37 protein-coding genes, 3 tRNA genes and 3 rRNA genes (2 of these 43 cut by a window edge) are annotated in these 57,671 nt (G+C 48.6%); 12 read left to right on the forward strand and 31 right to left on the reverse strand.

Features of this window, described 5'->3' with window-relative positions; translation table 11 throughout:
- The 6 genes from J5A66_RS07605 to J5A66_RS07630 all read right to left on the reverse strand — a co-directional run.
- Positions 1-674, reverse strand: partial view of a PepSY-associated TM helix domain-containing protein gene (locus J5A66_RS07605; RefSeq protein ID WP_211790052.1) — the beginning only. It extends 766 nt beyond the left edge of the window; only the first 674 of its 1,440 coding nucleotides appear in the window; the start codon lies at positions 672-674; its stop codon lies off the left edge, out of view.
- A 656-nt stretch (positions 675-1,330) separates the two neighbouring features.
- A 5S ribosomal RNA gene (gene rrf / locus J5A66_RS07610) occupies positions 1,331-1,443 on the reverse strand.
- 139 nt (positions 1,444-1,582) lie between these two features.
- A 23S ribosomal RNA gene (locus J5A66_RS07615) occupies positions 1,583-4,491 on the reverse strand.
- Positions 4,492-4,639: 148 nt separating this feature from the next.
- Positions 4,640-4,713, reverse strand: a tRNA-Ala gene (locus tag J5A66_RS07620).
- Positions 4,714-4,949: 236 nt separating this feature from the next.
- Positions 4,950-5,023: transfer RNA gene (locus J5A66_RS07625), tRNA-Ile, on the reverse strand.
- Between the two features lie 137 nt (positions 5,024-5,160).
- Positions 5,161-6,690, reverse strand: a 16S ribosomal RNA gene (locus tag J5A66_RS07630).
- The 16S, 23S and 5S rRNA genes sit together here with 2 tRNA genes alongside, the layout of an rRNA operon.
- Before the next feature lie 384 nt (positions 6,691-7,074).
- On the opposite strand from J5A66_RS07630, the gene J5A66_RS07635 reads away from it, so the two are divergent.
- Positions 7,075-7,377: a hypothetical protein gene (locus J5A66_RS07635; protein WP_211790053.1), complete on the forward strand. Its 303-nt coding sequence runs from the start codon at positions 7,075-7,077 to the stop codon at positions 7,375-7,377.
- Between the two features lie 169 nt (positions 7,378-7,546).
- Here J5A66_RS07635 and J5A66_RS07640 read toward each other — a convergent pair whose 3' ends face one another.
- Positions 7,547-8,392, reverse strand: a complete 846-nt coding sequence (locus J5A66_RS07640) for a patatin family protein (protein WP_211791469.1) — start codon at positions 8,390-8,392, stop codon at positions 7,547-7,549.
- 85 nt (positions 8,393-8,477) lie between these two features.
- Between J5A66_RS07640 and J5A66_RS07645 the strand changes: the two genes are divergently transcribed.
- Both J5A66_RS07645 and J5A66_RS07650 read left to right on the forward strand, forming a co-directional pair.
- Positions 8,478-9,872: an aminopeptidase P family protein gene (locus tag J5A66_RS07645; RefSeq protein ID WP_211790054.1), complete on the forward strand. Its 1,395-nt coding sequence runs from the start codon at positions 8,478-8,480 to the stop codon at positions 9,870-9,872.
- A gap of 104 nt (positions 9,873-9,976) precedes the next feature.
- Positions 9,977-11,185 (forward strand): aminopeptidase C, encoded by a 1,209-nt coding sequence (locus J5A66_RS07650; protein WP_211790055.1) that lies wholly within the window; start codon positions 9,977-9,979, stop codon positions 11,183-11,185.
- Between the two features lie 148 nt (positions 11,186-11,333).
- Here the strand turns inward: J5A66_RS07650 and J5A66_RS07655 are convergent, their stop codons facing one another.
- The 8 genes from J5A66_RS07655 to sppA all read right to left on the reverse strand — a co-directional run bounded on the left by J5A66_RS07655 (position 11,334) and on the right by sppA (position 19,122).
- Positions 11,334-11,936, reverse strand: a complete 603-nt coding sequence (locus J5A66_RS07655; RefSeq protein ID WP_249109943.1) for a hypothetical protein — start codon at positions 11,934-11,936, stop codon at positions 11,334-11,336.
- 62 nt (positions 11,937-11,998) lie between these two features.
- Positions 11,999-12,412: an SRPBCC family protein gene (locus J5A66_RS07660; RefSeq protein WP_211790056.1), complete on the reverse strand. Its 414-nt coding sequence runs from the start codon at positions 12,410-12,412 to the stop codon at positions 11,999-12,001.
- Positions 12,413-12,505: 93 nt separating this feature from the next.
- The gene (gene pyrE / locus J5A66_RS07665) at positions 12,506-13,132 is read right to left on the reverse strand and encodes an orotate phosphoribosyltransferase (RefSeq protein WP_211791471.1); all 627 of its coding nucleotides are present in this window, start codon (positions 13,130-13,132) and stop codon (positions 12,506-12,508) included.
- A 215-nt stretch (positions 13,133-13,347) separates the two neighbouring features.
- Complete coding sequence (locus J5A66_RS07670; protein ID WP_211790057.1) at positions 13,348-14,232, reverse strand: FimB/Mfa2 family fimbrial subunit; 885 nt, start codon at positions 14,230-14,232, stop codon at positions 13,348-13,350.
- Positions 14,233-14,363: 131 nt separating this feature from the next.
- Positions 14,364-15,443 carry a thiamine-phosphate kinase gene (gene thiL / locus J5A66_RS07675; protein ID WP_211790058.1) on the reverse strand — a complete coding sequence of 360 codons (1,080 nt, stop codon included), beginning with the start codon at positions 15,441-15,443 and terminating at the stop codon, positions 14,364-14,366.
- Between the two features lie 22 nt (positions 15,444-15,465).
- On the reverse strand, positions 15,466-16,278 hold the full coding sequence (locus tag J5A66_RS07680) for a purine-nucleoside phosphorylase (protein ID WP_211790059.1): 813 nt from the start codon (positions 16,276-16,278) through the stop codon (positions 15,466-15,468).
- Complete coding sequence (lpxK, locus tag J5A66_RS07685; RefSeq protein ID WP_211790060.1) at positions 16,160-17,338, reverse strand: tetraacyldisaccharide 4'-kinase; 1,179 nt, start codon at positions 17,336-17,338, stop codon at positions 16,160-16,162. The genes J5A66_RS07680 and lpxK overlap by 119 nt, the downstream gene beginning before the upstream one ends.
- Positions 17,339-17,346: 8 nt before the next feature.
- On the reverse strand, positions 17,347-19,122 hold the full coding sequence (gene sppA / locus J5A66_RS07690) for a signal peptide peptidase SppA (protein ID WP_211790061.1): 1,776 nt from the start codon (positions 19,120-19,122) through the stop codon (positions 17,347-17,349).
- Positions 19,123-19,519: 397 nt separating this feature from the next.
- Between sppA and J5A66_RS07695 the strand changes: the two genes are divergently transcribed.
- A complete protein-coding gene (locus J5A66_RS07695; protein ID WP_211790062.1) occupies positions 19,520-20,029 on the forward strand; it encodes a PH domain-containing protein in 510 nt (169 codons plus the stop codon).
- Between the two features lie 125 nt (positions 20,030-20,154).
- Here the strand turns inward: J5A66_RS07695 and J5A66_RS07700 are convergent, their stop codons facing one another.
- The 4 genes from J5A66_RS07700 to J5A66_RS07715 all read right to left on the reverse strand — a co-directional run bounded on the left by J5A66_RS07700 (position 20,155) and on the right by J5A66_RS07715 (position 25,785).
- Positions 20,155-22,296 (reverse strand): peptidylprolyl isomerase, encoded by a 2,142-nt coding sequence (locus tag J5A66_RS07700; protein WP_211790063.1) that lies wholly within the window; start codon positions 22,294-22,296, stop codon positions 20,155-20,157.
- A gap of 183 nt (positions 22,297-22,479) precedes the next feature.
- Positions 22,480-23,754, reverse strand: coding sequence for a hemolysin family protein (locus tag J5A66_RS07705; RefSeq protein WP_211790064.1), 1,275 nt, complete (start codon positions 23,752-23,754; stop codon positions 22,480-22,482).
- Positions 23,755-23,791: 37 nt separating this feature from the next.
- Positions 23,792-24,454: an LPS export ABC transporter periplasmic protein LptC gene (gene lptC, locus J5A66_RS07710; RefSeq protein ID WP_371742850.1), complete on the reverse strand. Its 663-nt coding sequence runs from the start codon at positions 24,452-24,454 to the stop codon at positions 23,792-23,794.
- A 35-nt stretch (positions 24,455-24,489) separates the two neighbouring features.
- A complete protein-coding gene (locus J5A66_RS07715) occupies positions 24,490-25,785 on the reverse strand; it encodes a hypothetical protein (RefSeq protein ID WP_211790065.1) in 1,296 nt (431 codons plus the stop codon).
- A gap of 645 nt (positions 25,786-26,430) precedes the next feature.
- Between J5A66_RS07715 and J5A66_RS07720 the strand changes: the two genes are divergently transcribed.
- From J5A66_RS07720 to secA, 3 genes are all read left to right on the forward strand, one after another.
- Positions 26,431-27,624, forward strand: a complete 1,194-nt coding sequence (locus tag J5A66_RS07720) for a DUF4105 domain-containing protein (protein WP_249109945.1) — start codon at positions 26,431-26,433, stop codon at positions 27,622-27,624.
- Positions 27,621-29,024 (forward strand): alkaline phosphatase family protein, encoded by a 1,404-nt coding sequence (locus J5A66_RS07725; protein ID WP_211790066.1) that lies wholly within the window; start codon positions 27,621-27,623, stop codon positions 29,022-29,024. Before J5A66_RS07720 ends, J5A66_RS07725 begins: the two co-directional genes overlap by 4 nt.
- Positions 29,025-29,129: 105 nt before the next feature.
- Entirely contained in the window at positions 29,130-32,459 is a 3,330-nt protein-coding gene (gene secA, locus J5A66_RS07730) for a preprotein translocase subunit SecA (RefSeq protein WP_211790067.1), read from the forward strand.
- A 275-nt stretch (positions 32,460-32,734) separates the two neighbouring features.
- On the opposite strand, the gene J5A66_RS07735 is transcribed toward secA, so the two are convergent.
- From J5A66_RS07735 to J5A66_RS07790, 12 genes are all read right to left on the reverse strand, one after another.
- A tRNA-Cys gene (locus J5A66_RS07735) sits at positions 32,735-32,805 on the reverse strand.
- Positions 32,806-32,925: 120 nt separating this feature from the next.
- Positions 32,926-33,312, reverse strand: a complete 387-nt coding sequence (locus J5A66_RS07740; RefSeq protein ID WP_211790068.1) for a 2-amino-4-hydroxy-6-hydroxymethyldihydropteridine diphosphokinase — start codon at positions 33,310-33,312, stop codon at positions 32,926-32,928.
- A gap of 28 nt (positions 33,313-33,340) precedes the next feature.
- Positions 33,341-34,255, reverse strand: a complete 915-nt coding sequence (locus tag J5A66_RS07745; RefSeq protein ID WP_211790069.1) for a glucosaminidase domain-containing protein — start codon at positions 34,253-34,255, stop codon at positions 33,341-33,343.
- Positions 34,256-34,658: 403 nt separating this feature from the next.
- The gene (locus J5A66_RS07750; protein ID WP_211790070.1) at positions 34,659-34,850 is read right to left on the reverse strand and encodes a hypothetical protein; all 192 of its coding nucleotides are present in this window, start codon (positions 34,848-34,850) and stop codon (positions 34,659-34,661) included.
- Positions 34,851-34,870: 20 nt separating this feature from the next.
- Positions 34,871-36,118, reverse strand: coding sequence for a hypothetical protein (locus J5A66_RS07755; RefSeq protein ID WP_249109947.1), 1,248 nt, complete (start codon positions 36,116-36,118; stop codon positions 34,871-34,873).
- Positions 36,119-36,516: 398 nt separating this feature from the next.
- Complete coding sequence (locus J5A66_RS07760; protein WP_211790071.1) at positions 36,517-37,293, reverse strand: hypothetical protein; 777 nt, start codon at positions 37,291-37,293, stop codon at positions 36,517-36,519.
- A 73-nt stretch (positions 37,294-37,366) separates the two neighbouring features.
- On the reverse strand, positions 37,367-39,544 hold the full coding sequence (recQ, locus tag J5A66_RS07765) for a DNA helicase RecQ (protein WP_211790072.1): 2,178 nt from the start codon (positions 39,542-39,544) through the stop codon (positions 37,367-37,369).
- Positions 39,545-39,675: 131 nt separating this feature from the next.
- Positions 39,676-40,908, reverse strand: coding sequence for an ATP-dependent Clp protease ATP-binding subunit ClpX (clpX, locus tag J5A66_RS07770; RefSeq protein WP_211790073.1), 1,233 nt, complete (start codon positions 40,906-40,908; stop codon positions 39,676-39,678).
- Positions 40,909-40,910: 2 nt separating this feature from the next.
- Complete coding sequence (gene clpP / locus J5A66_RS07775) at positions 40,911-41,576, reverse strand: ATP-dependent Clp endopeptidase proteolytic subunit ClpP (RefSeq protein ID WP_211790074.1); 666 nt, start codon at positions 41,574-41,576, stop codon at positions 40,911-40,913.
- Between the two features lie 131 nt (positions 41,577-41,707).
- Positions 41,708-43,066 (reverse strand): trigger factor, encoded by a 1,359-nt coding sequence (tig, locus tag J5A66_RS07780; protein ID WP_211790075.1) that lies wholly within the window; start codon positions 43,064-43,066, stop codon positions 41,708-41,710.
- Positions 43,067-43,267: 201 nt separating this feature from the next.
- A complete protein-coding gene (locus J5A66_RS07785; protein ID WP_249109949.1) occupies positions 43,268-45,070 on the reverse strand; it encodes a phosphoethanolamine transferase in 1,803 nt (600 codons plus the stop codon).
- An 846-nt stretch (positions 45,071-45,916) separates the two neighbouring features.
- Entirely contained in the window at positions 45,917-48,145 is a 2,229-nt protein-coding gene (locus J5A66_RS07790; RefSeq protein ID WP_211791476.1) for a GH92 family glycosyl hydrolase, read from the reverse strand.
- A gap of 730 nt (positions 48,146-48,875) precedes the next feature.
- Between J5A66_RS07790 and J5A66_RS07795 the strand changes: the two genes are divergently transcribed.
- The 5 genes from J5A66_RS07795 to J5A66_RS07815 all read left to right on the forward strand — a co-directional run.
- A complete protein-coding gene (locus J5A66_RS07795) occupies positions 48,876-50,378 on the forward strand; it encodes a leucine-rich repeat domain-containing protein (protein ID WP_211790076.1) in 1,503 nt (500 codons plus the stop codon).
- 68 nt (positions 50,379-50,446) lie between these two features.
- Positions 50,447-50,632: a hypothetical protein gene (locus tag J5A66_RS07800; RefSeq protein ID WP_211790077.1), complete on the forward strand. Its 186-nt coding sequence runs from the start codon at positions 50,447-50,449 to the stop codon at positions 50,630-50,632.
- A gap of 220 nt (positions 50,633-50,852) precedes the next feature.
- Positions 50,853-53,549, forward strand: coding sequence for a 4-alpha-glucanotransferase (locus J5A66_RS07805; protein ID WP_211790078.1), 2,697 nt, complete (start codon positions 50,853-50,855; stop codon positions 53,547-53,549).
- Positions 53,550-54,001: 452 nt separating this feature from the next.
- Complete coding sequence (gene pulA / locus J5A66_RS07810; protein WP_211790079.1) at positions 54,002-55,924, forward strand: type I pullulanase; 1,923 nt, start codon at positions 54,002-54,004, stop codon at positions 55,922-55,924.
- 113 nt (positions 55,925-56,037) lie between these two features.
- On the forward strand, positions 56,038-57,671 hold the 5' portion of the coding sequence (locus tag J5A66_RS07815; protein ID WP_211790080.1) for a glycoside hydrolase family 13 protein. Its footprint extends 226 nt past the window's final position; the window shows 1,634 of its 1,860 coding nt (coding positions 1-1,634); its start codon is at positions 56,038-56,040; its stop codon lies beyond the right edge, outside the window.

The following is a 57,671-nucleotide window of genomic DNA, read 5'->3' on the forward strand; positions in this document are numbered from 1 at the left end:
GAAATACTGAGAAAGATAAGAACAAGAGCGATGCCATCGACGATGAGCTTTCCAACCAACCCGAAAAGCTCACCGCTATGCAGCCACCAAATCGTTCGGAAAAGCGAAACACGCGGCTTCTCGCCCTCGGCTGCCGCAACGGTGATAGGGGTAAAACGCACGTAAGGCCGACGGGCCACATAGATTCTCGAACGAGTAGTGACAATCAAACTATCACCATGACTCGTCACATCCGAGATTCGTTCCCCATCGGGCAAGCCCATCTCCTGATGCATCCACACATTCCCTCGACCCAATCGATAGAGTTGATACGTTCCGGCGGCAAAAACCTCTCCGCCGGGCATCAGTGCCAGTCCGCGGATATTCCGATTGTCGGCTCCCTGCTCCATCCCTTTGCTGAAGTGGATGAACCTCCGCGCCGCACGATCGGTCAGCCACACGCCGCAGTTGCCATACACCAGCACCTTCCCTTGCCACTTTTCAGTTCCGCGCAACAGTCCGTTGTTCCATTGCTTATACCGGTAGCTGTCTGGTAAAACACCCCTGCTCAGCTCCATCCGCGCAAACAACTCGGGATGATTGAGCACAATCCCTGACACACAAAACATCAAAATAAAAAATGCCAACACCAGTCCGAAATATCGGTGATGCTTTAACCATGTCTTTTTCTTCATCGTCTTTTCTTTCCTTTCTTTTCGTTTCCTATTCTGTTATCGCCGTTCTGCACCATTCGGAATCCTTCTCTGACATCCAGCAGCCGCTCTAAATTCTTCGGAAAACCATTCCTGATTCCATTGGGTTACTGAGTCACTCAATTCCACCAAATTACTCTCCGTGGTGTTACTGAGTCACTCAATTCCATCAAATTGGTCTCCGCGGCGTTACTGAGCCGCTCAATTGCATCAAATTGTTCTCCGTGGCGTTACTGAGCCACTCAATTCCACCAATTTGCTCTCCGCGGTGTTACTGAGTCGCTCAATTGCATCAAATTATTCTCCGCGGTGTTACTGAGTCGCTCAATTTCACCAAATTGCTCTCCGCGGCGGTTTTGAGCCGCTCAGCAACTCGATGTCGTCATTTCTCTATCAACTCTGCTGATTTTCAGATCTCTGCAAAGCATCTTTCATTTACTTAGCTTTTACACGCCATTTCCTTAGCCTTTGCATTGCGTTTGCTTAGCTTTCGCACGCTGTTTTCTTAGCTTTTATCATGCGTTTTCTTTGTCTTGGCATCTCACTGCTCCTTGTCAACTCGTTAACTTATCAACTCGTCAACTAAAAAAAGGAGGATGCTCCCGCTTCAGGGGCATCCTCCAAGGAGGGTTTTTGAAAGGGGGCGGCCTCCTACTCTCCCGCATTGCATTGCAGTACCATCGGCGCAAGCGGGCTTAACTGCTCTGTTCGGAATGGGAAGAGGTGGAACACCGCCGCAATAGCCACCCAAAAGGGGTTGGCGCATTGTACAAGCTAAGATGCATGAGTATTCATCGAGATCCTATATCAACGATTGCTTTCCTCATGTCATTCGCCATCCATCAGGGATGACGAAAGACACAATTTCTGATGTGGCGGAGGATGGGGCAGAAAAGAAGCTTTCGGGCAATTAGTAGCACTCGGCTTTGGCGTCGCCGCCTTTACACCTGTGCCCTATCAACGTCCTCGTCTTGAACGGCCCTGATGAGGAGCTCTTATCTTGCGGCCGGCTTCGCACTTAGATGCTTTCAGTGCTTATCCGATCCAGACTCGGCTACCCGGCGGTGCACCTGGCGGCACAACCGGTAGACCGGAGGTCTGTCCATCACGGTCCTCTCGTACTAGTGACAGAGCCACGCAAAGCTCCAACGCCCACGATAGATAGAGACCGAACTGTCTCACGACGTTCTGAACCCAGCTCGCGTGCCACTTTAATGGGCGAACAGCCCAACCCTTGGGACCTTCTCCAGCCCCAGGATGTGACGAGCCGACATCGAGGTGCCAAACCACCCCGTCGATGTGAGCTCTTGGGGGGGATCAGCCTGTTATCCCCGGAGTACCTTTTATCCTTTGAGCGACGGAGTTTCCATACACATCCGCCGGATCACTATGCCCCAGTTTCCTGCCTGATCGGCATGTCTGCCTCCCAGTCAAGCACCCTTTTGCCATTGCACTCTATGAGGTCGGTTACCAATCGACCTGAGGGTACCTTTGGAAGCCTCCGTTACGCTTTTGGAGGCGACCACCCCAGTCAAACTGCCCACCAAGCGATGTCCCCACAATAAGCGGGTTAGACCTCGGACAGCCAAAGGGCCGTATTTCAAGGATGGCTCCACACAGGCTGGCGCCCATGCTTCAAAGCCTCCGGCCTATCCTACACATCGGATGGCCAAGGTCAACGCTAAGATGCAGTAAAGGTTCACGGGGTCTTTTCGTCCCATCGCGGGTAATCGGCATCTTCACCGATACTACAATTTCACTGGGATCATGGTTGAGACAGTGTCCGGATCATTACACCATTCGTGCAGGTCGGAACTTACCCGACAAGGAATTTCGCTACCTTAGGACCGTTATAGTTACGGCCGCCGTTTACCGGGGCTTCAATTCAATGCTTCCCATTGCTGGTGACATCTCCTCTTAACCTTCCGGCACCGGGCAGGTGTCAGGCTGTATACTTCATCTTTCGAGTTCGCACAGCCCTGTGTTTTTGTTAAACAGTTGCCTGGACCTATTCTCTGCGCCTCATATTGCTATGAGGACCCCTTATCCCGAAGTTACGGGGTCAATTTGCCTAGTTCCTTAACCATGAATCTCCCAACGCCTGAGTATATTCTACTCGACTACGTGTGTCCGTTTACGGTACGGGTACCACAGAGATGATGCTTAGCGGATTTTCTCGGGAGTTTGATTACCCACGCTATTGCCTTTCCCCGAAGGGAAGGGCATACTTTCGGAGTTCAACTCGGAAGGTGGATTTGCCTGCCTTCCTCTACATCTACGTCCTTCAACGGAGCAGTCCGTCGCTCCGCGGTGGTGTCACGCCTCCGTCTCCGCGTCGCTCCCTGAGGTAGTTGCGGAATATTAACCGCATCTGCCATCGGCTTCGCCGTTCGGCTGAGCCTTAGGGCCCGACTAACCCCGGGGTGATTGACATTGCCCGGGAAACCTTAGTCTTACGGCGGGAGGGAATCTTACCCTCCTTATCGTTACTTATACCTACATTTGCTTTTCCATGCGCTCCAGAAAGGGTCACCCCTCGCATTCTACGCACATGGAATGCTCCCCTACCGATACTTTTAATTTACATTACTATCCCGCGTCTTCGGTGTTTGCCTTATACCCGATTATTATCCATGCACGTCCCCTCGACCAGTGAGCTGTTACGCACTCTTTGAATGAATGGCTGCTTCCAAGCCAACATCCTGGCTGTCACCGGGAACATACTTCGTTAGACTAACTTAGGCAAAACTTCGGGACCTTAGACGGCGGTCCGGATTCTTCTCCTCTCGGGGACGGACCTTAGCACCCGCCCCCTTACTGCACAGCTTCTGTCCACAGGCATTCGGAGTTCGTCAGGTCGCGATAGGCGGTGAAGCCCTCTTGACCTATCGGTCGCTCTACCTCCTGAGGAGAACACTGCACGCGGCACCTAAATGCCTTTCGGGGAGTACGAGCTATCTCCAAGTTTGATTGGCCTTTCACTCCTACACACATCTCATCGGGAAGCTTTTCAACGCTTATCCGTTCGGACCTCCATCCCGCGTTACCGGGACTTCATCCTGGACATGTGTAGATCACTTGGTTTCGCGTCTACCACTACCAACTTAAACGCCCTATTCAGGCTCGCTTCCACTACGGATTCAAGTCTCATGACTCTTAACCTTGCTGGTAACGGTAACTCGTAGGTTCATTATGCAAAAGGCACGCCGTCACTGCTAAAAGCAGCTCCGACCGCTTGTAGGCGCATGGTTTCAGGAACTATTTCACTCCCCTCATTGGGGTGCTTTTCACCTTTCCCTCACGGTACTATTTCACTATCGGTCTCACAGGAGTATTTAGCCTTACCGGATGGTCCCGGCAGATTCACACAGGATTTCTCGTGTCCCGCGCTACTCAGGATACCGCTATGTCTTAATTGTCTTCGAATACGGGATTATCACCCTCTATGATCTCTCTTTCCAAAGAGTTCTTCTCAACAAATAAGTACAACAACGCGGTCCTACTACCCCGGCATTGCAAAAATACAACACCGGTTTGGGCTTTTCCCACTTCGCTCGCCACTACTAAGGGAATCATTTAATTATTTTCTTTTCCTCGGGGTACTAAGATGTTTCAGTTCCCCCGGTTTGCCTCACTACCTTTGCAGTGATACCTGTCCTTCTAACAGGTGGGTTGTCCCATTCGGAAATCTGCGTATCAATGGCTATTTGCACCTACACGCAGCTTATCGCAGCTTATCACGTCCTTCATCGCCTCTGTGAGCCTAGGCATCCGCCATGCGCCCTTATCTCGCTTCTTTAAAAAGTACTACCTTAAATAAAATCAAGATAGATACCCATACTTCAGCTACATCATCTATTATAGGCAATCATTTGCCTCGTCTATTCATGCAGTCTTGCTTGTATCAATATGCCAAAGAACTCATGCGATATATACACATCGCAAAGTGGAGAATAACGGATTCGAACCGTTGACCTCTTGCATGCCATGCAAGCGCTCTAGCCAACTGAGCTAATCCCCCTAAACAGGGTTATCCGAAAAGTCCGAATACATTTCCTACATACACATTATTAATGTATAACAGTATCCTATCAGGTAATTTTCTTCAAGAATATTATTCTATAATGACATTTAAATCATTCACCCTCCATCGATACACATTATTTATAATAGTGTTTTTAAGATCCTCCTCTACCTCATATTATTCATATGAATGAGCTGTCTTACAGTCTTCACATCACCCTATCGAGTCAGATGTAGTCCCAGGCAGACTTGAACTGCCGACCTCCACATTATCAGTGTGGCGCTCTAACCAACTGAGCTATAGGACTCAGGAGGCTTAACAAAATCTATAACCTAAAGACTCTGAGGAACCTATCGGGAAAGAAAGACAATAGTAGAGGCACAAGAGCTAAGAACAAACAAAACCCAAAACCATCTCAAAAAAGATGAAGGTAAGCCCATCCAGAAAGGAGGTGTTCCAGCCGCACCTTCCGGTACGGCTACCTTGTTACGACTTAGCCCCAATCACCGGTTTCACCCTAGGCCGACCCTTGCGGTCACGGACTTCAGGCGCCCCCGGCTTTCATGGCTTGACGGGCGGTGTGTACAAGGCCCGGGAACGTATTCACCGCGCCATGGCTGATGCGCGATTACTAGCGAATCCAGCTTCGTGGGGTCGGGTTGCAGACCCCAGTCCGAACTGAGGCGCGCTTTCAGGATTAGATGCTACTCACATAACACCAACTCGCTGTACGCGCCATTGTAACACGTGTGTAGCCCCGGACGTAAGGGCCGTGCTGATTTGACGTCATCCCCGCCTTCCTCACACCTTGCGGCGGCAGTATCTACAGAGTGCCCGGCATTACCCGATGGCAACTATAAAAAGGGGTTGCGCTCGTTATGGCACTTAAGCCGACACCTCACGGCACGAGCTGACGACAACCATGCAGCACCTCCGCAGCAGTCCCGAAGGACCTCATCATCTCTGAATCGTTCCGCTGCAGTTCAAGCCCGGGTAAGGTTCCTCGCGTATCATCGAATTAAACCACATGTTCCTCCGCTTGTGCGGGCCCCCGTCAATTCCTTTGAGTTTCACCGTTGCCGGCGTACTCCCCAGGTGGGATGCTTAACGTTTTCACTTGGTCACTGATATATATATACCAACAACGAGCATCCATCGTTTACCGCGTGGACTACCAGGGTATCTAATCCTGTTCGATACCCACGCTTTCGAGCATCAGCGTCAGTTAAGCTGCAGTAAGCTGCCTTCGCAATCGGAGTTCTTCGTGATATCTAAGCATTTCACCGCTACACCACGAATTCCGCCTACCTTCAGCATACTCAAGCCCCCCAGTTCGCGCTGCAAGTCAGATGTTGAGCAACTGAATTTCACAACACGCTTAAAAGGCCGCCTACGCTCCCTTTAAACCCAATAAATCCGGATAACGCCCGGACCTTCCGTATTACCGCGGCTGCTGGCACGGAATTAGCCGGTCCTTATTCATGCAATACCTGCAATAACCCACACGTAGGCTAATTTATTCTTGCATAAAAGCAGTTTACAACCCATAGGGCCGTCATCCTGCACGCTACTTGGCTGGTTCAGGCTTACGCCCATTGACCAATATTCCTCACTGCTGCCTCCCGTAGGAGTCTGGACCGTGTCTCAGTTCCAGTGTGGGGGACCTTCCTCTCAGAACCCCTACCGATCGATGTCTTGGTGGGCCGTTACCCCGCCAACTAACTAATCGGACGCATCCCCATCTATTACCGCAAAACCTTTAGTCTACTGCTGATGCCAATCGAAGACCACATACGGTATTAGTCCGACTTTCGCCGGGTTATCCCGTGGTAATAGGTAGGTTGGATACGCGTTACTCACCCGTGCGCCGGTCGCCATCATCGGTTGCAAGCAACCAACATGCTGCCCCGCGACTTGCATGTGTTAAGCCTGTAGCTAGCGTTCATCCTGAGCCAGGATCAAACTCTCCATTGTAAAAATGACGTTCGCATTTAAAATGCATTTCCCGATTGGACTATACCTATAAAACAATAAAAGTCTTACAACTCACATCGCTTTATCAAAAAGATGCTAATTAAGCACCCAGGTCTCATCGTCCATATAAAGTAACACCTCAAAAGGCGTCACCCGCTCTTGTACTACTACTGTCTATCAATACTTTCAATGAACTCTTTTCAATACGCTCCCAAAGCTAAAAAATAACCCGAAAGCGGATGCAAAGGTAAAACAAAAAACAACCACACACAAGAAAACACAAAGAAAATATTTTATAACTATCTATGTTTTTATAATTATTTACAACATAAGACCAAAAGAACAACATACACCTTATATATATTATACAACCAAAAGAAGAACATGAAAAATCAATCAACGCCGATTCAGCAACCTGCAAACCACACAATCCATAAAAGTCGACAATCAATCATCAAGCTTCCATCCTGGAAAGACACCGCGAAAATCTTCAACCATCAACCCAAACACCTTCTTTCCCACCGCTCAACGCCATCATCTCCGCTGCTGAAAACCTCCTTCTCCACGCCTCAAAACCTGGATAAAAACACTCTACATAACCCTCTCATCATCAATACCTTACAAAATACCCTGCCATCTCTTAGCTTTTGCACCGCAAAAGCTAAGAAAACGACAGGCAAAAGATAAGAAAACAGCAGACAAAAGATAAGAGATAGGAAATCGTGTATTCAACCGTGGCAAAGGGATAACAAGAAACGGGTTCTACAAAGCAAGAAAGATTCAACTTCAGAAGAAGGGAAATGCCATCTTATAGAAAGAGAAAAACCAGACCATCCATATAGGAAAGGACGTCTCGTTATATAGCGTGCGCGATGCAGAATTTCTCCCCCAACTCAAAGCCCTCTTCATAAAGCCGTTCCAATTTGGTGGTATCGCGCTCCATCCGCCCTACTTCCATGGGTCGGATCGGTCGGATACAAGCGATACGACCTTGACTTTCAAGGTCTTCTACGAGCTGAAGTTGCTCGTTATAGACCTCGATCCGCCTACTGAGTGCTACCCGCAAGCGAGGATAATGTTTGTAGATGAAAGGAGGAATTTTGTGGTCGCGACCCGGCGTTCGATAACCATAGTTGCGCGTTAGAACCACCACGTTGGTTTCATGGCCCGTTTCTATGGCTCGCATCACGGGAATACTGTCAACGATTCCGCCATCGAGCATCGGCACGCCATCCACTTCTACAATCTTACTAACAAAGGGCAGACTGCCTGAAGCGCGAACGATGTCGAGCATACGTTGGCGGTTTTGCGTTTCGGAGAGATACATAGCAGCTCCCGTTTGACAATTGGTGGTTACGATTTCGAAGACTGCGGGATTGGCAAAAAACGCGTCATAGTCGAATGGAAGCAATTCGTTGGGAATTTTATCATACAGCAAATCAGGATCGAAAATACAACCTTGACGCAGCAGATGACGTAGACTGAGATAGTTGTATCTCGCCAGGAAATCGATGTTGGAGATGCGTGCGCGCCGCGGTTGCCTACTGATGTACGACGCACCGTTACCCGCTCCGGCAGAGACCGCTACCACATAGTTGAACCACCGGCCATGTTTCATAAAAGCATCAAGCACACCACAGGTGAAAATACCTCTCATTCCTCCTCCCTCAAGCACCAATCCCGTATTCCGTCCGATTTGCATAAAACACATTAAATTTGTGGCAAAGTTAATAAAAGGTGATGATTTTTTTCTATCTTTGCGAGCAAATGTCATAACACAGAATATCATGTTTAGCAAAGAAACCTACATTCGTCGGCGTGCCGAGCTGAAGAAGCTGGTACAAAGTGGCATCGTTCTGATCTTCGGCAATAACGAGTCGCCTTGCAATTTTCCAAACAACGGTTATTATCCTTTCCGTCAGGATTCGTCGTTTTTGTATTATTTCGGTGTGCAACGCGATGGTCTTGTCGGTGTGATCGACATTGATAACGACACGGAAACATTGATTGGAGACGATATAGACATTGACGACATCGTATGGTATGGCTCGGTAGACAGCGTACAGGAAATGGCTTCACAGGTGGGTGTGACCCACTCGGCCCCCATGAAGCAGCTAAAGACGCTCTGCCATGAGGCTATGCGGCAGAAACGTAAGCTGCATTTCCTGCCACCTTATCGGCATGACATCAAGTTACAACTGTTCGACCTGCTGGGGATTCACCCCAATCAGCAGAAAGATGCGGCCTCGATGCCACTCATCCGCGCGGTGATCAAGATGCGCTCGGTGAAAGAAGACCAAGAAGTGGAGGAACTGGAACGCGCCGCCGAGATAGGTTATCGGATGCATACAACGGCGATGAAGCTTGTACGGCCGGGCGTTACGGAGAAGTTTGTGGGCGGACAGGTGAGCGGAATCGCCCATTCCTATGGGGCAATGGTAAGCTTTCCGACCATCTTCTCGCAACATGGCGAAATCATGCATGGCAATCCCTCGATGGCTTTGCTCGAGGAAGGCAGACTGGCTCTGTGCGATGCAGGAGCCGAAACGATCAACAACTATTGCTCAGACAATACCCGCACAATGCCCGTCGGCGGAAAATTCACGCAGCGGCAGCTTGAAATCTACAGCATTGTAGAGGCTTGTCATGACCACGCTTTAGAGCTGTCGAAGCCTGGTGTGAAGTATTATGACGTGCACATGGGCGTGTGCCGGATGATGACCGACCGATTGAAGGAGCTCGGACTGATGCGAGGCGACACCGAAGAGGCTCTTCAGGCCGGTGCACATGCGATGTTCTTGCCGCACGGATTGGGGCACATGATGGGCATGGATGTGCACGACATGGAGTCGCTCGACCAGCGTTATGTGGGCTACGACGAAGAGATTCAACCTTCCACACAATTCGGCACCAGTGCTTTACGTATGGGCAGACGTTTGGAAAAGGGCTTTGTCGTGACCGACGAACCGGGTATTTATTTCATTCCGGCTCTAATCGACAGTTGGAAAGCCTGTGGTCACTGCAAGGATTTCTTGAACTTCGACCTCTTGGAAAGCTACAAAGACTTCGGCGGAATCCGCTTGGAAGACGACATTCTCATCACCGACGAGGGTTGCAGAATCATCGGTAAACAGGTGATACCTTATCATCCCAAAGACGTTGAAGACTATATGGCATCGTGATAGACAAGGGGCTGCGAGCCTGTCAGGCCGAACAGCCGAAATGTCTGCCAACTCATTACCCACATAAGAGCGACGTATACAATAAAATTTAAACAAAAACAATAATGAAAAGAATCTTCCTTGCCGCACTCGTTGCCTTCACGACAACGAGCCTCTGTGCAAAAACGCCTAAAACAAAGACAACAACCAACAAGAACAAGCCTGTGTTCACCGTTGTGAAAGAGAACAAAATCACCAGTATTAAAGACCAAAATCGCAGCGGAACTTGCTGGGATTACGCCACGATGAGCTTCATCGAGAGCGAGATTCTCAAGGCTTCAGGTAAGACTTACAACCTGAGCGAGATGTTTATTGCCAGCAAAAACTATATGGATCGTGCCGTTAAGGCCGTTCGTACGCATGGAGACGTGTCTTTTGCGCAAGGAGGTAGTTTCGACGACCCTATTTATGTCATCAAAACACACGGTATTGTGCCCGAAGAAGCCATGGCTCTGCCGGGAACAATGACTGGCGATTCGTTGGCCAACTTCGGCGAATTTTTCGACGTGCTGTCGCCCTATGTCGCCGCGGTAGCAAAGAGTAAGAGCAAAAAGCTGTCTCCGGCCTGGAAGAATGGTCTGCAAGGCATCCTTGATGCCTACTTGGGTAAATGTCCCGAGAACTTCACTTACGAAGGGAAGAGCTACACGCCGAAGTCGTTTGCCGAGAGTCTCGGGCTGGATTGGGACAACTATATTACCTTCACCAGCTATACACACCATCCTTGGTACAAGAAGTTTGCCGTGGAAGTGCAAGATAATTGGCGATGGGCGCAGAGCTATAACGTTCCCATCGAAGATCTGACCCGCATCATCGACAATGCCATTATGAACGGATATACCATCGGATGGGGCGGCGATGTGACCGAAGATGGATTCACCCGCAAAGGACTGGGCATTGCTATCGATGCAAAAAAGGTTCGGTCGATGGCTGGCACAGATGCCGACCGTTGGTTCAAGCTCTCGGCCACAGAGAAAAAGAGTCGCTACGACTCGTTGGGCATCAACGCTCCGGAACTGGTTCCTACGCAGGAGATGCGTCAGGAGGCTTACGACAACTGGGAAACCACCGACGATCATGGCATGCACATCTTCGGTATTGCCAAGGATCAGAATGGAAGGGAATATTATATGGTGAAAAACTCCTGGGGAACGTATGGCGACTATAAAGGTATTTGGTATATGACCAAGGCTTACGTGGCTCTGAAGACAATGGATTTCATGGTAAACAAGAATGCTGTTCCGAAAGACATTCTTGAGAAAATAGGGTTGTAAGGGTCGTCTCTCCGGTTGATTTTACCGGTAGAGCAGATCTTTATCATTCCTTTCATCCCTGTATACAAACAGCGCAACCAAGAGAGATTTGCCTCTCCTTGGTTGCGCTGTTTGGTTATGATGACGTTCTTTTTCTCGTTCCTCGAAATCAATTCACCGCTAAAACACCAAGCGGACCACTGGTGCTGGCCCGATACCGAATGAGTTTATGTCCTCTATCGCCTGCCGTAATGATGCCGCCATTGTTCAAATCGTATTGGCGACGACAGGTGGAACACGTGGCGGTGCCATTGCCGTCGATGGTGAGAAAGAAGTCTTTTTGCGGGATGACGTCTGCCGAGAAACAGTTGGGACACTCTAAGTCGTAGGCGTAAAACGTCAGTGGGTCGCTCAGATGTCCATAACCCACCACCAATCCGTTGCCCAGACCCAAGAGAATAGTGCGTTTCAGGTCGACGGCATTGGCCTTCGAGGCTTCGGTCTGCCCTCCTTGATTGCTCGTAAATGAGAGATAGATCACCTGATGACCGCCCACCCAGGTCGTAGTCTTCTTCACCGTGGCGAAAACATGGGCATGCGGCGTCATTGCTGCTGAGAGGACGCTGTTCTGATGCACTGCATTATCGAACACAAAAAAACACCGCGCCGAACTAAATTCGTTCTGCGCGTCACCGCAAGCCAGAGCTAACACACTGCTTGCCAGGACAAAGATACGCTTAATGGTTTTGATCATCCTTCGCCGTTTCATCATTGCGGGGTTTGTATAGATGCCGTTTCCCTCGGCAGACTCTGCCGGCTACACCTGCTGCTAGCTCATTCGTACTGAATGAGCTGAAGCATGTCGGCCACCTTTTCCAGTCCCTCGGAAAGAGGTTTCTTCACCATACCTTTGATAAAGGGATTAAGTTCGGCCTTAATGGTGAGCTTGATTTTGCAGGCTTTCTCACCTAATGGCACCACCTGAATCCACATATTGAAGGGTAAGGGCGACTCTTCCGTTTCGAACTTGATACATTTGGGGGCCTCGCGTTCGATGATACGAAGTTTGATCTGCCCAACAGGATTCACACTGATGGTGAGCGAATCTTTATCAAAAGCAAACTGTTCGAGCTTATCCTGCGGCAGTTTGTCTTTCACGCGTTCCAAGTTAGAGAGATCGCTGAGGGTGTTGAACACCGCTGTCTGCGTAAATTGTATCTCACGGATACTGCTTTCAAAAGTAGACATCTAAGAAATTAAAGTATTAGTATACAAAAACAAAGGCTCCAAGAGACGCTCCATACTGTATGAATGCGTTTCTCTGGGCACATCGAATGCGATTTACCACGTCTGTGGACTCCTTCTCCAGTCGTTCAACAGTTCTACATCGGCTGGCGTAATATATCCCGTGGCCAAGGCTTGAGCTACTACATGGTCGTAATCGGTGAGCGTCACGAGTTGCACATCGGCCTCTCTGAAGGCTTCTTCGGCCACAGCAAAACCGTAAGTATAAGCTGCCACCATGCCCACCACCGTGCATCCCGACCGCCGGAGGGCTTCAACGGCTTTCAAACTGCTACCGCCCGTCGAGATGAGATCTTCTATCACCACCACCTTAGCACGTGGTTCGAGTTCGCCCTCGATCAGGTTTTCCAGTCCGTGGTCTTTGGGTTTACTACGCACATACACAAAAGGCAGATGCAGAGCATCGGCCACGAGCGCGCCTTGTGCAATCGCTCCCGTAGCCACTCCTGCCACAGCGTCGGCCTGGGGAAAATGTTTCAACACGGCATGCACCAATTCTTGTTTGATGAAACTGCGCAATTGGGGGAACGAAAGTGTCTTGCGGTTGTCGCAATAGAAGGGCGAACGCCATCCCGATGCCCACGTGAAAGGTTCGTTGGGCTGCAATTTAATGGCTTTTACCTTGAGCAAACGCTCAGCAAAATCTTTTTTCAGAGGATTCATATCCATGATGTTTGTGATGTGTTGATAATCAATTGACGGATTGCAAAGGTACGGGATTTGCCTCGTTGTACAAAATATTATTACACAAGTTCGGAGCGAAGCGATGAGAAAAGCTGAGCGAAAAAGTGGGAAAACAAGATTCTACCCCTGGTAGATGATCAGGATTGACTAAAAAACGGGGTTCTCCCCCCAGTAGATGGACTAAGAAACGGTTTTTAATAAAATCTCTCGATTCGTTTCCACACAGTATCCACCTGCAAACCAAGTTCTCGCGATTGTGCATCGACATAACCGTCGAAGAAATTTCCCGTGTATCTTGCTATCTGCCCTTTTTGGATAGGAACCTCCAAAAATTCCCGTTTGATGACTTCTTCTCCCGTCTTAGATTCTGCCGAAACCTGTATGCGAAGCTCCTGACTGTCGGCACGGGGGAAAGTGTAAATCTGAAAGGAACTGGGCTTGCCATATTGTTCTGCTGAGACCTCACGCGTCTCCATCTCTTTCGACTTAATGCATCCCTGTCCACTCACAGCATCGAACGTGCTACTGCCACCCGTGTATCTAAATACCAATCGGGCGATCTTCTCGGGCATGGCATCGCTGATGTTGAGCTGAAACATCGCTACGGCTCGTTCGAGGGTGAGAGTCTGCTGTCCGGCCTCTTCTACTGTCACGTCGCCGCAATAATAAAAGGTGTCGGTCACTTTGTTGTTGGTAAACTTGATTTTGGAAGGACTGCTAATCGTTGCCGTGCCTGCTCCGTTGTGAGCGATAATCACCACTTTGTAAGTACCCTTGGGAACAGTTACAGTCAATCGACCGAAATGAGCATCTCTCCGCGTCTGATTAACAGACTTCACCTTCTCTTCACCCTTAAAGAGAGCCAAACTAATGCGACTGCACACTTGATCAATACTTACCATCGATCGCGACTGCGGTGAGAGCGCTGGGAAAGGAACCATCTCTATGGCCGATACATTGAATACGATATTCATCTCGCCGGCTTTCACCTTTGGTTCATTCTCCAAAATCGGCTTTTCGCACGATGCAAGTAGCACTCCGGACAGCAATAAAAGCATGTTAGTTGTTATCTTTTTCATTGATTCTTTTGATTTTAGTTATAACAAAGGAGGATAGAAGTTTTCGAAAGAGAAATCGCAAGACTAATTTCACAAGATGCATCTACCAGGGAGTTATCCTACAAGAGGAAACACAAAGAAGAGTCTTTACACTATGACTCCTCTTGTTTTAATGGATTCCAACCCTGTGCCGTCAGTTCGAACTCAGCACCGTCGCGTGCAACAAGCCATGTGCCGAACTCAGGTTTGGTGATATGCCCGATGAGTTTCACTCCCTCCAAAGCCTCGATTTTTGCGTGATCGCCTATTGGGACGGTGAACAGCAATTCATAATCCTCACCGCCATTCATGGCACAGGTGGTTACATTGAGGTTTAATTCCTCGGCCATCACGGCGGTTTGATAGTCGATAGGCAGACTTTTTTCGTATACTCTACATCCGCAATTGCTCTGACGACAGATGTGAAGCAGTTCGCTGCTTAGTCCGTCGGAAATATCCATCATGGCTGTGGGATGAACGTTTGCTTCGCGCAAACGAGCGATGATGTCACCACGAGCTTCAGGGCGAAGCTGGCGTTGCAAGAGATATTCTTTTCCGGCAAAGTCGGGTTGGAAACTCTTGAGTTGCTCAAGCGTACGAGTGTCGTTCTTCTTCCGTGCTTCATCCACTTGTTGATAATAAACCGATTTTTCGCGTTCAAGCAATTGCAGTCCCATATAGGCCGCACCAAGATCGCCGGAGACACAAATCAAATCGGTATCATGGGCTCCGTTCCGATAGACTATATCCTCTTTGTCGACCTCACCGATGCAAGTAATGCTAATAGCCAGTCCAGTGTAAGACGAGGTCGTATCTCCTCCCACAATATCTACTTTCCACTCTTTACAAGCAGTTTTCAGTCCGTTGTAAAATTCCTCCATATCTTCCACCTTGAATCTCTTGCTCAAAGCAATACTCACCGTGATCTGCCGCGGCGTCCCATTCATAGCAAAGATATCGCTGATGTTCACCTGCGCAGCCTTGTAGCCCAGATGATAGAAATCAATATAGGTGAGATCGAAGTGTACACCCTCCATCAGCATGTCAGTCGTGATAAGCACTTCTTTTTGGGGATAGTGCAACACCGCACAATCGTCACCCACACCGTAAAGAGTGGATGGGTTGCCGGGTTGGATGTCGGAGGTGAGATGTCGGATAAGCCCAAACTCGCCAAGGGTTGAAATATCGGTCATAATTATTATTTTCTATCAAAGATCAGGCACTTCTCCTTATCATCTCTCGCATAATCTCGGTCATCAACGGCTGTGCCTTGTTGGCAGCTTCCTGTACCTCTTCATGACTCACTTCTACAGGCTGATCCTCCAATCCTAAATCGGTAATAATACTCATGCCAAACACCTTGATGCCGCAATGGCGTGCTACGATTACCTCGGGAACGGTACTCATTCCTACTGCATCGCCCCCCAAGCGATGATACATTTTATACTCGGCAGGCGTTTCAAATGTCGGTCCAGAAACGCCTACATATACGCCATGCATCACTCGAATACCTTTCTCCTTAGCAATATCGTCGGCCAATGAGCGCAGATTTTTATCATAGGCTTCGTGCATATCTGGGAAGCGAGGACCCGTGGGAAAATTCTTTCCACGCAATGGATGCTCAGGGAAGAAGTTGATATGGTCGTCAATCACCATGAGATCGCCGATGCAGAAACTGGGATTCATCCCTCCCGAGGCATTGGAAACAAAGAGCGTCTCAATGCCCAACTCGTACATCACACGTTGTGGGAAAGTCACTTCCTTCATGTCATAACCTTCATAGTAGTGAAACCGACCTTCCATAGCCATTATATCTTTTCCACCAAGACGGCCAAAAATCAACTTTCCTGCATGCCCCTCTACCGTAGAGACGGGGAAATTGGGTATCTTACTATAGGGAAATTCGTATCTATCGGTTATTTCTGAAGCTAATTGTCCCAGTCCTGTTCCCAGGATAATGGCCGTTTTGGGATTTGTGGTCATCCTTTGCCTTAACCAGGATGCTGTTTCTTGAATTTTTCTGTACATAGCTTATGATTTTGTTATTAAATTCTTCTTGTCCATGCATAAACCGGATGTGCACCGGAAGAACAAACAGATGTTGTTTCACTTCATCACTTAATCCCTTAGTATACTTCAAGCGCGCAGCATCTTTCTCTGTTGTGATGATAAGTTTAGGTTGAGGGATAGCAGCAAAGTGTTGATTGATATGTCGCACATCTTTCGCTGTAAACTGGTGATGATCGGCATAAAACATCTGTTGTATGTTGCAAGTGTGTATTTGTAAGTCGTGCAAGAGTTGCTTAGGTGACGCGATACCCGTAAGCAATAACACCTGTTCATCCGTCTTCAGAGAATCTACATCTCTTTCTTCCTCACCAAAAAGTTGCCGCATGGGGGAATATTCCAATGAGGTGAAATAAAGACTTTGATAGGGATATAGCTGCATGGCCTTTGTTAGTACCCGGTATTCCATCGGTCGCAGGTCCTTCGGGCATTTCGTAACAATCACGATGTCGGCCCTCTCTTTACCTTTTTGAGGTTCACGCAGACAACCCGCAGGCAGCAATTTATCATAAATAATCAGTCGGTGATAGTCTACCAACAAGATATTTATTCCCGGCTTGACATACCGATGCTGAAAGGCATCATCAAGAAAGATGACATCTACATCGTCCGTATCTTTGTCTTCCATCAGTCGGCATATGCCTCGAGTGCGTTTTCTGTCTACTGCCACGTAGACATCAGTAAACTTCTCTTTCATCTGATAGGACTCATCACCAATCCTAGGCATCGGAGTTTGAGCATCCGCCAATACGTATCCTCGACTCTTACGTTTGTATCCCCGCGAGAGCACGGCCACTTTCATATCCTCTTTCAGTAATTTCACCAAATACTCGACATGAGGAGTCTTACCCGATCCGCCCACCGTAATATTGCCAACCGAGATAATAGGAATGTCGAAAGCCCGTGATTTGAGAATGCCTATCTTGAAGAGTAGACTACGAATCCACACTCCTAATCCGTAGAGCCAACTCAAAGGCAAAAGCCATTCTCGTATTTTGATAAAATCACCCTCGGTTCTCATACTTCCATCTATCTAATATTCGGCTCCATGGGCATGCGAGCCTGTATGGCTTCGCGTTCATTGAGTTTGCGTATCAACATAAACGGTTCATAATAGCTACCCAATGTCAATCGCAAGTGGTTGTCAAGTGTGCCACGTTGTGTCGTTATATTGAACAATTGCTCCTGCCAACCCGGCAATACGGGATATTCGTCAACCCCATAATCTTTTAGTTTCGCCAGTTGTGCAGCTTTCTTCACCGCATCGCTCATACCTCCAAGCTGATCTACTAACTTTCTTCTCATCGCATCGCTACCTAACCAAACACGCCCTTGGGCTATCTTATCAACTTCATCTACAGGCATTTTCCGACCTTGGGCAACACGTTTGAGGAAGAGTGAGTAACCGCGATTGATGTATTCTTGCAATATATCAATCTCTTCTACATTGAACGGACGGGCGTAGATATTGCCAAACGCACTGTTACGGTTGGTCTTCACCTCATCAAATCTCACCCCGAGCTTCTCGGTTACCAGTCCACTCAGATCGGGGAATACGCCAAAGATGCCGATACTGCCTGTTAGCGTTGTCGGCTGCGCTACAATCCAGTTGGCTCCGCAACTCATATAATATCCGCCTGATGCAGCATAATCTCCCATTGAAATAACAACCGGTTTGCGTTTCCTCAATTCTATGATCTGGTGCCAAAGCTGTTCAGAAGCATAAGCATCCCCACCAGGAGAATTTACCCGCACAACAACTGCCTTCACATCGTCATCATTCATCAAGTCTTCCAAATCCTTACAAACCTTCTTCGCCACAATGTCGTTACCCGAGGTAAACATCCCGGCCGCACTGTTCTGCACGATGTCACCCTGAGCATAATATACGGCAATTCGATCATCAGCATCATTGGCCTTCTCAGGTTGATTTCGCATATCAGCAATACCCACTTGACAAATCTCATCGTCAGCGTCTATCTTCAGGAGCTTCTTTACCTCTGCTTTTACCTGGTCCGCATACAACAAGCGGTCTACCATATTGTTTTTCACAAGGTCTTCCGGTTCTGCAAGCAACAGATATTTATCAGCATACTCATTCAGCTTTTTTACACTAACTCCGCGACTTTCTGACACCTCACGACAAATATAATCCCATGTACCGCCAAGAAAAGTCGTTACCTGTGCACGGTTTGCATCGCTCATTTTCGTCTCAGTGAAGAATTCGGTAGCACTCTTATACGTTCCCACCTTCACCACTTGATATTTCACTCCAAACTTAGCTGCAAGGTCTTTAATATAATAAGGTTGCGAAGCTAAGCCATGCCAATCTACCTTTCCTTGAGGATTGAGGAACACCTTATTGCCTACCGAAGCCAAATAATATGCACCTTGCGTGTAAAGATCTCCATAGGAAACAATCCACTTACCACTCTTGCGAAAGTCCTGCAATGCCTTTCGCAATTCTTGCAATGTGGCATAGCGTGCGCTCAACATGTCGGTTTCAATATAGATACCTTTTATCTTGTCGTTCTCCTTTGCCTTTCTGATAGCCGAAAGAAGGTCGTTCAATCCAATTTCATTAAGTGCATTCCCCGTCAGCTTTCCCAAAATATCGTTTCCGCCCTGCTCGGTTATCTCACCTGAAAGGTTCAACACCAAGACAGAATTATCTTCTATCCCTTTCACTGTCTCGTCCGAAGCAATCATACCGATAAGAGTCATCAATCCGAAAACGAATGTAATGGCACCAAAAAGAAAAAGTCCGGCAACTGTCGCAAATACGTTTTTAAAAAAATCTTTCATTTACAAATCATTTAAGCATTCAACTCATGGAGGCTTACGCCCAAGAAAAGGTTCCGCTATTTTCTTAAGAAAAAACCTCTATCAAAGTTTATCTTCCAAAAGGATGCAACCTATTTTATGCAAAAATGGTGTCAATGAGAGCAATGAAAGCTTGCTCTCAAATTGCTGAGTGTAACCTATTTTATGCAAAGATAAAGAATAAAATTGAAAAGAATCGTTTTTTACAAAAAAGTTTCATTGCAGTTATTAAATAAGGTATTCTTATCTTTTAATACCCCAAATGGCCCTGTTCTATCGTTCAACCCAAGCTCATGTTGCCACAACAACAATCGACAACGAAAGTTGGTTGAAGATTCGAGATTGCGTACCTTTGTCCAAAACATTCAAGACCACACATATGTACACTTTCTACACCCCTTATTCCAAACTCATTTTGGGAACAACGATTGCAGGAATGCTACTGATGCACGGCATTTTCATGTTTTGTATGGGCGGTATGGCTCGCCATTCCGTCGATGCTCTCAGCTTTTATCTCTATCTGTTGCTCTTCATTGTCAGCATTTTCATTGTACTTTACGCTTTCCTTATTCAAATCAAGAAGGTAACGCTTTCCAACACTCACCTCACCCTTCATCGTCGAATGGGTCGAGTCTCCATTCCTTTAGACTGCATTCAGAGCGTAGAGCGCAAAGAAAACATCATCGAAGACATTCGTCCAAAGAGCATTGCGTTCTTCTTCGGGCATTATGGAACCTTTCAAAGTAAGACATTGGGGCCCTACCATGCCTATGTAAAGGACCCTCAACAAATGCTTGCCATCCACACCTCGACCTGCATCCACGTATTCAGTTGTGAAAGATGCGAAGAACTCATGCACCTGATCAATACCCGTATTCAACAGTTATAACAGACAGAGTTCTGACAAACAAAAGATGGTTTCGGATCTTTTCCGAAACCATCTTTTTCATTTTCTTCTTTCTTATGTCTTCTATAAAGGGATGTCCACCATCTTTCGGAGGCCATCCACCTCGGTTAGAAGAACAGATAGCGATTATCTACAACCTTAGCCTTGACATACAGCTCATTCATAAAGTTGCTAGCATACTGCATCGCACGCTGGCGCAACTTCTGCTCCTGAGCCTTTGCATCATATTTCACAGGACGCATCGTCCTACCGGTAACCTGAAACAAGTAGACACCTGCGTTTCCTTTTACCGGAGTCTTGTCAAACGCTCCCTTGGCAACGGCAGAGACTGCTCCACTTAGTGCCGGTTCGACAGCACCGGTCGAAGTAATGAACACAGGCGAAGCAAAAGTGATTTGGTTCACCGGTGTAATCATAGCCCCTTTGGCCTTTGCTGCAGCAATGCTTCCCACTCCATTGAGTTTCGCCATCAACTGTTCTGCTTTCTTATCACGAATCACTTCGGCCTTAACGATTTCCTTCACCTGTGCATCTTTCAAGCTGCGATAACCCACCGGATTGATTTTATCCAGCACAACCACCAGCAGATGATTATTATCTCCACACTCGTAGAGAGGAGAAACGTCGCCTTCCTTTGCATCGAAGAGCCACTTGAGTGCCTCACGCGTACTGCGAATGCCGGCCAAATAATGTTCTGCGGTAGACACCTCATTGGCTTCCTGCAGACGATAACCACTCTTAGCCGCATTCTTCACAATGCCTTCAGCAGTTGGATTGGCTCCGACAAAAGAGTTAAACTTGTTGTAAGCCGTGCGATAAGTATCTTTCGAGAAGTCTACCGTTTTCTTAATCACCGCCGCATCATATTTATTGATCATCCCCTTGCGGTCGAGCACCTGCACGATGAGGTTTCCCTGTGTCAGCGCAATGTTTTTAACGGCATTCACAGGCAGAGTGTTAAGACTTGCAATATATTCTTTGGTATCTTTATCCATCGACGGTGCGTTTTGGTATTGACGGGTTGTAATCCACGTCTTTTCACCCGTCTGTCCGTATTTCTTGGCCAACGCTTCGAAATCAGCTCCATTATTCAAAGCCGCATAGATAGAGTCGGCCGTCTTATGTGCCGCCTCTGCCGAAGCTCCCATCACCTGAATCTGTCGATATTGCACCGAGTCGGGCAATTGGGTTTTAGCCATCAGTTTGATGATATTCAACGTATTGTCTTGCCGATTCTCAACAGGACCGTAGACAGAGCCCACTCCCATCGAGTCGAGTCGTGCTGCAATGTCTGCGGGATAAGCCTCTTTGGAAACAGGAATACCCAAATAATTCACCAACGAAGTGCTCTTCCGAACCACCGTCGACGGGTCGGCAGCAACGGCCAAATCCTTTGCATAGTCGGCAAACTGCTTTTTTAAAGCGGCTCTATCGGCTGCCGATGCATCCACCTGGACATCTACATATTTAATATTACGGGTCTCGACAAACTGTCTGAAACGGGGTTTCAATTCGTCGTATTTAGCCTTCAGGTCTGATTCCGATACCTGAATCTTACTGTCATCGATGCTCGAATAAGGCAAAGAGGCCAGTTGTATTTGGCTTTCCTCATTCTCTTCTTTGAAAGCCATTTTGGCTTCTACGGGATTAGAGAGCAGACAATGGGCCAATAAACTTTGATATTTCTGTGCGAGCAACTGCATACGAAGTTGCTTTTCGATGAAAGTCCAATACTTATAGATAGCCTCATACTGCGATGCCATCTGTGGATTGGTCATCTTTTGCGCTTTATAGTCGGCCAAGAACTTCTTGAGCGAGCTCACGTCAAAGCGTCCCGTTTGCTGATTAACGAACGGAGTTTGGAGAAGCATTGGGTTGGTGCCTTGCGAAAGAATGTTTTGCAATTCCTGGTCGGTAACAGTCAATCCCAGCTTCTTGGCTTCATCTTCCACCAATTTAGACTGTACATAACTGTTCCACACAGCGTCTTTCACCTGATTCATCTGTTCGTCGTTCAGGTTTTCTTGTCCTTGTTGCATTTTTAGGGCTTCGGTGTATTCGTCGACGAGCTTTTGAAACTCTTGAACACTGATTTTTTCGCCATACACTTCGCCCACTTGCTGCTTTTCATTGTTTCTTGTGGTATTGTAACTTTCCACAGCCTGTTCGGCAATGAACGCAAACAAAGCCAGACCTATAATGCCGATGAGAATCTTGCCACGGCTTCTAATCTTTCCTAATGCTGCCATTATATTTTTTAGTTTTTTAATTATTTTATTTCTATTCCTATTGGTTGTTTCTCAGGCCTTTGGCAAAACGTTCTATAAGGAAGTGCCTGCCAGCGGCGTATGAGATTTAAAATGGCATTAAAATGCGCACAAAAATACGAAAAAGATACGACAAACCCCTCTCTTTCATCTAAAAAAGTGGGCTTAGTCATTGACTTTTAGTTTCACAAGTTCTATTTTGTTCATCGCATTCTTGATAATCTTAAATTCGAAACGCCCGATGATCACCACCTCATTGATTTTTGGGAAACTTTGATAATGACTGAGAATCAATCCGCCGATGGTCATATATTCATCGCTTTCGGGCAGATCCAGGCCGAACATTCCGTTCACTTTGTCTATCTCCAAACGAGCAGAGAGCACATATTCTCCGTTCTCCGTCTGCTTAGCCACATATTTTTGACTATCGTGTTCGTCTTCAATATCTCCGAATATCTCTTCAACGATGTCTTCCAGGGCAACAATTCCGCTCGTTCCGCCGAACTCGTCCACCACCACCCCTAAGCTTCGCTTCTGTACCAAGAAGGTTTGCATCAGTTTTTGGGCAGCCATTGTTTCGGGCACAAAGGGCATTTTGCGGATATGCTGTTGCCATTGCTGCGGATTTCGAAACAGTTCGGACGAGTGGATATAACCAACGATATGGTCGATGTCGTCTTGATAGACGATAATTTTTGAATTTCCGCTCTCGATAAACTTCTGCGTCAAGGCCTCGACGGTGCAGGAATTGAGGTCTACCGAATTGATTTCAGTGCGCGGAATCATGCAATCGCGCACCTTGGTGTCGCGAAACTCGAGTGCGTTTTGAAAAATTTTCACCTCGTCGTCTATCTCTCCGTCGTGCTTAGCTTGGTCCAGACTCGACTGCACCAGGTAATCCAAATCGGTTTTGGTGAAGAGAATATTCTCATTTTCGTTCTTCACGCGCACGCCCACCAAGCGTAGCAGAATGCGGGACAGGAAGATGGAGAAGCGGCTCACCGGCCACAGCACCACGTAACACAGGTAAGCAGGAACCGCAAAGAGAGAGAGCAACCGGTTGGGGTTGTTTTTAAAGAACGTCTTGGGCAGAAACTCGCCGGTGAACAGCACAATCAACGTAGAGAGAACGGTATCTGCCGGAACCGTAAAACTTACATCCATGCCTCTGAAAAGGGTGTTATCAAAGAGGCGGGCGATGAGAATGCCATACACCACCAAGGCGATGTTGTTACCCACGAGCATCGTACTGACAAAGTTGTTGGGATGTTTATAAAACACAGTCTGTGCTTTCTGTGCCAGCCTGTTGCGTTCTTTATCCATCTCTGCCAACATTCGATTACTCGTAACGAAAGCTATCTCCATGCCTGAGAAGAAGGCCGAGAAAACCATTGTCACTGCGATGCCGAGAAGAAGACTGATACTGATGGGGTCGTCCATAGTCGATGATTACTATCGATTTGAGATTTGGGGATTGTCAAGGCTGCCCGAAGTTGTACCGTCGTTGAGGGATAGCCGATGGGCGGAGCATCACTTTCATTGTATCGGGGGCCGAAGAGAGGGTGTCGTTCTTGCCGGCAATATCGGTACGGGCAAACGAACCTTTCGAGTTCGACACGTAATAGCGCGTCATTCGCTCATCGCTCCTGAAGTAATTACCCTGCAACTGTCGGTCGGGGGTGATCAATCGCGAGAATTTATTGGAGTAGAGCTCATGCAGATTCTCATCTCTGAACAGCTCTTCGCTATAAAAACGCACGCCGTCTTTGGTCTTCACCCGCACTCTGCCCCGCAATTCCCACAGTCGTTGCGTGTCATAGTAGTACGCTGTGTCGCATTGGATGTAGAGTTGCACATGAAAATTCTCATCAAACTCTTCCAGGAAAATGCCCTTATCAAAGATCCAGCGCGAGGGTTCCTTAGCTTTGTTCACCTCATATCGCTCGGTAACGATTCGATATTTAACCACACCCGAGTCTGAGATGAGTGTATTGACGCCATACGTCACCATCACAGGCACCGAGTCGCGAGGATTCACCGCCGGAGCCGTATGTTCCACCGCTTTTTCGCAGGAGAATAGCACCGCCACAAAGCCCAAACACAGAGCCCATAACGTTGTTTTGAAGAAGGATGGCATCATGCAAATGCGGATGTGCAACGATGGAGCAAGCCTTCTTATTCGGCCTTCCACTTCATGAACCAACGTTCGTTGAACGTCAGTCCCACGTTGATACGGAAAATATTTTCCCGAATATAGTTCTTCGCACTCGAGCGAACCCACTGCGCACTCACATTCAACTGCGAGCGGTTGTTATAACCATTGATAATGGGCATTGAGAAACCCAAACTGGCACTCAGCTCTTTCGGCCCCTCGTTGCCCTGTATCTTGACATAAGGGGTAGCATACGAAACACCGGCACGATAGTGTATGCGCCTGAAAAGGCCGCGTCCGGTGGTGGCGGGACAGTAGTCGCCGCCCAAGGTGAGCTTGTGCCGGTCGGAAAACATCTGATCGCGCAGCGCATAAGTGGCCACGTGGTTGTCGACCACATAGTCGGGATATTGCAGCGAAGCCCATTTTTGCAGGGTATAGTCCACACCTATCTCCCATTTTTGGTCGTGATTCCACATCGCTCCCACTCCAAATGTGGTGGGGATGGAAAGTTTCATGTCACCACCATAGGTCGTTGTGTCCGAGACATTGGTCTGACTATTGGTAGAAATCACGTTCAGTGCCGGCTGTCCGCCGATTTTATGCCCCGGACTAAAGGTTACGCCCAACGTCAGACGATTCTTAGCAGAGATGCGAGCGGTATATTGTGCACCGAAATCAGCTTTATAGCTGCGCACATCCACCGTATAATAATGAGCCACAGTTTTGGCCGACGCGTCGCTGTAGCTATTCAGAAAGGAGCGATTATAGTTGCCCCAAAGATAAGAAACATTGGCTCCCAGAGCCAGACCTTTCAACGGTTCCCAGCCTACGCCTACATAAACTTGATGCAATCCGCCGTTTCCTGCATAGCCATTGGTATAAGTTGTCGTACCCGATGAGGTGGTAATGCTTCCCGTCGTAGAGTAGTTGTACCCCACATTGGTGTAAGGCACGAATCCGAAGCTGAATCCTAAACCCTTCCCGGCCCTGAATCCGGCCACGACATACTCCAAATAGGCATTCTTGGCATTCTTCTTTTTCCCATTTTCGGCAAAGTTGGTGAGATGCAAAGATAGTCCTGCGTCGAAGATAAACGTCAGCGAATCGATGCGAGCATACGAGGCCGGATTAAGATAATTCACCTGATTGCCTTCATGGAATCCCAACCCTAGTCCGTTCATACCGCGACTAAAACCGCTGGTCTGTTCGGAAAGTAGCCCCAATCCAAACTGACTATAGGGAGAGTTTGTGCCGCTTTGTGCGGACGCACCCGCACAGATGGCCGCCATCAAGGCTATGCCTAATGTTCTTTTCATCGTGATGTGTATCTTTTTTAAAGGAGTCATGTCCTATTTGTCGTTCATATATAATAAGGTGTAGACAGTATGAAAGGCAACTGCTCACAAGTGATTTTAGGGGCAAAAGTATCGAAAAAAAACGATATTATCGCATCCCTCGGCAAATTATAAAGTTTTTTTGTTTTTCCCTTCGCCGTGAAATATGGGTTAGAAGCGGGTACAACAAGCCTGGAACCCACCTCTTGGTGGCAGAGATAACGCCTCTTGTTTTTCTTCCTCTTCCACTCTTTCCCGCGCAGAAGTTTCCCTTCTTTCTCCATGCCTGCAACACACTGAATATCAATAGATTAGAAAGCAGATCCCATTTTCTTAGCTTTTGCACGTCGTTTTCTTAGCTTTTGCATGCCAATCTCTTAGCTTTCGCACGGCATTTGCTTAGCTTTTGCATTTCTCAAAGACCGACAAGGGCTTGGCTGTAGACTGATGTCGAGAGGTGAGCCCAAAGATGACGGGGACGAACAGATGCAATTTGCGCTCTCAACATTTGTATAAATACGGGCAAATGGTTACCTTTGTCTGTCGAAAAGGCCTGCAAATGATTGTAGGAGGCTCTCTTACGCCTGTAAAAGACAGAGGAGAGACCGAAAAGAAAAGGCTTGTACAGTGAATCGATTGAGGGTTTTAGGCTATCTTTTTGTGGTGTTCCTGGTTGCCGGTTGGCAGACCGCGGCCAAGGCGGAAGAGGCTTTGCACGGAGAAATGGACTCGGTGCAGATCAGTCTGCTCACCTGCGAACCCTACGAAAACGTGTACAGTTTGTACGGACACACGGCCATCAGATATGAAGACAAGACAAGAGGCATCGATTTGGCCGTTAACTATGGTATGTTTTCGTTTCAGAAGTCGTTTTTTGTGCTGCGGTTCGTCTTCGGACTCACCGATTATGAGATGGGCATAGAGCCCTTCGATGCTTTCTGCGCGCAGTATGCACAGCGAGGAAGTGGCGTTTGGGAACAGCATCTTAACCTCACATCTAAAGAAAAACAGGTGATTGCACAAGCTATCGACGAAAACTACCGGCCCGAACATCGCGTTTACCGCTACAATTATTTTTACGACAACTGCACGACAAGGGCTCGCGACATGATTACGAGGCATCTGACGCGCAGGGTGGATTATGGAAAGAAAAGCGACGAGCGGGTTTCTTATCGCGACTTGGTGCACCGATGTTGCAGTCGTTCGCCATGGATTCGCTTCGGAAACGATATGCTCTTAGGTCTGAAAGCAGATTGGCCTATCGACGATGAGCAGCAACAGTTCTTGCCGGAGAACTTAAAACAGGACTTTGAGCGGGCTCTTCTCCATCACGGAAAAGGGTCGACGGAGAGATTGGTGAGCCGCTCGGGATGGGTGGTTCTTCCGGGAGTGCAGACGCTCCCCTCTGAGTTTCCTCTCTCGCCAAGGGTATGTATGCTGATGGTAGCGATGCTAATTCTCGTGCTGACGGCGATCGAGGGCAAGCGGAAAACACGTTTCCGGTGGTTGGATGCAACGATTCTGCTGGTCTGCGGATTGGTGGGCATGGTGCTCTTGGCCATGATTTTCTCGCAACATCCCACGGTAAGCCTCAACCTACAGATACTCTTTTTCTGCCCTTTCACCTTATTATATATATATAGCAGTTGTCGAGAGAGCGGCAAAAAACGATTTCTGAAATGGCTGAAGGTTTGGTGCGCGCTGATGATTCTCTTCTTCATCGGCGGACTTTTCCAAGATTATGCCGAGGGAATCCGCTTTTTGGCATTGTCTTTGCTCTTTAGATACACATACATCCTTTATCGCAATAGAAAAGAATGAACAAATATCTCTCTGTCATCGCCCTGGCAACACTTGCCCACCTGGAATGCAAGGCTCAACCCAACACAACCCTTCCTCGACTGGTTGTGAGCATAACGGTGGACCAGCTGAACAGCAACGACATGGAACACTTTGCCGCACTCTATGGCAACAAAGGCCTGAGAAAGCTGCTGAGAGAAGGAAGAGTTTATGAAAACGCACAATACGACTTCACACCGGTGGACATGGCTTCGGCTGTTACTGCTCTTTCTACCGGTGCATCGCCCAACGACAACGGGATAACGGCTCGGCAATGGCTCAGCAGAGAGACGCTACGCCCGGTGCAATGCACCTTTGATAAGAAGTTTTTGGTGTCGCCCGGCAACATCCTATCCTCAACCATCGCCGACGAATTGAAGCTTTCGACCAACGGAAGCGGATTGGTTTACTCGATTGCTGCCGATCGCGATGCTGCCGTTTTGCAAGGCGGACATGCTGCCGACGGTGCTTTTTGGAGAGACGAGCACACACAGAAGTGGACGACTTCTGCCTTTTATCCCCGCGCTGCACAAACGTGGATCGATGCCTATCAGCGCGCCATAGCGGGTCAGGAGCAAAAGAAAAACGCGAACTTGGCTACAACCCAGTTGGCCATCGACTGCATCAACGATAACGCAATGGGACGGGACGACGTGAGCGATCTGCTCTTTGTCACCCTATCGGCCCGCACAACTGCTACCGAAGGAAAGGAAACCGCCGAGTGGACTTACCGCTATCTCGACACCAGTGTGGCCGAACTCATTGAGCAAATTGAAAATAAAGTGGGCAAGGAGAATGTGGTTTTTCTGCTCACCAGCACCGGTTGCACAGACACTCGATATCAAGACTACGCTCGATTCAACATCCCCTCGGGAACGTTCTACATCAATCGCACGGCCAATCTGCTCAATATCTATCTCAATGCGCTTTACGGCGAGAGTCGAATCGTAGATGGTGTGCACCGTAATGAGATTTATCTCAACAAACGTTTGCTCGAACAGAAACGCATCAACTTGAACGAAGTGCTCAGTCAGGCACGCGACTTTCTGATTCAAAGTTCGGGCGTGAAGGAAGTCTACACAGCTCATCAACTGCTGTTCGACAACCGCTTGCTGCAGAAAGTCAGAAACGGATTCAACCACAATGTCAGCGGAGACCTCCTCATCCAAGTGGCTCCGGGGTGGAAAATCTATAACGAAGAGACCCGAGAAGAACTATTCCCCTCCGTCTCCTATCTGCCCTTCCCTATCATTCTCTACGGAGCTGGCATCAAACCTTTACTCATCGAAACGCCGGTCACAACCAACCGGATTGCACCTACCCTTGCACGCACCATCCGCATCCGAGCTCCGAACGCTTGTGCTGTACCTCCTCTGCCCTAAAAGACACCGGACAGGGCGCAATATCAAGGCAAGAGACGAGAAATCACACGATTTATTCGTAATTTTGCAGCCAACATTATTACAACACAAGAAAACCCACAACAAATGAATTTCAATAAAATTCTACAATCGCTGTTCGGCAATAAGTCGACACGCGACATGAAACTGATTCAGCCTCTCGTAGAAAAGGTAAAGGCTACTTACGAAGACATCAAGCAACTCAGCAACGACGAGCTGCGCGCACGCACCAAACAGATTCAACAACAAGTGCAAGACGCAGCCAAAGAACAAAAAGAGAAAATTGCCCAACTGAAGGCGCAGATTGAAGAAACACCTATCGACGAACGCGAAGGACTTTTCAATCAAATCGATAAGCTCGAGAAAGAAGCGCTCGACTGCTACGAAACGGCTCTCAACGAAGTGATGCCCGTGGCCTTCAGCATTATGAAAGACACGGCCAGACGATTTGCCCAAAACGAGGAAATCGAGGTGACCGCAACCGACTTCGATCGCGACCTGGCCGCCACCAAAGACTTTGTGCGCATCGAAGGCGATAAAGCCATCTACACCAACCATTGGATGGCCGGCGGAAACGACACCCGATGGGACATGATACATTACGACGTGCAAATCTTCGGCGGCATTGCGTTGCATCAAGGCAAAATTGCCGAGATGGCAACAGGTGAAGGAAAGACACTCGTGGCTACGCTTCCTGTGTTCCTCAACGCTCTCACGGGCAACGGTGTGCATGTGGTGACCGTCAATGACTATTTGGCCAAGCGCGACTCTGAGTGGATGGGCCCGCTCTACGAGTTCAATGGACTTTCGGTAGACTGCATCGACAAACACCGTCCCAACTCGCCCGAACGCCGCAAAGCCTATTTGGCCGACATTACCTTCGGAACCAACAACGAATTCGGCTTCGACTACCTGCGCGACAACATGTCCAGCTCGCCCGAAGACCTGGTTCAGCGTAAACATAACTATGCTATTGTTGACGAGGTAGACTCCGTTTTGGTGGACGATGCCCGTACACCGCTCATCATCTCAGGTCCTATCCCCAAGGGCGACGACCAAATGTTTGAAGAATATCAGCCTCTTGTCGAACGTCTGGTCGAAGTTCAGCGCAAATTGGCCACCCAATATCTGGCCGATGCCAAACAGCAAATCAGCGAGGGACAAACCAATAAAGACCAAAAGAAACTCGACGAGGGCTTCCTCTCGCTCTATCGGTCGTACAAAGCTCTGCCCAAAAACAAGCCTCTCATCAAATACCTCTCCGAAGAAGGTATCAAGGCCGGTATGCTCAAGACCGAAGAGTTCTACATGGAGAACAACAACCGCAAGATGCCTGAAGCCGTTGCGCCTTTGTATTTTGTGGTGGATGAGAAGCTCAACTCCTGCGACCTCACCGACAAAGGTACCGAATGGCTGGCCCATCAGGTGAACGACAAAGATCTCTTTGTACTGCCCGACATCGCTTCACAACTCTCTGCCCTCGAAGCAGAACAAGAACTGGACGACCAACAGAAGCTCGATCGCAAAGACGATCTCCTTAACTACTATGCCGTTCAGAGTGAACGCGTACACACTCTCCAGCAATTGCTCAAGGCCTACACGATGTTCAACAAAGACGATGAATACGTAGTGATCGACGGAGAAGTGAAAATCGTCGACGAACAGACCGGCCGAATCATGGAAGGACGCCGTTGGAGCGACGGACTCCATCAAGCCGTTGAGGCCAAGGAACATGTCAAAGTGGAAGCCGCCACGCAAACCTTCGCCACCATCACATTGCAAAACTATTTCCGCATGTACCACAAACTGGCGGGCATGACCGGTACGGCTTCCACTGAGGCTGGCGAATTCTGGGACATCTATAAACTCGATGTCGTCGAAATCCCCACCAATCGCCCCATCGCCCGCAACGATATGGACGACCGCGTCTACAAAACGGCACGCGAGAAATACGCTGCTGTCATCGACGAGATTGAATCGCTCAGAAACCAAGGTCGGCCTACGCTGGTAGGAACCACATCCGTGGAAATCTCCGAACTGCTGAGTAAGATGCTCAACATGCGCAAGATTCCGCACAATGTGCTCAATGCTAAACTTCACCAGAAAGAGGCTGCCATTGTGGCCGAAGCCGGACAGTCGGTCAATGGCCTGGGAGCCGTAACCATCGCCACGAATATGGCCGGACGCGGAACCGACATCAAGCTCTCGCCCGAAGTAAAAGCTGCCGGCGGACTGGCTATCATCGGAACCGAACGCCATGAAAGTAGACGCGTAGACCGCCAGCTCCGCGGACGCGCCGGTCGACAAGGCGACCCTGGCTCCTCTGTCTTCTATGTTTCGCTCGAAGATAAACTCATGCGTCTCTTCGCCTCCGAACGTATCGCCAGTATCATGGACCGACTCGGATTCAAAGACGGCGAGCGCATCGAAAGCCCCATGATCTCCAAGAGTATTGAACGCGCACAAAAGAAAGTAGAAGAAAACAACTTCGGTATCCGCAAACACCTCCTCGAATACGACGACGTGATGAATAAGCAGCGTACCGTCATCTACGAAAAGCGCCGACATGCTTTGATGGGCGAACGCATCGGCATGGACATCACGAACATCATTTGGGACCGCGTGGTCAACATCATCCAAACCAACGACTACGAGGGATGCAAAGAATGCTTCCTCAAAGTGCTCGCCATGGAATGCCCTTTCTCCGAAGACGAATTCATCAACACTCCAAAGGCTACCCTCGAAGAGCAAGCTTTCCAATTCGCCATGGCAGGCTTCAAACGCCGCACCGACCGCATCCAAAGCACCGCCTACCCCACCATCAAAGAAGTCTATGAGACACAAGGAGATCGATTCGAAAAAATCCTTGTTCCCATCACCGATGGCAAACGCGTGCTCCAAATCCCTTGCGACCTCAAGGAGGCCTACGACACTGAAGCCCGTTCCATCGTAAAGCAGTTTGAAAAAACAATCATGCTCCACATCATCGACGACTGCTGGAAAGAAAATCTACGCCAGCTCGATGAGCTTCGTCACAGTGTCCAAAATGCTTCTTACGAACAGAAAGACCCGTTGCTCATCTTCAAACTCGAGAGCGTGAAACTCTTCGATAATATGGTCAACGAGATGAACAACCGCATCGCCGCCATCCTCATGCGTGCTCAAATACCCGAATTGCAACAAGATGCACCTCAGGCTGCACCCGAGGAGAGACGACAACGTCAAGAGTACATCGAGTCGAAAGAAGATCTTGCCGATCCCGCTCAACGCGAAGCCCGCAACCGCGACACCCGTGAGAACGTCGCTCAACAGGCCCGCACACCACTCGTAAAAGACAAGATGCCACGACGCAACGATCCTTGTCCCTGTGGTAGCGGCCGAAAATTTAAAGATTGCCACGGCAGAGGAATCGTATAGCCTCTCCTCCGTCCCTCCCTTCAATTCATCTCTTCCAGGTTCACTCCCTGCTAAGAGATGAATTCTTTTTAGGAGTTGAAGGGGTGAAAGGAGTGAAAGGGAGTTAAGACATGATCTTTGTTCGTTCATTCGTTTGTCTTTCCTATACAAGACATTTGTCTTAACTTCCTTTCACTCCTTTCACTCCTTCACTCCTTCTCCAACTCCTCCAACTCCTGAAATTAAATACAAAATTGGGAGAGCTTCGCTGGAAGCTCTCCCAATAACATAGAGTGAGGTACCTGGCAGAGTCGAACTGCCCTACACGGTTTTGCAGACCGTTACCTAACCGATCGGCCAAGGTACCTTGTAATTGTGGTGCAAAGGTAGAAATAAATCTTCAGAGCACCAAATGTTTTCAGCTTTTAATGCCGAATCCCACTCAACGCTTACCTCTCGCCCAATATCTCCCACCTGTAGAACACCCTCAATCGAGCCCACAATCAAGGTCGGCCAAAAGTCGAGCAATATAGGGACGTTGCCAATCGGCGGGTCGAAGCCTTTCTGAGTCGAATTGCAGCAAGTCGATATCGATGACCACCCGTCCGTGGCGATGCTCCTCGCTCGAGCTACCCATTTGGCACTCCATCTCCTTCAATCTTCGAGAAAGATCCGCACAGGAAAGTTCGCTGCTTCCGCGAGCAAGGCAATTGAGGAAACGAGGCGAACGGATGCCGATAGGTTCTGTCCACAGGACATGCGAGAATTCGATGTCGGGCATCAAAACCCGAAGCCGCCGCTGAGCCTGCGCCATATTTGCCTCGGGCAAGAGATTGCTGCCAAGGCTTAAAAGGACGTCGTGCCTAATCATCATTTAAGTTGACAAATCAACAGAAATCCCCTTAATATACTCGGAGGCGATCCCCCACCCGAGCTTGATCATCCTCGCCCAGACCGTTCATTTGATAGAGACTTTTGAGACGAATGCCATACCGCTGGGCGATGTCATACAGACTCTCGCCCGCCTTCACCACATGCGGTCGATCTTTAAAAGCTCTTTCAGCCCGGCGGCGTTTCTTCTTGAGGTAGACAATATCGCCCTCAGCAAGCATCTCGTGCAGGTCGCGCTCATTGGCCCGAGCCAGAGCGCGAGCCGAGAGCTCCACTTCCTGGGCAATCGATTGGAACGTATCGCCCTGCCGGGCCCTGAGATAATAATTCTCGTTATAGCGGAAAATCGGGTGTAGTCGTGCGTTCGCCGTCCCCGCAGGATAATTGCCCGAGTGTCGCGCCATGAAGTGATCGTAGCCCGTGGCCGAATCGTAGCGATAAAGCTGATAGAGCTCAATGAGACGAATCAGTTTCGTGGCATACTGCGGATCGGTGGCATATCCACACTCTTTAAGACCGCGCGCCCAGCCCCGATAGTCGGTTGTGGCCAATGCATAGAGTCGCTTGTATCGCTCGCGCAGCAGAAACCGGCTATGGTCCTCAAAACTCTCGCGCGCACTGCGATACACCCGGAAGCACTCCCCTTCCTCGTCGTCGTTGCGATAGGTTCGCGCCCCTGTCCAGTCGTGGCATTTAATGCCGAAATGGTTATTGCCTTTTCTCACCAATTCACTCATCCCCGCACCACTCTCCAGCAGTCCTTGCGCCAGCGTGATACTGGCCGGAATGCGATGTTTCATCATCTCTTCGATGGCGATATCCTTATACTCGGCAATATAGCTCTGCCATTGCGCATTCCACTGCATCTGCGCTCCGGCTGACAACCCCCACACGCAAAACAGCAAAAAGCAAATCGTTCTCTTCATCTTAAAAATCATGATTTCTTGAAATTTCCCCACAAAAGTACAGATTTTTCTTTAGTTGACGAGGAATTCAATTGACGAGTTGACAAAGAGTTGCCCACATGGGTCATCTCCTTGCCAACTTGCCAATCCTGCCTAAACCATACGAATAAATAACAGCTCTATAAGGGCTGGGCGCCGTTGGGGGGGTGGTACAACGTCTACTCATATACGACTGATCACCTCCCAATACGAAAAAGATGATCTCCAAATACGGCAGAGGTGATCTCCGAATACAGCAGAGGTGACTTCCCGCACATTGGGAAGTCACCTCCGGCGTTGTAAATGATGCTTACGCGCGGCATTGCTTGGTTGCGCATCGAGGCGGTGCTATGGAGGGTCGAAGCAGGAGGCTTCCCGCCAGAGCCTAATGCCTCACGTCACCCCAGGGGCGTTCTTCAAACTGTTCTTCTTCGTTTTCTTCGTCGAAGAAGTCGCTGCCCTTAGCGTCGCCCGAGTTTTCGGGCACAGACTTGGAGGTGACAACAAACTGAGCGATGCTCTCGCCCATGCCTACCTGAACGATGTGAATGGCGGGGGATGTATATGTCTGTTTCATTGTTACTAATCCTTTACTACTTATTCCTTTACTACTTTCTTCCCATTGATGATGTAAATACCGCGGGTGGGATGGAGAACGCGGCGGCCTTGCAGATCGAAGATGACGTCTTCCTTAGATGCGGGTGCAACGTGGGGCAGCTGGCGGATACCTGTGGCGAGTTGCTCCTTGGCAGCTTCGAAGTCGAAGATGAGCTCTTTGGCCGGGGCAAAACCGTGACCGGTGACGGGCAGCCGCAATCCGGCGCGGTGAGCTTTCACCTTAATCGATTGGCCCTTACGCGTACCTTGATGGTAGAAGCCTTGCCCCAGCGATCCGTCGCTGAAGATGTAGTATTTATAACCTGCGCCAGAGAATTCTTCTCCGGTGGCCGTACCTACGAGCAGATTGTCCGATACGTCTACCTCCGTGCCCGAGATGTTGGCGTGATAGCCGATGGTTTTGCCTTTCTCACTGAGGTTTTCAAGAATGAAGGCAGTCTGCTTGGGGATGAGGCTGCCGGCAGCGAATGCCACGAGGTCGGCGTCAGGATAGTTGCCGACTCCTTGCTTCGATCCCTTTACGATGTATGCTGTACAGCCCGTGGGAACTTCGAAGTTCTCGTTCTCTAAGTACAGACTGGCATAACCATTAGCATTGAGCGTGATTTGCTCGAGGTAGGGGATTGGACCATAATCTCCTCCTGCATTCATTTTCCAGTCTTGGCCTGCCTTATAATTAGTGGAACAATCTATAGGCACATAAATTTTCACATATGTCAAGTCCATATTGAAAACAGGATAACCAACACCTTTTGCTGGCGGTGTTGTTCCCATCAGATAAATTTCCATGGGGGAAGTGGGACTTGCTGCAAACTGGAAAACAATCCCACCGGTTTCTTCTACTCCGGCAGGCAATACAAATTTCTTTAACGATTGTATTCCCAAGAAAGGTTGCCATTCCAGTTTTTTCAATGTATTGGGTAAGGTCAATTCTTTCAAGGAAGGAAGCTGATGACCCGTTGAAAATGTATATCCTATTTCTGTTACTGTATATTCCGTTCCGTCACTCTTCTTCACTTTATCAGGAATCACCATCTTTGTAACACCTGCATAGGGATAAAACACATGGTCTGCAGCTAAGCTCACTTCTTTTTTTGTCTCATCAACCACCTTATAATATAGAGTTAAACCATCATCGTTCACTGCACTGAAATCATAAGTGGATTGTGCCCTGACCAGCTGCATGGTGGCAAGGCAAAAGAACACAAGTAATAATTTTTTCATCATTTTCTCTCTTGTTTATCGTTAAAAGTTGATTCTAATTTATTGATTCCGCATAGATAGGCACACACGAAGAAGCCTGCAAAGAGATTCGCTGGGAATCTCTTTGCAGGCTATGGTTACGCCACGCTTCGCGCGCGCGTAGGAAAAAGGTGAAAAAGTCTTACACTTACAATAGGTGCGAATATTGTGTGTGTGTGTGTGTGTGTGTGTGTGTGTGTGTGTGTGTGTGTGTGTGTAAGGTAGCAAATTCCTGCGACACTACCAAACAATCAGCGTTAAAAGATGCAGAAAAGTTCGCCCCTTTCTGCCCTTCCTGATACTGCCGATATGTCAACACATTCTGTTTCACGGCGGCAAAGGTAACACAATCTTTTGGTTTGACCAAAGGTTGAAGAAAGGTTTTACGAGCGTGGTGAGGCGGTCGGGACTTTGAGAACCCTTTCTGTCTGCTTGGCTTCTTCGGGAGAGAGGCAGTGCGAGGCGAGGTATCGGTGAAGAAGCTGGGTTTTCTCTTTAAAGGCAAATTCTTTGGAGAGACGACCTGCGCACTGACGTAGCGGAAGTTCCCGATAATAGGCATCAAGGGGGCCAAGACCAATGCGGGGACCTTGCAGAAGATAGGTTTTGTCGCGCGGGTCGACAGAGGTGGCTGTGGGTTGCAACACTCGTTGATACTCTACCAGAGGAAAAAGTTTGGATAGTTCGAAAGTTCCGGCGTGTCGCCGCGTAAAGTATTCGGCATCGAGAAGGCCTTTCTGCGCATTCACCTGCTGCATGAGATGGGTGAGCACGGTGTTGGGTCCAAACAGAGATGTGCCGTCGGCAAATATGGCACTGCGCACAAGGGCGGAATAATAATAGGTGTCGGCGGTGGAGAGCGAGATGCCCATACAAACGCGGTTATCCATCTTGTAGGGATCGGTGGAACGACGGCCACGACGATGGATGTAGAGCTCGCCAAAATGATTCATCTGTAGTTCGTTGCTATGTACATAGGGGTCTTCGAAAATGCCTTGACGGTAGAAGTAGCTTTCTACTTCGATGGGGAAGACATCGATGCCGCATACGCTGATTTTGTAACAACAGAGCAGCTGTTGCAGTGTGTCCTGCAACAGCTGCTCTATCTTTTCTCGTTCTTCGGCAACAGATAATTCTGCTAAGATTTGTTGCAATTCCATTTCTTTCCTTACTCCTCTTATTATACTTACTCTTTCCCTCTATTCCTTCTCTCCTTTTATTCTCTTGAGACTCTTAATTAGCCATTTCGGAGAGGAATTTAATGCGCACGAGTCGGATTTCCTCTTCGGGATATTCGCTGCCCAACTGCTGGGCGGCCACGCGAAGGTTGTCGGTATCGCTTGTGCGGAAGTATTCGTAGATGTCGTCAATATGATCTTCGTCCATCACTTCTTCAAGAAAATAGTCGATGTTGAGCTTGGTTCCGCTATAGACGATGGCTTCGATCTCATCGAGCAACTCGTTGAAATCGAGATTCTCGGTGCCGGCGATGTCGTCGAGCGGAATCTGCCGATCGATGCTTTGAATGATTTTCACCTTGTTCATCGACTTCTTTGCCACGGTGCGCACCCGCAATTCTTCAGGTCGCTCGATGTGGTTATCCTCACAATGTTTTTTAATCAGTTGGCAGAATGGCTCGCCATAACGTTTCGCCTTTCCGATACCCACGCCGGGGATGTTTTGCAATTCTTCGAGATTGACGGGGAACATTACGGCCATCTGTTCGAGCGAGGGATCTTGAAAGATGACGTAGGGCGGCACGTGGTGCTTGTCGGCCACGTCTTTACGCAACTGTTTGAGCATGGCGTAGAGTTCGGGGTCGAGCGTGGAAGAACTGCTGTCGCGGCTTTCGTCGTCGAAACCGTTGTCAAATTCCTTGTCTTCTACAATCATAAACGACTGGGGCGACTTGATGAAGCGGCGTCCGGCGGGTGTCACTTTGAGCAGTCCGTAGTTTTCGACATCTTTCTTCAGATAGCCGGCGATGAGGGCTTGATGAATGACGGGTGTCCAGAGCTTATCGTCTTCATCTTCTCCCAAGCCGAATTCTTCCAACTCGTTATGTTTGTGCGACACGAGTTCGTCTGTAGGACGACCTTTAATGAAGTTGATCACATAGTCGGTTCGGAAATTTTCTTTTACCGCCAAGACAGCTTTCAGAGTGATAAGCAATGCATTCTGTGCCTCTCGTTTGGTTTTGGGATGTAAGCAATTGTCGCAGTTGTGGCAGTTTTCCTCAGTGTATTCTTCACCGAAGTAGTGGAGCAACATCTTGCGGCGACATACGGAAGACTCCGCATAGGCAGCGGTCTCGAGCAGCAATTGCCGACCGATGTCTTGTTCGGCAATGGGCTTCCCCTCCATAAACTTCTCCAGTTTTTGAAGGTCTTTGTTTGAGTAGAATGTCACACAGAGCCCCTCTCCGCCGTCGCGTCCGGCCCGACCTGTTTCCTGATAATAGCCTTCTAAGCTTTTAGGAATGTCATAATGAATGACAAACCGCACGTCGGGCTTATCGATTCCCATCCCAAAAGCAATTGTGGCGACGATGACATCAATGCGTTCCATCAAGAAATCGTCTTGCGTTTGCGAACGGGTGGCACTGTCTAAGCCTGCATGATAGGGTGCTGCCTTAATATCATTGGCCTGCAATATGGCAGCCAACTCTTCTACCTTTTTACGCGAAAGACAATAGATGATGCCGCTCTTCCCCGCATGTTGCCTGATGAACATGATGATGTTGCGATCTACCTCTGCCGTTTTCGGACGTACCTCGTAGTAAAGATTCGGCCGATTGAATGAGCTTTTGAATTCGCGAGCGTCGTTGATACCGAGATTCTTCTTGATGTCACACCGCACCTTGTCGGTAGCTGTTGCCGTAAGAGCAATCACCGGCGCATTGCCTATTTTTAAAATAGTGGGTCGGATGTTGCGATATTCGGGCCGGAAGTCGTGTCCCCATTCCGAAATACAGTGCGCCTCGTCTACGGCATAGAAAGAAATCTTAATTGTTCGGAGAAATTCTACATTCTCTTCCTTGTTGAGCGATTCGGGAGCAACATACAATAGCTTGGTTTTTCCCGAACGTACATCTTCCATCACCTGAAGAATGGCAGCCTTGTTGAGTGAAGAGTTGAGATAATGTGCAACACATCCGTCTTCGCTCATTCCGTTCATCACGTCCACTTGGTTCTTCATTAGTGCGATGAGTGGAGAGATAACAATGGCCGTTCCCTCCATCAGTAGCGATGGAAGCTGATAGCAGAGGCTCTTTCCTCCCCCTGTTGGCATCAGCACAAAGGTGTCATTACCTGCCAGCAGGTTACGGATAATGGTTTCCTGATCGCCTTTGAAATGATCAAAGCCGAAATATTGTTTCAAGGCTTTTGTGAGATTTACGTCCTTTATCATAACTATTCAGGTTTCATAGATGAAGGGAGGAAAGAAAAAAGGAGGTGAATGGAAACGACGGACAGACAGTCAACGATCAAGACGAAAGGAAACACGTACTCAGAATGGACTATCTATTCGTCGCCAAGCCCTTAACTGGCTTGTTGCAAGCCGGCTTTATCCAGCTGTGCCTGAGCATATTCGAGTGTCACCTCAAAGTGTTTGATGCGTTTCGACGGGATTTCGAACATCGTGTCCATCATCACCGCTTCTACAATCGAACGTAATCCACGCGCACCCAGTTTATATTCCACGGCCTTATCCACCATATAATCGAGTGCTTCGGGCGAGAAGTCCAGTTCGATATCGTCCATCTTAAAGAGTTTGACATACTGCTTGATGATAGAGTTCTTAGGTTCAGTGAGAATCTGTCGCAGAGCTTCCCGGTCGAGCGGATTGAGATAAGTCAGCACGGGCAGACGTCCGATAATTTCTGGAATCAGTCCAAACGACTTCAAATCTTGCGGAAGGATATATTTCATCAAGTCTCCTTTATCTATCTTTCTTACATTCTGCACCGAATTATATCCTACCACATGCGTATTGAGTCGTTGTGCTATCTTCCGTTCAATGCCATCGAAAGCTCCGCCGCAGATAAACAAGATGTTGCGCGTATCGACATGGATGTAGTCTTGATCAGGATGTTTGCGTCCACCTTTGGGCGGAACGTTCACCACCGTTCCTTCAAGGAGTTTGAGTAGACCTTGTTGAACTCCCTCTCCGCTGACGTCGCGGGTGATACTGGGGTTGTCACTCTTGCGGGCAATTTTGTCTATCTCGTCAACAAAGACAATCCCTCGTTCAGCGGCAGCCACGTCAAAGTCAGCCACTTGCAACAAACGACTCAGAATGCTTTCCACATCTTCGCCCACATAACCTGCCTCCGTAAACACTGTTGCATCGACAATGGTGAAAGGAACATCCAGCAATTTGGCGATGGTTCGGGCCAAAAGCGTCTTACCCGTCCCCGTACTGCCCACCATAATGATGTTACTCTTCTCTATTTCCACACCATCGTCATCCTTGGGTTGTTGCAAACGCTTGTAGTGGTTATAGACCGAGACAGCAAGATAGCGTTTCGCTTCATCCTGTCCGATGATATATTGGTCCAGATATTTCTTTATTTCTTTAGGCTTCGGCACCTTTTTCAGGCTGAAGGGCTTTGCATCTGTCCCGCCATGTTTATCATTCAGTTGTTCGGACGACTGAACTATCTGATAAGCCTGTAAAACACAGTTATCGCAGATATGTCCATTCAACCCGGTTATCAGCAGATTCACTTCTTTTTCGCTTCTTCCGCAGAAGCTGCATACATTCTTAGACATCCTTATTTCTTCCTTACCAACACCGTATCTATCATACCATACTCTTTTGCCTCCTCTGCGTTCATCCAATAGTTGCGGTCAGAATCCTGCCACACTTTCTCAAACGGAGTGTGCGAATGGTTGGAGATGATGGTGTAGAGTTCCTTTTTAAACTTCTGAATCTCTTTGGCTTCAATCTCTATATCCGATGCCTGTCCCTGCACGCCTCCCAGCGGTTGATGAATCATCACCCTGCTATGGGTTAATGCCGAACGTTTTCCTTCCTGTCCCGAAACGAGCAACACCGCAGCCATCGATGCTGCCATACCTGTGCATATCGTAGCCACGTCGCTCGAAATAAACTGCATCGTGTCGTAAATACCCAAACCTGCCGTAACACTTCCACCGGGACTATTGATGTAGATAGAGATGTCTTTACCCGCATCCACAGAGTCGAGATACAGCAATTGAGCTTGTAATGTGTTAGCCGTATAGTCATCGATTTCCGTTCCCAGGAAGATAATGCGATCCATCATCAGTCGTGAGAATACATCCATCTGCGTAACATTGAGCTGACGCTCTTCCAATATATATGGATTGAGATATTGCGCCTGCGCTTTCATCACATCGTCTAACACCATACCGTTCATTTTCAAATGTCCGGTTGCATATTTTCTGAAATCATTCATACATTAAATCCTTTCTTTATCCAACAAACAAAAGAAGAGGTTGCTGACTCTTTTTCGCTTGTCGATGAACAAAGTTAGTAAAAAAAGTCAACAACCTCTTTATAAAGAGAAGTTTTTCTCAAAAAAAATATCTATTTCTCTTCCATCAATTTCTTAAATTCTTCGAACGAAACTTTCTTCTTCGTCAGTTTCACCACATTCTTCAACGCCTCCGTCAGCTTGTGGTCCACAGCCTGATCCACCCATTCGTGAATACGTTCTTCCTGTTTCATCATCTCAGTGACATAGTTGTCGAGAACCTCTTCGGTTACATTATTCATGCCGTATTGTGCAAACAGCATGCGTGCTTGTTCCTTAGCAGCTTTCCGCACGTCAGCATCTTCCACCTTGATGCCCGTCGTTGCCACAAGCTGTTCTTTGATGAGATGCCATTGCAACTCTTTAATACTGTTTTCGAAGTTCTTTTCAACAAAGTCTGCGCCTTTGTCTTTGTTCTTGGTTTGCATTACACGTTTCAGCAAATCTTCGGCAAAGGGCAATTTCCCCACCTTCTTTTCGCAATAAGCACGCAGATCGACGAGGAACTTATAATCACTGTTTTGCGCAAGATCTTTGCTCATTCCTTCTGCAATTCTCTTACGGAAATCTTCTTCGCTTGTCACTTCTCCCTTGCCATAGATCGTGTCGAAGAGTGCCTGATCTATCTTTGCCTTATTGAAACGACTGATTTCTTTGATCTGATAGCTGAAATCTGCCGTCAGGCCCTCAGCCTCTTCTTTCGATATTTTCAGCAGAGAGGTCACCTCGGTATTACTTTCCGGATAAGCCTTTTTAGGGTTGAAGGTAATGATGTCGCCCAATTTCGCACCGTCGAAGAGTTTTTTCTGGTCGTCCACCTTTATATATTGAGGCATGATAATAGCATCTTCAACGGTGATACCGCCTTCTTTGGTGCTTCCATCTTCGTTCAGTTCGCGCAAGTCGCCTTTGATGAGATCGCCCTCTTGGTAGTTTTCCGACTTTTCATATTCTCCGGCACGCGAGGTAAACACGTTCACCTGCTCATCCACCATCTTGTCGTCTACTGTTATTTCATAGTAGTTCAACTTGTCTTTCTCTGTCAGCTCCACCTTAAACTCAGGCGCAATAGCCATGTCGAACACAAATGTGTAGGGAGCCGGTTGTTCCAAGTCCTGCGGTTGCTGTTTTTCTGAAGGGAGCGGTTCGCCCAATACGGCGATATTGTTTTCCTTTATATAATTGTATAGCTGTTCGCCAACCAACCGGTTGATCTCATCCGCCTTTACCGAAGTTCCTATTTGGCGTTTGATAAGCCCCATTGGAGCTTGTCCCGGACGGAACCCTGGCAGATTAGCCTTTTTGCGATAGTCTTTCAGTGTCTTCTCAACTTTGTCTTTGTAGTCAGCCTCTTCAACGGTGAGCGTAAGCAAACCGCGGATTTTATCGGCATTTTCAAATGAAATGTTCATCTTCGATGTCTTTATTATAATGTTGTTTTTATCTTTTCACATTGAGTTGCAAAATTACTGATAATTGGTGTAATGACCTAACATAAAAGCATAAAAAACATTTCGCCTCGGGAGAATCTGAGTGCAACGAAAGTGCAATCCTGTTCCTCGATGTGGAGTATAAATGGGTCACTTCCCAACAAACGTAATGCTACCTATACCTTATTCTTTCGTATGCCGGTCGTAATCCCATTTATTGTAGACGAGTCTTAGCGTGGGTTTCCACGAGTTGCTGCTGATGTCTTTTTGTGCTATATAATAAGGTGTGTCGATGTGGGCGATGCGAAAGAGGAGATGGCAGAGCGCATCCGACATGCCCGGACGAGCAGTGGCCCGTTGCAGGTCGTGCCAAAGGTGGGGATGAGAGCGGATGAAAGCAGCAGAACCCCACACCACCAGGGGGATGTCGTTCATGCTGTGCAGATATTCGGGCAAGTCTTCGGGCGTTGTTGCTCGGCCGAACTGGTCGCGCCAGTCATAGATTTCTTCGCCATGATCGGAGAGATACACCACCGCTGCATTCTTATTGCGCAGGGTATTGAAGATGGTTCCCATCACATCATCATTATATCGCGTAGCGTTGTCGTATTCGGCCACCTGCTGCCGTTTGGCCCGAGTCATCCAAGGGCCACCTTGCGGGATATCTTTCGCCGCAAAAACGTTGAAGGTCGGCGTGTCGGGATATTTGTCTTTGGCATCAAAATGTTGCCCGTTGAGATGGAAGAGCAACAGGCGGAGTCGTTGCGGGTGAGCGGTGGCATGGCGCAGACCGCGCCATACGAGGTCGCCGTCGAGCGTTCCTCGGCTGCTTTCCACCAAATGATAGGCCAAAGGGCGAATGCGAGGATGGTAGATGAAGCCGCTGAGGGTGTATTCGGTAAAAACAGAACTGGCGGGATTGAACTGATTATCCCACATCTCCACCGTGTAGCCCGCCTGTTTGAAGACGACGGGAAACAAAGGACTCGCACTCCAGTTCTGCCTTTTCGACACATCGTTGCAGCTCAGTAGAGCTTTCACGGCCTCGGTGGTGAAGTTGTACGGACTGATATAGCGGTCGAACGCCAACAGCTGCCCTCTTTTCTGCTCGGCTACCATGTGCGGCGTGGTGGGCAGAGGGTAACCATAGAGCTGGGCATGACGCTTGATATACGATTCGCCGATGACCACTACCAACGTCAACGAGTCGGTTTCTCGCCGCAACAGACACCGTGCGCGCTGCTTTGAGGCCCGTTCGTTACTGGCGATTCCCTCTTCTATCTCGTGCTTCATCAAGTGCGGAACAAACAAACTGTAAGTCATAATCGAGAGTTCGTCTTTCGAATAGCCCTCATATCGTATGTTCCACCATTCGGCTTCGGCCGTGGTACGGCATCGAAACAGTGCCGGAAGGGCGCAACCGGTGTAAATCAGTGCCGCCAAACCTGTCAGGAGGATGCCCGAAAGCACCTTGTCGTTCAGCCGATTTTGCAACCATCGCCCCCAACGAATACGGTTTCGTTCGCCCGTCACCACGAGAACAACAAACAGTAACGTCAGTGCATAACTCTTGAAAGCCCCTTGGGAGAGGGCGAATGTGGAGAAAAAGCCGGCCGCCTCGCTTCTGTTGGTTTCCATCACCAACATCACCACCTTCGGCGTAAGTTCCGATTTGAGGGCGAAATGCAGAAAAGTGCGCAACAAAACGCACCACACCGGCAACACATACAACAGCCTTTTGACCCATGCTCGGCCAATGCCGTGCACCAGGGCGGTGAAAAGATAGGCTATTCCTAAAGCAGCTGCAAGGTGAAGCACAGCTGCCGCCACCTCCATAGGATAGGCATGCAGATGCTTAATGGCCTCAAGCGGCATCAGAATGATGGAGGAGAACAGGGCTAAGAAGAAAACCCACTCTCTGAGCGGACGTATCAGCAAAGGTGTCATTGGGTTGTTAGGGTGTTGATGGAGTGCAAAGTTCGACATTTTTATTCGGAAATAAGCCATTGACCTGCGGTTTTAAAAGGTCATTCTGGAGCAAATCCGTTCTGTCGAACATTCTGTTTGAGATCGAGACGCCAACATATTCATTTTCAATCATTTGCAAAGGCCCTTGCAAAAGCTTAGCTTTTACACGCTGTTTTCTTAGCTTTTACTTCTTATTCTCTTAGCTTTCGCACTTCATTTTCTTAGCTTTTGAAATATGTTTCACAACGACATAAAAATCAAGAATTTACCACGGTCTAAAATCAATCTCAAATATCGTTGCACAAACAACCGTATAACGAGGGGTTTGTTTTCCTGTTTATTCGGTTCTCATCTCATGTATCTTTATGTAAACAACTGCGTCGCGATGGATCTGCTTTCCTATTTATTCGGGTTCTATCTCATACATTTTTGCGCAAACAACCGCATAGCGGTTGGTCTGTTGGTAGAGCAGGGTTGGCGAATGAAATGAGCCTACCCTGTCTACGGCACACAAAGAGAAAACAAGGCCGTAGGTCTTGGTCTCTCCAATCTCTCCCTGTTAGAGATTCAAACAGACCGAAACCTGCCCAATCTTCTTTATTTAGGAGGTGTAGAGAGACCAACCCCGATGGGGTTGAAAGGGGAAATGTCCCGCTTAGACAGGGTAGGCTCATTTCATTCGCCAACCCTGTCCTTCCAACAGACCAACCCTTACAGGGTTGTTTACTAATTCGACAACCCCACTCCTTTCCTCTCTACTTCTTACTATTTCTCTTCTTTTCTCCTTACTACTTTCCTCTTACTCCTTTCTACTCCCCTCCTTACTCCTCCACCTCTTAGCTTTCACAATCTGTTCCTCTTTTTTCAATTTTTCTTCCGTTCTCCCTGCAACTGAAACACCAGGTGTCCACCCTTCAAAAGTTCTTCGTGCGACACACGATAACCTTTAAATGGCTTGTTGCCAAGGGTGATGGCGTTGATGAAAATGTCGGTGGGCTGTTGGCGTTTTGCCTCGATAACCAACGCGTTGCGTCCCCATTGTCCCTTGTCTAAGTGAATGGTTATGCGGTTGAACACGGGCGACGAAAGCGTGTAGGCAGGTTCGCCGGGACAGTCGGGATAAAAGCCCATCATGTTAAACACCAGCCATGCCGACATTGTTCCTGTGTCGTCGTTGCCTGGGATGCCGTCGGGTGCGTTCTTAAAGTATTTCGCCATCAGTCGATGAAGCTCTTTTTGTGTGCGCCACTCTTCGCCCTTGAAGTACGAGAATAGGTGCGGATAGGCAATATCGGGTTCGTTGGCAGGGTCGTAAAGTTCCTTGTCGAACACCATTTGCAGCTTATCTACAAAGGGCTTTTGTCCACCCATCAGCTTGGCAAGCCCCATTACGTCGTGCGGAACATAGAAAGTGTAGTTCCAAGCGTTGCCTTCGTGAAAGCCTGGACTAGGCTCGAAGTTCTCACCTTGTTTGGGATTGAAGGGCGAATAGAACTTGCCGCCCGGCAGGATGGGCCTAAGTGTGCCGTATTCTTTGCTGTAATAGTGGCGATAGCCCAGCGAACGGTTGTAGAATAGTCGTGCATCGGCCTTCTTTCCCAAAGCAGCGGCCAACCGCGACAGAGCATTGTCGGCGATATAATACTCTAACGCGTGCGAAACAGAGTTGTCGTACTGTTCGCGCAGCGGCACATAGCCCAGCGAAAGATAGTCGTCGTTGTCGGGACGAAGTAAGTTTTGGGGGCCAGGAGTGGTTGCGCCCTTGCGCATAGCCTCGTATGCCGTGTTGATATCATAACCACGAAGACCTTTCAACCACGTGTCTACGATGACGGGAATGGCAGGGTCGCCCTCCATGGTATAGGTTTCGCGGCCGTAGAGTTCCCATTTGGGCAGCCAACCATGCTCGCGATACATGTCGATCATGGTGCGAACCATGTCGCGTTGACGGTTGGGGTAGACGAGGGTGAGCAGTTGGTGCACGTTGCGGTAGGTGTCCCACAGCGAGAACACGGTGTAACGGTTGCCCTCGCGCATAGTTTTCACCTCGCCCGTCTCGAGTGTGGGGTATTGCCCATTAACGTCTTGCAAGATATTGGGGTGCAACAAGGCGTGGTAAAGGGCCGTGTAGAACACCGTTCGTTGGTCTTCTGTTCCACCTTCAACCTCTATGCGTGACAGGTCTTTGTTCCAAGCGTTGCGTGCCTCTTCCTTTATATTGTCGAAATCTTTGCCCTTTTGTTCGGCATCGAGGTTTTCGCGGGCGTTGGCCATGCTAACAAACGACACGCCCATGCGTACCACAACGGGTTCGTTGGCATGGCTGTCGAAGTTGAGATACACGCCAATGTCGTCGCCAGCGATCTCTTTCGTGTAGTTGGTGTATAGCTTATATTTGCCGTTGTCCTTATCCCATTCGGCCTCTACGCCCGTCATGGGACGTTGTTTTTTCCAGTATCCGGCAGCCGTGGGCTTAGTGTCTACGCGCATAACGAAATAGATGGGGAACACGGCTTGTGGGTTGTAGCAGAACGTTCCCAGCAGTTTCACGCCCTCGTATTCGGTATCGCTTACGCGACGAACCATCGCTCCCGTTTCGTTTGTTAGTCCTTCGCCCAGGTTCAACAAAATGTTGCTCTTGCCTTTGGGGAACCAAAAGCGCGCCATCGAGGTGCGTGGGGTGGCCGTTACCTCGGTGCGCACGTCGTAACGGGGTAAGTAATTGGTGTAATAACCTGGTGAAGCCTGCTGCTGGGTCATAGAACTGCCATACGCTTTGTAGTCTACTTCGAGCTTACCTGTTGTGGGCATGAGCAGCAGCGAACCCAAATCGGGACAGCCAACACCGCTCAGGTTGACGTGAGAATAGCCAGTGAAGTAAACGTTATGATACTCGTAGGGCGTTGACCACCAACGTGCGTCCTTGTCGAACTTATTGTTGGCAGAACCCATCACATTGAAAGGCACCACCGACATCAGGCCATTGGGGCACACTGCACCGGGATTGGTGGTGCCGAAATTGGTTGTTCCGATAAAGGCGTTCACATAGTCTGCGGGTTGTTTCCGGGCACTGACGGTATGCGTCAGCAACATCAGACCGGCGATCAGCGCACCGCGCCAAAGCGTTTTTTCTATCTTCATTCTGCTTAGGTTGTTAAGATGCACTGCCGTTCTGGCTGTTTCAAAGCGTCAAACAGCTGGGACGGCGTGGTGCCTCGTTGAATTTCTCTGCAAAAATAGGCATTTTCCGGAGAATGTCTGCCTCTTTGTCTGATTCTCCTTTTTTATATTTCGTCTTTTAGGAAAAAAGCCATCGCTTTTCATAGAAAACTATCTGAAGAACAATGAGTTATCAAACCGGTTTCCCATCTCTTAGCTTTCGCCTTCCATTTTCTTAGCTTTCGGCCTGCGTTTCCTTAGCTTTCGGGTGGCGAAAGCTAAGAGATGGAAAATTAATTGTGGGAAGATTTGTCCGGGAAGAAGATTTCGCTTATCTTTGCAGCCGTGATAACAAATGTGCGTATAAATAATCAAAGTGTAACAGAATGGAAGAGTAGAAATTTTTCTACATCTTTTAACACACACTGTTTGGTAGTCTATCAGAAAATGATTACCTTACACACACACACACACACACACACAGTATGCGCACCTATTAGTAGCGCAACACTTTTTCACTTTTTTCTACGCGCGCGCAAAGAGCGTGTGTTCCTTATCAGCAAAGGGCTTGCAAGAGTTCCCTTTGCTTCTCTTTTTCATGCGGTAGTTGTTCGCTCATCAACTCCATATTCTCAACAAGTATATCAACTCAAATAATATAAATATGAAAAGAATTTTATTTTTAGTTCTCTTAATTATTGCATTCATGAAGATTCATGCTCAGGGTGTTTCCTATACCTTTAGCAAAGTATTCAGCAAGGCCAATTCGGATGGAGTAACTATTTGGTATGGAATAACGGATGCTACGAAAAGAACCGTAGCTGTAACATACGATCCTGCCCATGTACCTTACTCTTCAGATCATACTTATTCGGGGACGATAAAGATTCCTTCTACTGTTGAATATAATAGCAAGACATATACGGTCACGGGAGTAGGACGGCATGCATTTCAATATTCTAACTTGGATGATTTGCACTTTCCTTCTACAGTAAAAGAGTTTGAAGATGGTGCACAGATCAATTATGGTGGTAAGGTAAACAATATCTATTTGCCGGAGAATATGCCTTTTATCGGAAACAATGCATTATGGTATTCACAAATGAAGCATATCTGGATACCATCGGGGCTGAAAAAAGTGGAAGGTATGAGCTTATGTAGTATTGGAGCAGACCCTCGAATTCACGGATTTGCAGAATCGAACATTGAAGAAATAGGATATGCGGCGTTTTTCGCTGCTTCTCAAGATGTGTATCAAGATTTGGCCGTTTTGCCACAAACAATTCGTATTTTGGATAACAGTTGCTTCTCACTGATGGGTAGAATGCCACTCGATAAAGTAACCATTCCCGCCTCAATGGAAAAGATAGGGTCAAATGTCTACGACATTGCAAATGACGTGTATATCAAGGGTACTACTCCTTTTACACTTGCCAACAATGCTTTCGGCACGCAGTCTACCTTGAAAATACATATGGAGGTAGATCGCACCTTTGCTTTCGCTACTGCTGCAGGTTGGTCAAGCTATGTCGACAAATTTGTTGAAGAAGTAAAACTCGGCTCCACTGGTTATATTTCTTATTACTTAGAGAACGAGAACTTTAAAGTGCCCGCAGGCTGCACGGCGTATATCATTACGGGCATTACGAAGAGTTCAAATCCTGCACTACCCGACCAAGCCAACGTGATTGCGTTCACCGCAGGAAAAATTATTCCTAAGCAAACAGGATTTATCTTGAAAGGAACGGCGAACAGTACGGTGGTATATCAAGCGAACGTGACGGGCACGGAGGAAAGTGTGGCAGGCAATTGGCTCGTTGGTACGGCCATAGAACAGGAGTTCTCCTCGGCCGGACATAAATATTATGTGTTGGCCAACGGCGACAAAGGCATCGGCTTTTATAAACAAGGTACGCGTAAAGGAGCTTCCATCAAACTGCAACCGCATCGCGCCGGTCTGCGTTTGGCCGACGCTGTTGCGCCTGCTAAAGGACTCATCATCGACTTCGATGCTGCCCGAGAAGAAGCAGAGACTACCGGCATTCGCGATGTTCGTCCTTCCGTTCAGCCGCACGAAGACATCATTTACGACTTGCAAGGCCGCCGAGTAACCAATCCTGGCCGAGGCATCTACATTGTTAATGGCAAGAAAGTAGTAAGGGAGTAAGGAGAAAGAGGAATAAAAGTAGTAAAAAGTAGTAAGTAATAGAGTAGTAAATAGAAAAGTAGTAAGCTATGAAACAGAGATATATCACCCCCAGCATAAAGGTTGTTCAGTTGATGACCGACGAAAATATCGCACAATTCGTCGTCAGTTCGCACTCTGTAGGTGAGAGCGAAGGGCTGGCTAAACACGGTTTTTTTGAAGAAGATGATGAAGAAGAAACGGAAGAACGCTCCTGGGGAGAAGTGAGCTACTAAGTTTTGTTTTTGTCATCTATACCATCACCGCGGAGACTTTCGTCTTACAACTGTACTTTACAGTAAGTCTACGGAAGTCTTCGCGGTGTTTTTATGCCCTACAGTAGCGATCAACGCGCAACCGTTTGCATCTTTATCTTTACATTTTCTGTCATCGGCAGATGCCGAGCTTTGTAAATATTCTCTATCTTTACGGCATGTTTACTAACCCCTACAGTCTATGAATCTGTATTTCAACATCGAGTATCAGACCATCTTCGGTGAAGAGTTGGTACTGAACATCATCTGCAAGAAGAGTGAAGGCGAAACGGAGATTGTTTCGTATCGTATGAACACGACGGACGGACGACATTGGACGTGTCGAATCACACAGTTGCCGGCGTCTTGCACTGACGTGATCGACTATTATTATGCCGTGGATAGTGCCGGAAGCGAGAAGCGCAGGGAGTGGACGGTGGAGCCGCACAGGTTGTATCTGTCGGTAGCGGAAACACCAACCTACCATATTTACGACCGATGGACGAGCATTCCTGAAGATGCCTATCAGTATTCGTCGGCCTTTACCGACTGCATCAAACGCAGAACGCCGCATCATCTGCCGTCTACGACTTATCAACGGGGACTGCGATTGGTGGTGCGTGCACCGCAATTGCGCAGCGGGCAACGGTTGTTCGTCTCCGGTTCCGACCTGGCTTTGGGCGCATGGACGTTGTCGAGGGCAGTGGAAATGACCGAAGTGAACTTCAACGAGTGGGCTGTTGACTTGGATGCCGACCGCTTTTCAACCCACAGAATCGAGTTCAAATTCGTGGCTTTGAGCGATGACGGCAACGCTAATCCGCTTTGGGAGACGAGCATGAACCGCTTTGTCGACTTGCCCGAACTGGAGAAGGGAGAAGTGGCGGTGTATAGTTTGGAGCAGGCTTTCTTCGAGCTTTGCAACGAACGAATGGCCGGAACGCTGGTGCCGGTGTTCTCGTTGCGCAGCAGACAGAGCTTCGGCGTGGGCGACTTCGGCGATCTCTTGCGAATGATCGACTTCGTGGCGGCCACTCGCCAACGGGTGCTTCAGTTGCTGCCCATCAACGATACCACCACCACGCACACCTGGACCGACTCTTATCCCTACAGCTGCATCAGCATCTTTGCCCTTCATCCGCAGTATGTAGACCTTACGCAGTTGCCCGTCTTGAAAGACGAGGAAGAGAGAAAGCGGTTGGAACAAATCAGAGAAGAACTGAATACGCTGCCGCAGATCGACTACGAACGTGTGAATAACACCAAAACCGAATACCTACGTCTGCTTTTCCTCCAAGAGGGAAAGGAACTGATGAAGAGCAACGACTTCAAAACCTTTTTCCAAGAAGAGGCGCATTGGCTCGTGCCCTATGCGCAATACTGCCATCTGCGCGATCAATACGGCACTGCCGACTTCGCCCGTTGGCCCGATCACAACACCTGGGATGAGACCGAACGCAAACCTCTCTCCACGCCTACGACCAAGGCTTATCGGGAGGTGGCTTTCCATTATTTCGTTCAATATCTGCTTTATACTCAGATGCGGCGAGCCCATGAGCATGCTCGCGCCAAGGGTATCATACTGAAAGGCGACATTCCCATCGGTGTTAACCGCCATGGTTGCGACGTGTGGACCGAGCCGAAATACTTCCATCTCGATGGACAGGCTGGTGCACCGCCCGATGATTTCTCGGTGAATGGACAGAACTGGGGCTTTCCTACGTACAACTGGGACGAGATGTTGTGCGACGGTTGTGCCTGGTGGGTACGCCGATTCCAAAACATGGCTAAGTTTTTCGATGCCTATCGCATTGACCACGTGCTGGGTTTCTTCCGCATTTGGGAAATTCCCATCGAGAGTGTCGATGGACTGCTCGGACAGTTCTCGCCCGCATTGGGAATGAGTCGCGAGGAAATCGAGGCCTACGGACTACCCTTTAATGAAGAGGCTTTTACTCGGCCGTTCATTGCCGACTGGGTGCTCGACCGCATGTTTGGCGAAAATGCCGACCAAATAAAAGCCACCTATCTCGTTCATAGTCACGACGACATCTGGCAGTTGCGTCCCGAATACGACACGCAGCGCAAGATTGAACAGGCTTTCGAAGGGCGAACCCAAGAGACCGACCTTTGGCTTCGCGACGGACTCTTCGCCTTAGTGAACGATGTGCTTTTCGTACGCGACCGCCGTCGACCCGATCGCTATCATCCCCGCATCTCTGTTCAGCACGCCTTCGTCTACGAAGCCCTTTGGGATAAGGACAAGGCCGTGTTCAATCGCCTTTACAACGACTATTATTATCGTCGCAACAACCAGTTCTGGTACTACGAGGCGATGAAAAAGCTGCCCAAGTTGGTAGAAGCCACACGCATGTTGGTATGCGCCGAAGACCTCGGGATGGTGCCCGATTGTGTGGCATGGGTGATGAACGAGTTGCGCATTCTGTCGCTCGAAGTGCAGTCGATGCCCAAAGATCCGAGTGTACGCTTCGGTCATCTTGCCGCATTCCCCTATCGCTCGGTGTGCACCTTCAGTAGTCACGACATGCCAACGCTTCGCCAATGGTGGGACGAGAACTGGGAACGAACCCAGGAATACTACAACACGATGCTCTATAAAGGCGGTCCCGCACCCCATCCGCTACCCGGTTGGCTGGCTACCGACATTGTTCTGCGTCAGCTTCTCTCGCCCTCGATGCTCTGCGTGCTGAGCCTGCAAGACTGGATGGCTATCGACGAAGACTTGCGCCTGCCCGACGCCGATGCCGAACGCATCAACATTCCTGCCAATCCGCACCACTATTGGCGTTATCGCATGCATCTCACACTGGAAGAACTGATGGCCCATGCACCTTTCTGCGCGGCCGTCTCCGACCTGGTGCAACAGAGTGGACGATAACCATTCTGCAAAGATGTACACCAAACCTCGCCCCGAGGCAAAGATCAAAAAGAATGTCTGTCGCTTCGGGGCGAAAATCTAAAATAAAATATGTTGAGAGTGTGGGAGATCCTGCAGCGCAAAATAAAATAGGAATGAGGCACGGAGCTCTCAGCAGCGCAAAAATAAAATAGGAATGAGGCACGGAGCTCCCAGCGACGCAAAAATAAAATAGGAATGAGGCACGGAGTCCCCAGCGGCGCAAAAATAAAATAGGAATGAGGCACGGAGCTCCCAGCGACGCAAAAATAAAATAGGAATGAGGCCGGAACTCCCAGCGGCGCAAAAATAAAATACGTTGAGGGCACGGGGCATCGGCTGAAATAAAATATTTCGAATCTCATGAAACTACCGGTCGAAAGCATTTCGACAAAAAGACTAAAAACATCAAATCACATAAAAACATCATCTCTATGACGACAAAAAGAATTCTCCTCCTCGTCCATCTCCTCCTCATCCTCGCCAATAGCGTGGCACAGAGCCTGCAAGAGATGAACTACTCGCCCACACAAACCAAGTTCCAACTACACGCCCCCTCTAATGTGCGTCGTGTATGGGTAAAGATTTACGCTGAAGGGCAGGGTGGACAGCCCTTGCAAACCTTGCGAATGAAACCCGCAGGCAAGGACTTGTGGGCCGTTACAGCCAAAGGCGACCTTAAAGGACGTTTCTATACCTTCGATATTCCTGCCTTTAACCTGGGCGAAACGCCGGGCATCTTTGCCAAGGCTGTGGGAGTAAACGGTAGGCGAGCAGCCATCGTAGACCTCGAAGAGACGAATCCCGAGGGGTGGAATGCCGACAAACGTCCGCCATTGGCTTCGCCTGCCGACCTCGTTATCTACGAGCTTCACCATCGCGACTTCTCCATTCATCCCTCGTCGGGCATCAAAAACAAAGGTAAATTCCTTGCCTTAACCGAAGAGAAGGCCATCAGCCACCTGCGCCAACTGGGTATTAACGCCGTGCATATTCTGCCTTCGTTCGACTTCGCCTCGATAGACGAAACGCGTTTGGATAAGCCGCAGTATAATTGGGGCTACGATCCGCTGAACTATAACGTGCCCGAAGGCTCGTACAGCACCGATCCCTATCGTCCCGAAGTGCGCATACGCGAGTTCAAACAGATGGTGCAAGCACTGCATAAAGCAGGCATCCGCGTTATTCTCGACGTGGTTTACAACCACACCTACGACCTTTCGGGCAGTGCATTCCAACGCACCTGGCCCGACTACTTCTATCGCAAACGTGCCGATGGAACGTATTCAGACGGGTCGGGCTGCGGCAACGAAACGGCCAGCGAGCAGCCTTTGATGCGCCAGTTGATGATAGAGTCGATGAAACATTGGGCGAAGGAGTACCACATTGACGGGTTCCGAGTAGACCTGATGGGCATTCACGACATCGAAACGATGAACCTCATTCAGGCTGAAATGCAAAAGATTGACCCCTCCATATATATATATGGTGAGGGATGGAGTGCAGGCACGTGTGCCTATCCGCAAGAAAAACTGGCCACGAAAGCCAATACTGCGCAGATGCGGGGCATCGGAGCGTTTAGCGATGAGCTGCGCGACGCCCTGCGCGGACCATTCTCAGACGACCGCAAGCCTGCTTTCTTGGCCGCTCTTAACGGTCACGAAGAAAGCTTGAAATTTGGCATCGTGGGTGCTATCGCTCATCCACAGGTGGATATGAGTCAAGTAAATTACAGCAAAAAGCCCTGGGCCAACCAGCCAACGCAAATGATAAGCTACGTTAGCTGTCACGACGACATGTGCCTAACCGACCGCATACGCAACTCGATACCTGGCATAACCACTGCCGAACTGATCAAACTCGACCTCTTGGCACAAACGTTTGTGTTCACGTCGCAAGGCGTTCCGTTCATGCTTTGTGGTGAAGAGATGCTTCGCGACAAGAAGGGTGTGCACAATAGTTATTGTTCGCCCGACTCCATTAACGAGCTTAACTGGACCAACCTCGAACGTTATCCGCAGGTGTTTGCCTATTACAAGGGGCTTATTGCCTTGCGCAAGGCTCATCCCGCATTTCGTTTGGGCAACGCCGAGTTGGTGCGTAAGCATCTCGAATTTATCAAAGCGCCTGCCAATGTGGTGGCCTACCGCCTGAAAGACCATGCTGGAGGCGATGCTGCAAAAGACATCGTGGTGCTACTTAACGCCAATCGCGAGGCACAGGTGGTGGATATTCCGCAGGGCGAATACCGTGTTGTGGTGTGCGATGGTGTAGTAAACGAAGCCGGATTGGGTACGATGAAGGGGGGAAAAGCCACCGTCGATGCACAGTCGGCATTGATATTGATGACTTTGTAAGTTGACGAGTTGACAAGTTAACAAGTTGACGAGACAAGTAGTTACTAAACGACAAGACATTTGGCTTAACTCCTTAACTCCCTTATGACTTACTCCTTTACTCCTAAAAAAGAATGAAGAAAATACTTATGGCTCTAACGCTATTCTCGTTAACGGCATCAGCTGCTGTAAAGGTGAAGAGAATAGACCCCACCAACTGGTTCGTGGGTATGAAGGATCCTTTGTTGCAACTGATGGTCTATGGCGAAGGCATACGCAACGCCAATGTGTCTACAACTTACCCTGGCGTTGAAATAACCAGCGTCGAACGTATGGATAGTCCCAACTATCTATTGGTTTACCTTAACATCGGCAAAGCCAAGGCGGGCAAAGTGCCCTTGGTGTTTGCCCAAGGAAAGCAAAAAACGACGGTAACCTACGAGCTTAAAGCGCGCGATAAGAAAGGTGAAGAACGCATGGGATTTACCAATGCCGACGTGCTTTACATGTTTATGCCCGACCGCTTTGCTGCGAGCGGCACAAAAAAGCATCCCATGCCTGGCCTAAACGCCTATCGTGTAGACCGCTCGCAGCCCAGTTTGAGGCACGGCGGCGACCTTGAAGGCATTCGCCAGCACTTGGATTACTTCAACCAATTGGGCGTTACAGCCCTGTGGTTTACGCCTGTGTTGGAGAACAACACGCCCGACGACAAGACACAAAGCACTTATCACGGTTATGCCACAACCGACTATTACCGCGTTGACCCGCGTTTTGGCACCAACGACGATTATCGCAGACTCATAGACGAGGCACACAGCAAGGGTTTGAAGGTGGTTATGGACATGATTTTCAATCATTGCGGCATCACACACCCATGGATTAAGGACATGCCTTCACGTAATTGGTTCAATCGACCCGATTATAAGAACAACTATTTGCAAACCAGTTACAAGCTGACACCTGCACTCGATCCCTATGCTTCGGAAGTGGATATGGACGAGACGGTTGATGGATGGTTCGTGCCTTCTATGCCCGACCTAAACCAACGCAATCCCCACGTGCTGCGTTACCTCATCCAAAACAGCATTTGGTGGATTGAAACGGTGGGCATCGACGGCATCCGGATGGACACTTACCCGTATGCCGACCGCGAGGCAATGGCACAATGGATGGACAGACTTAACAAAGAGTACCCCAACTTCAACACCGTGGGCGAGACATGGGTTACAGAACCGGCCTACACCGCAGCTTGGCAAAAAGACTCGAAGTTGTCTACCATTAACTGTAACCTTAAATCGGTGATGGATTTTGCTTTCTTCGATCGCATCAATCAGGCCAAGAACGAAGAGACCGATGGTTGGTGGAACGGGCTGAACAGGGTGTACAACGTCTTGTGTTACGATTATCTGTACCCCAATCCTTCATCGGTTATGGCCTTTATAGAGAACCACGACACCGACCATTTTCTCGGGAACGGCACCGACACCTTAGCACTTAAACAGGCTTTGGCCCTTTTGCTCACCATGAATCGTATTCCGCAGCTGTACTATGGCACAGAAATATTGATGAATGGAACGAAAGAAAAGACCGACGGACACGTGCGTAAGGACTTCCCCGGCGGCTTTCCAGGTGACAAGCAAAATGCTTTTACGGCCGAAGGAAGAACCCAAGAACAAAACGCAATGTTCTCTTGGTTAAGCCGTCTGTTGCATTGGCGCAAGGGCAATGAGGTGATTTCTAAGGGCAAACAAACCCATTTCATCCC

The organism is Prevotella sp. oral taxon 475, assembly GCF_018127805.1.
Lineage (GTDB): Bacteria > Bacteroidota > Bacteroidia > Bacteroidales > Bacteroidaceae > Prevotella.

Excerpts from the sequence above, each read along its gene's own strand:
- J5A66_RS07635 (WP_211790053.1), top strand. The coding sequence starts at position 7,075 with ATGAAAAATCAATCAACGCCGATTCAGCAACCTGCAAACCACACAATC.
- J5A66_RS07640 (WP_211791469.1), bottom strand. The coding sequence starts at position 8,392 with ATGCAAATCGGACGGAATACGGGATTGGTGCTTGAGGGAGGAGGAATG.
- J5A66_RS07645 (WP_211790054.1), top strand. The coding sequence starts at position 8,478 with ATGTTTAGCAAAGAAACCTACATTCGTCGGCGTGCCGAGCTGAAGAAG.
- J5A66_RS07650 (WP_211790055.1), top strand. The coding sequence starts at position 9,977 with ATGAAAAGAATCTTCCTTGCCGCACTCGTTGCCTTCACGACAACGAGC.
- J5A66_RS07655 (WP_249109943.1), bottom strand. The coding sequence starts at position 11,936 with ATGATGAAACGGCGAAGGATGATCAAAACCATTAAGCGTATCTTTGTC.
- J5A66_RS07660 (WP_211790056.1), bottom strand. The coding sequence starts at position 12,412 with ATGTCTACTTTTGAAAGCAGTATCCGTGAGATACAATTTACGCAGACA.
- pyrE (WP_211791471.1), bottom strand. The coding sequence starts at position 13,132 with ATGAATCCTCTGAAAAAAGATTTTGCTGAGCGTTTGCTCAAGGTAAAA.
- J5A66_RS07670 (WP_211790057.1), bottom strand. The coding sequence starts at position 14,232 with ATGAAAAAGATAACAACTAACATGCTTTTATTGCTGTCCGGAGTGCTA.
- thiL (WP_211790058.1), bottom strand. The coding sequence starts at position 15,443 with ATGACCGATATTTCAACCCTTGGCGAGTTTGGGCTTATCCGACATCTC.
- J5A66_RS07680 (WP_211790059.1), bottom strand. The coding sequence starts at position 16,278 with ATGTACAGAAAAATTCAAGAAACAGCATCCTGGTTAAGGCAAAGGATG.
- lpxK (WP_211790060.1), bottom strand. The coding sequence starts at position 17,338 with ATGAGAACCGAGGGTGATTTTATCAAAATACGAGAATGGCTTTTGCCT.
- sppA (WP_211790061.1), bottom strand. The coding sequence starts at position 19,122 with ATGAAAGATTTTTTTAAAAACGTATTTGCGACAGTTGCCGGACTTTTT.
- J5A66_RS07695 (WP_211790062.1), top strand. The coding sequence starts at position 19,520 with ATGTACACTTTCTACACCCCTTATTCCAAACTCATTTTGGGAACAACG.
- J5A66_RS07700 (WP_211790063.1), bottom strand. The coding sequence starts at position 22,296 with ATGGCAGCATTAGGAAAGATTAGAAGCCGTGGCAAGATTCTCATCGGC.
- J5A66_RS07705 (WP_211790064.1), bottom strand. The coding sequence starts at position 23,754 with ATGGACGACCCCATCAGTATCAGTCTTCTTCTCGGCATCGCAGTGACA.
- lptC (WP_371742850.1), bottom strand. The coding sequence starts at position 24,454 with ATGATGCCATCCTTCTTCAAAACAACGTTATGGGCTCTGTGTTTGGGC.
- J5A66_RS07715 (WP_211790065.1), bottom strand. The coding sequence starts at position 25,785 with ATGAAAAGAACATTAGGCATAGCCTTGATGGCGGCCATCTGTGCGGGT.
- J5A66_RS07725 (WP_211790066.1), top strand. The coding sequence starts at position 27,621 with ATGAACAAATATCTCTCTGTCATCGCCCTGGCAACACTTGCCCACCTG.
- secA (WP_211790067.1), top strand. The coding sequence starts at position 29,130 with ATGAATTTCAATAAAATTCTACAATCGCTGTTCGGCAATAAGTCGACA.
- J5A66_RS07740 (WP_211790068.1), bottom strand. The coding sequence starts at position 33,312 with ATGATGATTAGGCACGACGTCCTTTTAAGCCTTGGCAGCAATCTCTTG.
- J5A66_RS07745 (WP_211790069.1), bottom strand. The coding sequence starts at position 34,255 with ATGAAGAGAACGATTTGCTTTTTGCTGTTTTGCGTGTGGGGGTTGTCA.
- J5A66_RS07750 (WP_211790070.1), bottom strand. The coding sequence starts at position 34,850 with ATGAAACAGACATATACATCCCCCGCCATTCACATCGTTCAGGTAGGC.
- J5A66_RS07755 (WP_249109947.1), bottom strand. The coding sequence starts at position 36,118 with ATGATGAAAAAATTATTACTTGTGTTCTTTTGCCTTGCCACCATGCAG.
- J5A66_RS07760 (WP_211790071.1), bottom strand. The coding sequence starts at position 37,293 with ATGGAATTGCAACAAATCTTAGCAGAATTATCTGTTGCCGAAGAACGA.
- recQ (WP_211790072.1), bottom strand. The coding sequence starts at position 39,544 with ATGATAAAGGACGTAAATCTCACAAAAGCCTTGAAACAATATTTCGGC.
- clpX (WP_211790073.1), bottom strand. The coding sequence starts at position 40,908 with ATGTCTAAGAATGTATGCAGCTTCTGCGGAAGAAGCGAAAAAGAAGTG.
- clpP (WP_211790074.1), bottom strand. The coding sequence starts at position 41,576 with ATGAATGATTTCAGAAAATATGCAACCGGACATTTGAAAATGAACGGT.
- tig (WP_211790075.1), bottom strand. The coding sequence starts at position 43,066 with ATGAACATTTCATTTGAAAATGCCGATAAAATCCGCGGTTTGCTTACG.
- J5A66_RS07785 (WP_249109949.1), bottom strand. The coding sequence starts at position 45,070 with ATGTCGAACTTTGCACTCCATCAACACCCTAACAACCCAATGACACCT.
- J5A66_RS07790 (WP_211791476.1), bottom strand. The coding sequence starts at position 48,145 with ATGTTGCTGACGCATACCGTCAGTGCCCGGAAACAACCCGCAGACTAT.
- J5A66_RS07795 (WP_211790076.1), top strand. The coding sequence starts at position 48,876 with ATGAAAAGAATTTTATTTTTAGTTCTCTTAATTATTGCATTCATGAAG.
- J5A66_RS07800 (WP_211790077.1), top strand. The coding sequence starts at position 50,447 with ATGAAACAGAGATATATCACCCCCAGCATAAAGGTTGTTCAGTTGATG.
- J5A66_RS07805 (WP_211790078.1), top strand. The coding sequence starts at position 50,853 with ATGAATCTGTATTTCAACATCGAGTATCAGACCATCTTCGGTGAAGAG.
- pulA (WP_211790079.1), top strand. The coding sequence starts at position 54,002 with ATGACGACAAAAAGAATTCTCCTCCTCGTCCATCTCCTCCTCATCCTC.